Origin of the sequence: Pseudomonas sp. (genome assembly GCF_050739935.1) — a bacterium.
Lineage (GTDB): Bacteria > Pseudomonadota > Gammaproteobacteria > Pseudomonadales > Pseudomonadaceae > Aquipseudomonas.
Genome location: NZ_JBOICF010000123.1, coordinates 1 through 57671, shown reverse-complemented (window position 1 = coordinate 57671; position 57671 = coordinate 1). Strand labels below are relative to the sequence as shown.

The window sequence follows — 57671 nt, the reverse complement described above, 5'->3', positions numbered from 1 at the left end:
CACCAGTTTGGGGATCAGCCGGTAAAAGCTGGCGTCGGTGCCGAAAGCGAGGGTCGATAACGGATCATCGAAGCGGCGCTCGGCAGGTATCAGGCGCTTCACATCGGCCAGGAAGGAGGCGGGCAGGCTCATGCGGTGTTCCATGCAGTCATCCTAGTGGCGCCGCGACATCTGACGTGTCGCGTGTGCAATATGGTGGTCAGGCCAGCTGTTCACGGACCAGCAAGTCGCGGGTGATCTCGCTGATCGATTTGGCGCCGGTCAGCACCATCGCCACGCGCATTTCCTTCTCGAACAAATCCAGCAGATTCTTCACCCCGGCCTCGCCATGGGTGGCAAGCGCGTAAATGAATGCACGTCCAATCAGCACGGCATCGGCACCGAGGGCGATCATGCGCACCACATCCAGACCACTGCGAATGCCCGAGTCGGCGAGGATCTTCAGCTCGCCCTTCACCGCGTCGGCGATGGCTGGCAGAGCGCGCGCACTGGACAACACGCCATCGAGCTGACGGCCGCCATGGTTGGAAACGATGATGCCGTCAGCGCCGAATGTCACGGCGTCGCGGGCGTCTTCAGGGTCAAGAATGCCTTTGATCAGCATCGGGCCGTCCCAGAAGTCGCGGATCCACTCCAGGTCCTTCCACGAGATTGACGGATCGAAGTTGTTGGCAAGCCAGGCGATGTAGTCGGTAAGACCGGTGGGATTACCGCGATAGGCCGATACGTTGCCCAAGTCATGGGGGCGGCCGTTTACACCCACGTCCCAGGCCCATTGCGGGTGGGTCATGGCTTGAAGGACGCGGCGCATCGGGCCGTTCTTGCCGCTCATGCCGGAATGAAGATCTCGGTAGCGGGCGCCTGGCACTGGCATGTCGACAGTGAATACCAGCGTTTTGACTCCGGCAGCCTTGGCGCGCTCCAGGGCGTTGCGCATGAAGCCGCGGTCCTTGAGTACGTAAAGCTGGAACCACATGGGACGGTCGATGGCCGGGGCGACTTCTTCGATCGGGCACAGCGACACCGTGGACAGAGTGAACGGAATGCCTTTGGCCGTTGCCGCGCGCGCAGCCTGCACTTCGCCACGGCGGGCATACATGCCGCACAACCCGACCGGGGCCAGCACCACGGGCATGCTCAGGGTTTCATTGAACAATGTGGTCTGCAGGCTCAGTTCGGACATGTTCTTCAGAACCCGCTGGCGCAGGGCAATGCTGGCGAGGTCCGAGACGTTGTGGCGCAGGGTGTATTCGGCGTAGGCGCCACCGTCGGCGTAGTGGAACAGGAAGGGCGGAAGCTTGCGTTGCGCGGCTGCGCGGTAATCGGTGGAGGCGGAAATGATCATGGGGTCTCGCAACATTGAGTGAGCGGGGGCAGCGCCGGGCGATTTATCGCACCCGGCGCTCGTCTCGTTATTGAACCAACATGCCGGTCAACCAGTAAGCCTGGATGTAAGTGATGCAGCCGACGATGGCGGCGAAGAAGATGCTGTGCTTGACGGTGAACCGGAACAGATCCGACTCCTTGCCGACAAGGCCGGTGGCCGCACAAGCGACGGCGATCGATTGCGGGGAAATCATTTTGCCGGTCACGCCGCCGCTGGAGTTGGCGGCGACCATCAATATGTCACTGACGCCCACCTGATGCGCGGTTGTGGCCTGCAGCGAACCGAACAGTGCATTGGACGATGTATCGGAACCGGTCAGGAACACGCCCAGCCAGCCGAGGAATGGCGAGAAGAACGGGAATGCCGAGCCCGTCGCTGCCAGCACCAGAGCCAGTGTCGTGGACATGCCCGAGTAGTTCATGACGAAGGCGAACGCCAGCACCATGCCGATGGACACGATGGCCCAGCGCAGCTCGGTCAGTGTTTCTTTGAAAGTGGTGAGACCGGTTTTGACGCCGATACGCAGGACGATCATTGCCAGAATCGCCGACACCAGAATCGCGCTGCCCGATGCCGCGAGCAGATCGAGCTTGTAAACGGCAGGCATGGCGGTGGGGTTGGCAACAATCGGCGCGACCTTCATCACCAGGTTGTCCAGATGCGGCACCGGGAAACTCATGGTCAGCGCCTGCAGTGGACCGCCGGCGGCGAACAGCGCCTTGAACGGCTTGAGGGTCCAGATCGTTACCACCACGGTGAGAATCAGGAACGGTGACCAGGCCTTGATGATGGTGCCGGTGGAGTACGGGGACTTCTTGGTCGTGCGTGCCTGACCGAAGCCGCCAGGACCGCCGCCCATCACGACCGCGCCGCCACCCGCGCTGGCCACTTGCATGTCGGCCGCGCGAGCCGGTTGCCAGACCTTCAGGAAGAAAGTCAGGGATACGAGGCTGACCAGTGCCGAGGTGATGTCCGGCAATTCCGGGCCAATGTAGTTAGATGTCAGGTATTGCACGACGGCGAAACTGCCGCCCGCGACCAGCGCTGCTGGCCAGGTTTCCTTCACGCCCTTGACACCGTCCATCATGAACATCAGCCAGAACGGTACGAACACCGACAGCAGCGGCAATTGACGGCCTACCATCGCGCCGATCTTGAAGGTATCGAGTCCCGAAACCTGGCCCGCCACGATGACCGGAATCCCCAGTGCGCCGAATGCTACAGGCGCGGTGTTGGCGATCAGGCACAACCCTGCTGCGTATAGCGGGTTCAGGCCCAGACCTACCAACAGGGCTGCGGTGATTGCCACTGGCGCGCCGAAGCCTGCCGCACCTTCGAGGAAGGCACCGAAACAAAAGCCGATGAGCAAGACCTGTAGGCGTTGGTCGTCGGTGATCGACATGACCGAGCTGCGAATGATCTCGAACTGGCCGCTTTTGACAGTGAGCTTGTAGAGAAATACCGCCGCAATGATGATCCACGCGATGGGCCAGAGCCCGTAGAGGAAGCCGTAGATCGCTGAGGCGATTGCCATGTCTGCTGGCATTTGGAACGCGAAGATCGCGACCAGCACGGCGAGCACGAGGGTGATGGTACCCGCGACATGTCCCTTGAGCCTGAACACCGCCAGGGCCAGAAAGAAGAACACAATGGGAATGACTGCAACCAGCGCCGAAAGGCCCAGGCTGCCGAGTGGTGTGTAGAGCTGTTGCCAGGTTTGCATGTAGGAGGCCCCTTAGTTGTTTTTGGTTAGGCCCGGTGTCCATGTCTTACGTGCGCGGCTCCTGCAAGCGACAACTGTTTGTCTGTCGTCCTACCGGCGCTGACGAACGAATCGCACAGCTCACCAGCTCAAGCCTTTCACCGTCGTGACTGGCTTGCGGCGTGTCGCGGTGGATGACCACTAGTCGCCGGCACTTATAAATTGGTAATACCAATTTACAATGTCTTAGGGCTAGGTTAAAAGCCTTGGCATTGGTGTGTCAATTTATGACGCTAAAACTTTTGTAGTACATATCCCGATTACTTTCTGAGTCGGCAATTTGTCCGACATCTGCCGGGTGAATGTCTAAGCACAATCAGCGAGAATATGCGCCCCCTGCTGGTATGTCGGAGGGGCAGTTGGGGATGTGGAGTGGAGGGGTATGGGCTTTGATCAGGTGCGTCAGCGCCGCTTGTCTGACGATATTGTCGAACAGCTTGAGAGAATGATCCTTGAAGGTACGCTCAGGGCGGGCGGACGTTTGCCTGCCGAGCGCGCGCTGGCCGAGCAATTCGGTGTGTCGCGTCCCTCGCTGCGCGAAGCCATTCAAAAGCTCACCGCCAAGGGGCTGCTGATCAGTCGCCAAGGTGGTGGCAATTACGTGGTTGAGAGTCTGGGCTCGACGTTCAGTGACCCGCTACTGCCTCTATTGGAGAGCAGTTCCGATGCGCAGCGTGATCTGCTGGAGTTTCGCCATACGCTTGAAGCGTCCTGTGCCTATTACGCCGCGATTCGCGCGACGGATGTCGATCGCACCCGCCTGCGCGAGGCTTTCGATGCCTTGCAGGATTGCTACAGCAGGGTTGATGAGGTGAGTCGTGCGGAGGAGGGCGCCGCCGACGCGAATTTCCATCTGGCCATTGCCGAAGCCAGCCACAACGCCGTTTTGTTGCACACCATCCGCGGGCTATTCGACCTGCTCAAGCGCAACGTCGTGACCAACATTGGCGGGATGTACAAGCAGCGTGCAGAGACTCGCGACATGTTGATCAATCAACATCGTGAGCTGTATCTGGCGATTATCGAGGGGCGGGCTGACGATGCTCGCGAGGTATCGAGTCGTCATTTGCTGTACGTGCAGGAAGTGCTGGAAGAGGTGCGTCAACAGGTAGAGCGCACTGCGCGGGCTGAGCGGCGTAACGGGATATGAGGGGATTGCGGGTCTGACGAAGATCTGCGTGGAAGCGAATTCATTCGCGATAAATCTTACGAGTGATGGAGATGTTTGCCTTCACTGGCCAGTCGCGAATGAATTCGCTTCCACAGGTCTAGCGCCCGGCCAGCCCGCGATGGGGTGACCGGGTTGCGCGGGCAGTGAATTCAGTCTTCCTTGCCCTTCGTCCGCACGGCACGTTGCAGCTCGCGATCGGAATCGCGCTCACGCTCGGTGTGACGCTTGTCGTATTCCTTCTTGCCCTTGCCCAAAGCGATTTCGCACTTGATCAAGTGCTGCTTCCAGTAAAGGGAGAGGGCGACGGCGGCATAGCCTTTCTGCGAAACAGAGGTGATGAGCTTGTCCAGCTCGCGCTTGTTGAGCAGCAGTTTACGGGTGCGTGTCGGGTCAGCGATGACATGGGTACTGGCTGTCGTCAGCGGCGAGATATGGCTACCCATCAGCCAGGCCTCACCGTCCTTGAGCAGCACGTAACTGTCCACCAGCTGCACCTTGTTGGCACGCAGGCTTTTTACTTCCCAACCGGCCAGGACCAGACCGGCCTCGAACTTGTGTTCGATGAAGTAATCGTGTCGCGCCTTTTTATTCTGCGCGATGGTCCCTGTGGGATGTTTCTTGAGCTTGGCCATAGGCGACGCATTATAGGGATCAACGGGGCTCTCGGCTATGGGCTCCGCTACTGTGAAGCTGTGTGCTTGAGCACGTTGAGTGAATCCCGGACAATGCGCGATCTTTTTTGGGTGTTGGACGTATCAACGATGTCGACGGACAAGGTTTCAGTCCACGGTAGCTGGGCGAGTCGCTGGGTATTCATTCTGGCCGCCACCGGCTCGGCCGTGGGGTTGGGCAGTATATGGAAATTCCCCTACATGGTCGGCGTCTATGGCGGCGGCGCATTCGTTCTGGTGTTTCTGGCGTGCATTGCGCTGATCGGCATTCCGGTGATGATGGCCGAGACCTTGATCGGCCGGCGCGCCCGGCAAAGTCCGGCCAACGCGTTGAAGGTGCTGGCGCGGGAAGCCGGTCATTCGAGCAAATGGTCCTGGGGCGCATTCGCCGGGATGATCACCGCGCTGTTGATCCTCTCTTTTTACAGTGTGGTAGGCGGCTGGTCGCTGGAATACATCATCGATGTCGGCAAAGGTGATTTTCAGGCAGTGACGCCCGACGGCGTTGGTGCATTTTTTGGTGAGTTGATTGCCGACCCTTGGCGTCTGGTGGCCTGGCATACGCTGTTTATGCTGCTGTCGACGATCACTATCGCCAAAGGCGTCAACGCCGGTCTGGAACGCAGTCTGCGGATCCTCATGCCGCTGCTGTTCGTGTTGATGGTGATTCTGCTGGGCTACAGCCTGACCACCGGGCACTTCATGGAAGGCGTGCATTTCATGTTCGACTTCAAGCCCGAACAGATCATGGAAGGGTTGCTCCCGGCGATGGGCCACGCGTTCTTCTCGCTGAGTGTCGGCGTGGGTTCGATCATGATTTATGGCGCATACATGACCAAGGAAGCGTCGATCAGTGCAACCGTGGTCGGCGTTGCGCTGCTGGATACCTTCGTTTCGCTACTGGCTGGCCTTGCCTTGTTTCCAATTGTCTTCGCTGCGGGTCTCAATCCGAGTGAAGGGCCAGGCCTGATGTTCGTCACCTTGCCTTACGCCTTTGGTAACGTAGCGTTCGGTACCGTGATGGGCGTGGTGTTCTTCATTCTCGTCGCGGTCGCAGCGTGGAGTTCGGCGATTTCGCTGCTGGAACCGATGGTGGCGTATCTGGTGGAACGCACGAAAGTTCGCCGCGGCTGGGTCACCTTCTGGCTGTCGTTCATTTGCTGGTTCGTCGGTTTGGGGACGGTGTTTTCGTTCAACATCTGGAAGCAGGCCAAATTTTTCGTGAACGAAGGCGGCGCGTTTCATCTCTACCAGTGGGGTGCGACGGCGGGGCTGGACTTCTTTGGCGTGATCGATTTCTTCACGTCGAGAATCATGCTGCCGCTGGGTGGCTTGTGCTTTGTGATTTTCGCGGGTTGGGTGATGGGCCGTGAGGCGGTGCGCGACGAATTGTCGGTGCGCAGTCCGGCGCTATTCGCTCTGACGTTCTTTTTGATGCGCTACGTGGCGCCGATCGGCATTCTGATTGTCTTTGCCGCTCAGCTTTGGAAATAACGCTGACATGACTACGCATATTCAACGTTCGGCCCTGTTGCCCTATCCCGCAAAGGCGCTCTACGATCTGGTCAATGATGTTGCTCGCTACTCGGAATTCCTGCCTTGGTGCTCCGGCGCCAGAGTGTTGGAACATAGCGATACATCGATGCGTGCCCGGGTAGAAGTGGCCAAGGGCGGGCTGAGCCAGCATTTCGTGACTCGAAATACGCTGACGCCGGGGCAGACCATCGAGATGAACCTTGAAGAGGGACCGTTCAGCCAGCTGCATGGCGTCTGGACCTTCAAGGCGCTGAACGAGAAGGCGTGCAAGATCAGTCTCGATCTGTCCTTCGATTATTCTGGCTCCATCGTGCGAGCAACCCTCGGCCCCTTGTTCAATCAGGCCGCCAACACATTGGTCGATGCTTTTTGTCAGCGCGCCAAAGAGCTGTATGGCTGAGGCGATGATTCGCGTCGAAGTGATGTATGCCACTCCTGATCGTCAGGAGTTGGTCGCGCTCGACGTGCCCGCGGGTACGACGGTGCTCGCGACTGTCGAGGCGTCTGGCATCGCGCAACGTTTTACCGAGCTGCATCTGGCCCAGTGCCCTTTGGGGATATTCGGCAAGGTCGTGGCTGCTCCTGAGGCCCATCAGCTCAAGCCGGGAGACAGGGTGGAAATTTACCGTCCGCTGCTGGCAGATCCAAAAGAGGTGCGCCGTATGCGCGCAGAGAAGGCGGCACTGGCGAAAAAACAGCTGAAAGCGATTTAAGTTTTGCATTGGTTCGATTAAGCAGGCGTAAAAAAGCCCGGCGTTGCCGGGCTTTTTTTGTGCCGCCATTGAGTATGGCAGCGCGGATCAGCGTGGATCGGTATCCAGCGGTTCCTGAGTCGGGACTGGAACGGTTTCGACTTTGTCGACGTCGTTCTGAATCTGCTCGAGCAGGGAGCCAGGCTTCGGTGGCTCTTCCTTCTGAGGCTGATCCTCTTTGTTTTCGGGGGTGACGTTGGTGTCGCTGCTCTTGCCGAGGATCGCCTCGTCGCGGCTCACACCTGGCTTGAAGTCACCGGAAAGGCTAGCCAGTTGATCGTTAGCATTGAAGTTCAGGCTGACACGTTCCTGTTGGCGTTCACCGCCACCCGGCTGCAGGCTGTACAAATAGTCCCAGCGATCAGGGTGAAAGGTGTCGGTCAACAAGGGGTTGCCCATGATAAACCGTACTTGCCGTCGGGTCATTCCCGGGCGTAACTGGTCTATCATGTCCTGCGTGACGACATTGCCCTGTTGGATGTCGATTTTATAAACCCCGGGGAATGAACAACCGGCGAGTGCGAGCAGTCCCACGAAGGTGAAACTGGTTAGCAAGAGCTTGGTGTTTTGCATCGGTGGGCGACTTCCACTATCTTGGCTGGGACAACGTAAACCCCGATCATACCTGCATTAAGAGAAGCTGCGAAGCAGCGTCTGCGAGAAAGCTGACCATGGTTGAAAATAGCGAACTACGCAAAGCTGGACTTAAAGTGACCCTGCCGCGGGTCAAGATCCTTCAAATGCTCGATTCTGCAGAGCAGCGCCACATGAGCGCGGAGGACGTCTACAAGGCGCTGATGGAGGCCAACGAAGACGTCGGTCTGGCGACGGTTTACCGTGTTTTGACTCAGTTCGAAGCAGCCGGATTGGTGGTTCGCCACAACTTCGACGGCGGTCATGCCGTATTCGAATTGGCCGATGGCGGCCACCACGACCATATGGTCAACGTGGAATCTGGTGAAGTGATCGAATTCTTCGACGAAGAAATCGAGAAGCTGCAGAAAGCCATTGTGGTCAAGCACGGCTTCGAGCTGGTGGACCACAATCTGGTGCTCTACGTACGCAAGAAAAAAGCGTAAGTTTTTTTCTGATACAAAATAAAGGCGACCTCAGGGTCGCCTTTGTTGTTTTCAGGTTGCCGCGAGGACGGACTCAGCGCTGATTTTTCTGTGGGGCGAATTTATTCGCGATGCGGTGCATCGGTCAGTGATGTGTATCGAGTGCGCTGACGTCTCGCGAATGACTTCGCTCCCACAGGAGTGTGCTTGATCCAGAGAATACGGTGGACAGCTTGTTTCAGGATTTCGCCGCCACCACCATCTTCTTCGCATGGGCCAACGATTCTTTGGTGAGATCGATGCCGCCCAGCATCCGCGCCACTTCTTCCACTCGCTCGCTTTTGCTGAGCTTGGAAACCGCAGTGCGCGTGGCCTCTTCTGCGCGAACCTTGTGCACGAACAGATGCTGATGACCCTGCGCTGCAACCTGCGGCAAATGGGTAACGGTCATGACCTGGCCGCGCTCCCCCAGTCGACGCAGCAGTTGCCCGACGATTTCTGCGGTCGGGCCACCGATACCGACGTCCACTTCGTCGAATACCAGGGTCGGAATGCGAGATGTCTGAGCGGTAATCACCTGAATCGCCAGGCTGATTCGCGAAAGCTCGCCCCCTGACGCCACTTTCGCCAATGCCCTGAGCGGTTGGCCGGGGTTGGCGCTGACCAGCAGTTCGACCTGTTCGAGGCCGTTAGGCGATAGCTCCTTGTCGGCGTTTTCCTTCAGCTCGATATTAAAGCGTCCGCCCGGCATGCCCAGCCGCTGGATTTCATGTTCCACTGCATGCGCCAGTTCCGGTGCTGCCCGGTGACGCAGATCGCTCAGTTCGCGGGCCTTTTCCTGATAGTGACGGGCATACGAACCCAGTTCATGTTCCAGGCGTTCGATGGCTTCGTCGTTGGCATTCAGCGTTTCGATCTCGTCTAGGAGCTTCTGATGCAGCGCTGGAACTTCGGTCGGCTGTACCCGGTGTTTGCGCGCCAGTGTGTAGATGGTGTCCAGACGCTCTTCGATCTGTTGCAGACGCGCCGGATCAGCCTCGAAGCGATCAAGAAAACGATTGATCTCGCCAACCGCTTCCTCGACCTGAATCTGCGCGCTGGAGAGCAGATTGGTCGCCTCGTTCAACGCGTCCGGCGAGTTGTTTACGCTGGTCAGTCGATTGAGGCTGGCGGTCAGTGCGTTCAGCGCATTGCCTGAGTCACTCTCGCTGCAGAGCTCCACTACTTGCCGGCAAATGCCCAGCAGGCTCTCGGCGTTGGTCAGCGTGGTGTGTTCCTGCTCGAGTTGCTCCAGCTCGTTCTCGCCCAGGCTCAGGCCTTCGAGTTCTTCAAGCTGATAACTGAGCAACTGATGCTTGGCGCGTTGTTCATCGCCGGAGTTGGAGAGACGCTCAAGCTCGTGACGGGTCTGACGCCAGCGTTGGGCCGCCAGATGAACCTGACGTGCGAGATCGGTCGCGCCCGCGTATTCGTCCAGTAGCCTGCGATGCGTGTCGGTCTTGAGCAGCGACTGATGTTCGTGCTGGCTGTGAATGTCGATCAACAGCTCGCCCAGCGCTTTCAGATCGCCTTGCGGGCAAGGCGTCCCGTTTATGTATGAGCGGGAACGACCCTCGGCCGTGATGACCCGACGCAGAATGCACGGGCCATCCGTTTCCAAATCGCGTTCGGACAGCCAGGCACGCGCTTCGGGGATGTCGGCAACATCGAACGTGGCCAGGATGTCTGCCTTGTCGGCGCCCGGTCTCACTACGCCGCTGTCGGCACGATCACCCAGCGTCAGGCCCAGGGCGTCGAGCATGATCGACTTGCCAGCACCGGTTTCCCCGGTGATGACGCTCATACCGCGATCCAGTTCGAGATCGAGATGTTCAACGATGGCGTAGTTATGTATGGACAGGTGCACCAGCATGAGGGCGGCTCCCAAGCGATTTGTCTGGTTATTTATACAGTGTTTTGCTTTGGGCTGACAATGCCCGGACGTGGGTCCATTTGACAGGCGGCAAGGAATTTTTAGCACCGATGCCATGTTTTGGCAGGTTCAATCGCAAAGTGAGTCATGTCGGAAAATTTGTAGGGTTATTCGCCTTCTCCTGCGAGCAAACCCCTTGAAGAGAAAAATTACGACCCCATATAGCCGGGCAGAAGCGTGAGTTGAGCTCACGGACGTAATTGAAGGAGAGAACTATGGCTGACGAACAGAACCCGGATACGCAGGCTCAGGATCAGGCTGCCGACGCGGCGAACTCCGGAGAAGATTTGGCAACTCGCGTGCAAGTGCTGGAAGAGCAACTGGCTGCAGCCAAGGATCAATCTCTGCGTGTCGCTGCGGATCTGCAGAACGTCCGCCGTCGTGCAGAGCAGGACGTGGAAAAGGCGCACAAATTCGCACTGGAGAAGTTCGCTAGCGACCTGCTGCCGATCGTCGACAGTCTGGAACGTGGCCTGGACCTGTCCAACCCGGACGACGAGAGCATCCGTCCGATGCGTGAGGGTATCGAACTGACTCTGAAAATGTTCGGTGACACCCTCAAGCGCTATCAATTGGAAGCCATTGATCCGCATGGCCAGCCATTCAATGCCGAGCACCATCAGGCAATGGCAATGCAGGAAAGCGCGGACGTCGAGCCGAACAGCGTGCTGAAGGTGTTTCAGAAGGGATATCAGCTCAACGGTCGCCTGCTGCGCCCGGCCATGGTCGTGGTCAGCAAGGCACCTTCGCCTGTTGCACCGTCAATTGACGAGCAGGCTTGAAATCAGCTGAGTGGCCCCCATTTACAGGCCATGCGTTTAAAGAATTACCGCAATTTGTAAACGCAGTTGCGGCAACCTAATTTAAGTTTCGGGAGAGTCAAGACATGGGCAAGATTATCGGCATCGACCTGGGGACCACCAACTCCTGCGTTTCGGTTCTGGAAAACGGTGTTGCGAAGGTTATCGAGAACGCCGAAGGCGCGCGTACCACCCCTTCGATCATCGCTTACGCCAACGACGGTGAAACCCTGGTTGGTCAATCGGCCAAGCGTCAGGCGGTCACCAATCCGCACAACACCTTGTATGCGGTGAAGCGTCTGATCGGTCGTAAGTTCGACGAAGAAGTTGTTCAGAAAGACATCAAGATGGTGCCTTACACCATCGCCAAGGCTGACAACGGCGATGCCTGGGTTTCGGTCAACGACAAGAAGATGTCGCCTCCTCAGATTTCCGCGGAAATCCTGAAGAAGATGAAAAAGACCGCTGAAGATTACCTCGGCGAGTCCGTGACCGAAGCGGTCATTACTGTGCCAGCGTACTTCAACGACAGCCAGCGTCAGGCCACCAAAGACGCCGGCCGCATTGCAGGTCTGGACGTAAAACGCATCATCAACGAACCAACCGCAGCCGCGCTGGCTTACGGTATGGACAAAGCGAAGGGCGACCACACTGTCATCGTTTATGACCTGGGTGGCGGTACTTTCGACGTTTCGGTCATCGAAATCGCTGAAGTCGACGGTGAGCACCAGTTCGAAGTGTTGGCCACCAACGGCGACACCTTCCTGGGTGGTGAAGACTTCGACATTCGTCTGATCGATTACCTCGTCGACGAATTCAAGAAAGAAAGCGGCATGAACCTCAAGGGTGATCCGCTGGCGATGCAGCGTCTGAAAGAAGCTGCGGAAAAAGCCAAGATCGAGCTGTCTTCCAGCCTGCAGACCGACGTGAACCTGCCGTACATCACCGCAGACGCGACCGGTCCTAAGCACCTGAACGTGAAGATCTCCCGCGCCAAACTGGAATCACTGGTTGAAGACCTGGTTCAGCGCACCATCGAGCCTTGCCGCATCGCGCTGAAAGACTCGGGTATCGACGTCGGCGCCATTAACGACGTTATCCTGGTCGGCGGTCAGACCCGTATGCCGCTGGTGCAGAAAGCCGTGACCGACTTCTTCGGCAAAGAAGCCCGCAAAGACGTCAACCCTGACGAAGCAGTAGCGATGGGCGCTGCGATTCAAGGTGCGGTACTGGCCGGTGACGTGAAAGACGTTCTGCTGCTGGACGTCAGCCCGCTGACCCTGGGTATCGAAACCATGGGTGGCGTGATGACTGCGCTGATCGAGAAAAACACCACGATTCCTACCAAGAAATCGCAAGTGTTCTCGACTGCCGACGACAACCAGAGCGCTGTGACCATTCACGTTCTGCAGGGTGAGCGTAAGCAAGCCGCACAGAACAAGTCGCTGGGCAAGTTCGACCTGGCCGAGATTCCGCCAGCTCCACGTGGCGTGCCTCAGATCGAAGTGACTTTCGACATCGACGCCAACGGCATCCTGCACGTCGGCGCGAAAGACAAGGCCACCGGCAAGACTCAGTCGATCGTGATCAAGGCCAACTCGGGTCTGTCGGATGAAGAAATCCAGCAGATGATCCGCGACGCAGAAGCGAACTCGGATGAAGACCGCAAGTTCGAAGAGCTGGCCGCCGCTCGTAACCAGGGTGATGCGCTGGTCCACTCGACTCGCAAGATGGTCGCTGATGCGGGCGACAAGGTCACTGCCGAAGAGAAGACCGCAATCGAAGCAGCGCTGGTTGCACTGGAAACCGCAGTGAAGGGTGATGACAAGGCTGCCATTGAAGCCAAGGTCGAAGAGCTGTCGAAAGTCTCCGCACCAGTGGCTCAGAAAATGTACGCCGAGCAAGCCGAGCAGCCTGAAGGCGGTGCACAGGCCGCTCAGGAAGAAAGCAAGCCAGCTGACGACGTCGTCGACGCTGAGTTCGAAGAAGTGAAAGACCAAAAGTGAAACACCACAAGTAGGCGCAGGCTCACTTGATCGCCGGTTGACCACTTTCGAGTGGTCGCTGGTAGGATGTCGCCGCGCGGGAGCTTGCTCCCGCGTTGGCGTGTCTGGAACACACGAATTTTTAAGGCTCGCGGCACTGTTGCGCGACCTTGTGGCAAAGCCGGATGCTCCTGCAGCTCGGCTTGTTCTGCCGCTTTTTTCGGTCGATAGAAGGCCGTTGAACCAAGACCAGGATCGTTGAATTGACGTGAGTTGGGTCCGGGCCTGAAAGGGGCTCAACGAGTTCGGCAAACTCAGGAGGGTTATGTCGAACGTCCTCAAGAGTGCAGAAAACTTATGTCAAAGCGTGACTATTACGAAGTATTGGGGGTGGAGCGCGGCTCCAGCGAGGCGGACCTGAAAAAGGCGTATCGTCGCCTCGCCATGAAATATCACCCTGACCGCAACCCGGGCGACAAAGCCTCGGAAGACGCGTTCAAGGAAGCCAATGAAGCGTATGAAGTACTGTCCGACGCCAGCAAGCGCGCAGCCTATGACCAATATGGCCATGCCGCTGTCGACCAGGGCATGGGCGGTGGCGGTGCCGGTTTCGGCGGAGCGAACTTCTCCGATATCTTCGGCGACGTCTTCAGTGACTTCTTCGGTGGCGGCCGCGCGGGCGGCGGTGGTCGTGGTGGCGCTCAGCGTGGCAGCGACCTGCGCTACACCCTGGAACTGAACCTGGAAGAGGCTGTGCGCGGCACTACCGTCAGCATTCGCGTGCCGACGCTGGTCAACTGCAAGCCTTGCGATGGCAGTGGCGCGAAGAAAGGCTCTTCGCCTGTCACCTGCCCGACGTGCGGCGGCATCGGCCAAGTGCGCATGCAACAGGGTTTCTTCTCTGTCCAGCAGACCTGTCCACGTTGCCACGGCAACGGCAAGATCATTTCAGACCCTTGCGATTCCTGCCATGGCGAAGGCCGGGTCGAAGAGTACAAGACCCTGTCGGTCAAAGTGCCGGCGGGGGTCGATACCGGCGACCGTATTCGTCTGTCCGGTGAGGGTGAGGCGGGCGTGCAGGGTGGTCCAACGGGCGATCTGTACGTCGTGATCAATGTGCGTGAGCACGCGATCTTCCAGCGCGACGGCAAGCACCTGTACTGCGAAGTGCCGATCAGCTTTACCGATGCCGCGCTGGGTGGCGAGCTGGAAGTGCCGACGCTGGACGGCCGCGTCAAGCTGAAGATCCCGGAAGGTACTCAAACCGGCAAGCAGTTCCGTCTGCGTGGCAAAGGCGTTGCGCCGGTGCGTGGCGGTGGTGCGGGTGACCTGATGTGTCGTGTTGCGGTGGAAACGCCGGTCAACCTCGGCCGTCGTCAGCGTGAACTGCTCGAAGAATTCCGTGCCTCGCTGGAAGGCGACAGCTCTCATTCGCCGAAGGCCAGTGGCTGGTTCGAAGGCGTGAAGCGTTTCTTCGGCGATCTGTAAGGAGCACAGGGCATGCGACGTATTGCTGTGATGGGTGCTGCCGGGCGCATGGGCAAGCATTTGGTCGAAGCTGTTCAGGAGCGTGCGCCGCTGACGGGATTGACCGCGGCCATCGTTCGTCCGGGCAGCACCATGATTGGGGCCGACGCAGGCGAGCTGGCTTCGTTGGGTCGCATCGGTGTGCAGTTGTCCGGCAATCTGGAGCAGGTCGTGGACGAGTTTGACGTCTTGATCGACTTCACTTTGCCGGAGGTGATGCTGAAAAATCTGGCGTTCTGCCGCAAGGCGTGCAAGGCCATGGTTATTGGCACCACCGGCCTTAACGCCGAACAGAAGCATTTGTTGATGGAGGCGAGTAAGGATATTCCGATCGTCTTCGCGTCCAACTTCAGTGTTGGTGTGAACCTGTCATTCAAATTGCTGGAGTTGGCGGCGCGGGTGATGGGCGAGGATGCAGATATCGAAATCATCGAGGCGCATCACCGTAACAAGGTCGATGCGCCTTCGGGTACAGCAGTCAGCATGGGTGAGGTGGTCGCCAAGGCGCTGGGACGTGATCTGGGCAAGGTTGCGGTCTATGGACGCGAAGGCCATACCGGCGTGCGCGAGCGCGAGACTATCGGCTTCGCTACCGTGCGCGGTGGTGACGTGGTCGGCGATCACACCGTTCTCTTCGCTGCCGAAGGCGAGCGTCTGGAGATTACCCACAAGGCGTCCAGCCGCATGACTTTCGCCAAAGGGGCGGTGCGTGCAGCGCTGTGGCTCGATGGCAAGGAGGCAGGGTTGTACGATATGCAGGATGTGCTCGACCTGCATTGAGCTTTAAGATCAGCGCGACAATGCGGGCAGGAGGGGTGCTTTACCTGTATCCTGTCCGCAGTTTTACACCGCTACGCGATGTCCTGTCGCATTCTCCAGCCTTAAAGGCGTTTTAGCGGTGGATTAAAAAAGCCTTTTTCTGTAAGCTACAGCTTTAGTGTGTCCACTAAAAGCGCGCAGATAATTCGATTAAAAAGCGGGGTGACGTGTCTATACGTCATTCCGCTTTTTTACAACCTGCGATCGCCCTTTCAGGCTTTATTACGGGAGGTCTTCTTGACTAAGCCAGCCATACTCGCCCTTGCTGATGGCAGCATTTTTCGCGGCGAAGCCATTGGAGCCGACGGTCAAACCGTTGGTGAGGTGGTGTTCAACACTGCCATGACCGGCTATCAGGAAATCCTTACCGATCCTTCCTATGCCCAGCAAATCGTCACTCTGACTTACCCTCACATCGGCAACACCGGCACCACGCCGGAAGACGCTGAGTCAGACCGCGTATGGTCGGCGGGCCTGGTCATTCGTGACCTGCCTCTGGTAGCGAGCAACTGGCGTAACAAGATGTCCCTGGCCGACTACCTGAAGGCCAACAATGTCGTCGCCATTGCCGGCATCGACACCCGTCGCCTGACTCGCATCCTGCGTGAGAAAGGCGCGCAGAACGGCTGCATCATGGCTGGCGACGACATCTCCGAAGAAGCGGCCATTGAGGCAGCACGCGGCTTCCCCGGCCTGAAAGGCATGGATCTGGCGAAAGAAGTCAGCACCAAGGACACCTACGAGTGGCGTTCCAGCGTGTGGAGCCTGAAAACCGATAGTTGCCCGCAGGTCGATGCTGCTGACTTGCCGTACAACGTGGTTGCCTACGACTACGGCGTCAAGACCAACATCCTGCGCATGCTCGTCGAGCGCGGCTGCCGCGTGACTGTGGTACCCGCTCAGACTCCAGCCAGCGAAGTGCTTGCCCTCAATCCAGACGGCGTATTCCTGTCCAACGGCCCTGGCGACCCTGAGCCGTGCGACTATGCCATTCAGGCGATCAAGGATGTGTTGCAGACCGAGATTCCGGTTTTCGGCATTTGCCTGGGCCACCAATTGCTGGCACTGGCTTCCGGCGCCAGCACCGTCAAGATGGGGCATGGGCACCACGGTGCCAACCACCCGGTCCAGGACCTGGACACCGGTGTGGTCATGATCACCAGCCAGAACCACGGGTTTGCGGTAGACGAAGCCACCTTGCCGAGCAACGTCCGCGCGATCCACAAGTCGCTGTTCGATGGCACCCTGCAAGGCATCGAGCGCACCGACAAGGACGCGTTCAGCTTCCAGGGTCACCCCGAAGCGAGCCCGGGCCCGAACGACGTCGCGCCGCTGTTTGATCGCTTTATCACAGCTATGGCCAAGCGCCGCTGAGCGGCTGACTGCGACCGTAGCGACAGGTGATTGCGGCAGACCGGACACTTCCCACAGTCTGCCCAGCCACCTCAGAGAATGTTCAAGACGGCTTGCCGACTGACACAGGATTCGAGTGACAACCCATGCCAAAACGTACAGACATTAAAAGCATCCTGATTCTTGGCGCTGGCCCGATCGTGATCGGCCAGGCCTGTGAATTCGACTACTCCGGCGCCCAGGCCTGCAAGGCCCTGCGCGAGGAGGGTTACCGCGTCATCCTGGTGAACTCCAATCCGGCCACCATCATGACTGACCCGGCCATGGCCGACGCCACTTATATCGAGCCGATCAAGTGGGCGACCGTCGCCAAGATCATCGAGAAAGAGCGCCCGGACGCACTGTTGCCTACCATGGGCGGCCAGACCGCTCTGAACTGCGCACTGGACCTGGAGCGCGAAGGCGTTCTGGAGAAATTTGGCGTAGAGATGATCGGTGCCAACGCCGACACCATCGACAAGGCTGAAGACCGCTCGCGTTTCGACAAGGCCATGAAAGCCATCGGCCTGGCCTGCCCGCGCTCCGGCATCGCCCACAGCATGGAGGAGGCCAACGCGGTCCTCGAAAAGCTGGGCTTTCCGTGCATCATCCGTCCGTCCTTCACTATGGGCGGCACTGGCGGCGGTATTGCCTACAACCGTGAAGAATTCGAAGAAATCTGCGCGCGTGGTCTGGACCTGTCGCCGACCAAAGAGCTGCTGATCGACGAGTCCCTGATCGGCTGGAAAGAATATGAAATGGAAGTTGTCCGCGACAAAAAAGACAACTGCATCATCGTCTGCTCCATCGAAAACTTCGACCCGATGGGCGTGCACACCGGTGACTCGATTACTGTAGCCCCGGCGCAGACCCTGACCGACAAGGAATACCAGATCCTGCGTAACGCCTCGCTGGCAGTCCTGCGCGAGATTGGCGTTGAAACCGGTGGTTCCAACGTGCAATTCGGCATCTGCCCGAACACTGGTCGCATGGTCGTCATCGAGATGAACCCGCGGGTTTCCCGTTCCTCGGCCCTGGCTTCAAAGGCTACCGGCTTCCCGATCGCCAAGGTTGCCGCCAAGCTGGCGGTGGGTTACACCCTGGATGAACTGCAGAACGATATCACCGGCGGCAAGACCCCGGCCTCGTTCGAGCCTTCCATCGACTATGTCGTAACCAAGCTGCCGCGCTTCGCTTTCGAGAAGTTCGCCAAAGCCGACGCGCGCCTGACCACTCAGATGAAGTCGGTCGGTGAAGTCATGGCTATCGGACGTACCTTCCAGGAATCTCTGCAGAAAGCCCTTCGTGGTCTGGAAGTGGGCGTCAGCGGTCTTGATCCGAAACTCGACCTGAGCAATCCCGAAAGCGCGAGCATCCTCAAGCGCGAGCTGACTGTTCCGGGCGCAGAGCGCATCTGGTACGTCGCTGACGCATTCCGCGCAGGCATGACGGTTGAGCAAATCTTCGGCATGAACATGATCGACCCTTGGTTCCTGGTGCAGATCGAAGATCTGATCAAGGAAGAAGAGAAGGTCAAGACCCTCGGTCTGTCGGCCATCGATCGCGACCTGATGTTCCGCCTCAAGCGCAAAGGTTTCTCCGACGCGCGCCTTGCCAAATTGCTGGGCGTCACCGAGAAAAACCTGCGCAATCATCGTCACAAGCTCGACGTGTACCCGGTCTACAAGCGCGTCGATACCTGCGCCGCCGAGTTCGCCACCGACACCGCGTACATGTATTCCACGTACGAGGAAGAGTGCGAAGCCAACCCTTCGACTCGCGACAAAATCATGATCCTGGGCGGCGGTCCTAACCGTATCGGTCAAGGCATCGAGTTCGATTACTGCTGCGTGCACGCCGCACTGGCGCTGCGTGACGACGGGTACGAGACCATCATGGTCAACTGCAACCCGGAAACCGTATCGACCGACTACGACACCTCCGATCGCCTGTATTTCGAGCCAGTGACCCTGGAAGATGTGCTGGAAATCGTTCGCGTCGAGAAACCAAAGGGCGTGATCGTCCAGTACGGTGGCCAGACTCCGCTGAAGCTGGCTCGCGCCCTGGAAGCTGCAGGCGTGCCGATCATCGGCACCAGCCCTGACGCCATCGACCGCGCTGAAGACCGTGAGCGTTTCCAGCAGATGGTCGAACGCTTGAACCTGCGTCAGCCGCCGAACGCCACCGTGCGCAGCGAAGACGAAGCGATTCGTGCAGCGGCGAAGATCGGTTATCCATTGGTTGTTCGTCCGTCCTACGTACTCGGCGGCCGCGCGATGGAAATCGTCTACGAGGAAGAAGAACTCAAGCGCTACCTGCGTGAAGCGGTTCAAGTGTCCAATGACAGTCCGGTGCTGCTGGACCACTTCCTGAACTGCGCCATCGAGATGGACGTGGACGCAGTTTGCGACGGCACCGATGTGGTGATTGGCGCGATCATGCAGCACATCGAGCAGGCGGGCGTTCACTCCGGTGACTCGGCGTGCTCGCTGCCGCCGTACTCGCTGCCAGCCCACATCCAGGACGAAATGCGTGAACAGGTCAAGAAGATGGCTCTTGAGCTGGGCGTCGTCGGTCTGATGAACGTGCAGCTGGCCCTTCAGGGCGAAGATATCTACGTCATTGAAGTAAACCCGCGCGCCTCGCGTACCGTGCCGTTCGTGTCCAAGTGCATCGGTGTTTCCCTGGCGATGATCGCGGCCCGCGTCATGGCCGGTAAAACCCTGAAGGAGCTGGGCTTCACCAAGGAAATCATTCCGAACTTCTACAGCGTGAAAGAGGCAGTGTTCCCATTCGCCAAATTCCCTGGCGTTGACCCGATCCTCGGGCCAGAGATGAAGTCCACCGGTGAAGTCATGGGGGTTGGTGACACCTTCGGCGAAGCGTTCGCCAAGGCGCAAATGGGTGCCAGCGAAGTGCTGCCTACCGGCGGCACCGCGTTCATCAGCGTGCGTGACGACGACAAGCCATTGGTGGCTGGCGTCGCGCGTGACCTGATCGGGCTGGGCTTTGAAATCGTCGCTACCGCCGGTACTGCGCGTCTTATCGAAGCTGCGGGCCTGAAAGTTCGCCGCGTGAACAAAGTGACCGAGGGCCGCCCTCACGTGGTCGACATGATCAAAAACGACGAAGTCACTCTGATCATCAACACCACCGAAGGTCGCCAGTCCATCGCGGATTCCTACTCCATCCGTCGTAACGCCCTGCAGCATAAGATTTATTGCACCACTACCATTGCTGCGGGCGAGGCCATCTGTGAAGCGTTGAAGTTCGGTCCTGAAAAAACCGTGCGTCGCTTGCAGGATCTACATGCAGGATTGAAAGCATGATCAAGTACCCAATGACCGTCCAGGGCGCCAAAGCCCTGGAAGACGAACACGCCCACCTGACCAAGGTCGTCCGTCCCAAGCTCAGCCAGGACATCGGCACGGCTCGCGAGTTGGGTGACCTGAAGGAAAACGCCGAATACCATGCTGCCCGCGAGCAGCAGGGTATGGTCGAAGCACGTATTCGTGACATCGAGGGTCGCATGCAGAACGCTGTGATCATTGATGTCACAACGATTGCGCACACCGGTAAGGTGATTTTCGGCACCACCGTGGAAATCGCCAACGTCGATACCGACGAGCGCGTGACCTACAAGATCGTTGGTGAGGATGAGGCGGACATCAAGCTGGGCAAGATTTCCGTAGGCTCGCCAATCGCCCGCGCCTTGATCGCCAAGGAAGAGGGTGATGTGGTTTCAGTGAAAACGCCTGGCGGTGTGATCGAGTACGAGATCGTAGAGGTCAAGCACGTGTGATCGGGACTGCGGATGCCATCCTGGCGGGTGGTATCCGCTGACAGGCTGGGTTCTGCGAGCAGATTTCCGATATTGCCGCGGGTTGCTGTCCTGATTTTGCCGGTGTTGTGCCGGCTCCGGTCAGGGCGCGAATCGCGCCCTGGCGGGCATGCTTATTTGTAGCGGTGAATGTTCGACAGTTGTTTGTTAGGCTGGGGATTCTTGCGGTAGATCAGCGCCATCTTGCCGATGGTCTGTACCAGTTCCGCGCGACCCTGTTTGCAAAGTTCGTCGATCACGGCGCGGCGCTCGTCGCGGTCTTCCAGCTTGATCTGAACCTTGATCAGTTCATGATCCACCAAAGCACGGTCCAGCTCGGCCAGCACGCCTTCGCTCAGACCGTTGCCGGCAACCATCAGGACCGGCTTCAGGTCATGTCCAATGGATTTGTACTGTTTCTTCTGCTCGTTAGTGAGCGGCATAATCTGACCCTTTTCGTCTGATTCTGTAAAATTGGCGGCCATTTTACCCGAGGGCCCGTGGCTCCGCCCAGTTAATCACGACGCATATCATCGAGGTGCCCCGTGGCGCAGCGTTCCAAGAGCAGCCATAACTGGCTGAGAGAACATTTCGACGACAAGTACGTCAAAATGGCACAGAAAGATGGCTACCGTTCCCGTGCCAGCTACAAGCTTCTGGAGATCCAGGAGAAAGACAAAATCATTCGTCCTGGCATGACGGTTGTCGACCTTGGCGCAGCCCCGGGAGGCTGGTCGCAGGTGACCAGTCGTCTGATTGGTGGTAAAGGTCGCTTGATCGCATCCGACATTCTTGAGATGGACAGCATCCCCGATGTGACCTTTATTCAAGGGGACTTCACCGAGGATGGCGTCTTCAAGGAAATTCTGACGGCGATCGGTAATACGCAAGTAGACCTTGTGATTTCCGATATGGCCCCCAATATGAGTGGATTGAGCGCCGTGGATATGCCGCGCGCCATGTTCCTTTGTGAGTTGGCTCTCGACCTAGCGGGTCGGGTTCTGCGTCCGGGTGGTGATTTTTTGATCAAGGTCTTTCAAGGTGAAGGCTTCGATGTATACCACAAGGAAGTTCGCAAAATGTTCGACAAGGTACAGATGCGTAAGCCTCTGTCCTCCCGTGATCGCTCTCGCGAGCAGTACCTTCTAGGCCGCGGTTTTAAAGGCGGTTATGAGGCCCCGGGCGATTTCGAGTAAGGGCAATAGCTTTTTTTAAATGGCTTTATTCATGAAGCGTAACGAACATCTCGTGGTCAAAGTTTCACAAAGGGTTACAGACGCCGCCTGCCGCACCTGTAGGATCTGTAGTAAGTTAGGCCGGTGAATATCATGCGAGGCACGCTCCAGCGTGGAGCTTGCTTCAGAGGGTAGCTAATTGAACGATATGGCAAAGAATTTGATCCTGTGGTTGATCATCGCTGCGGTCCTCGTGACTGTGATGAACAACTTCTCCAGCCCGAACGAGCCGCAGACCCTCAACTATTCCGAGTTCATCCAGCAAGTGAAGGATGGCAAGGTCGAGAAGGTTGCCGTGGACGGTTACGTCATCACGGGCAAACGCAGCGACGGCGATACCTTCAAGACCATTCGTCCGGCGATTCAGGACAACGGTCTGATTGGTGATCTGGTCGACAACAATGTCGTTATCGAAGGCAAGCAGCCGGAGCAGCAGAGCATCTGGACTCAGTTGCTGGTAGCGAGCTTCCCGATTCTGGTCATCATTGCCGTTTTCATGTTCTTCATGCGCCAGATGCAAGGGGGCGCGGGAGGCAAGGGCGGCCCGATGAGTTTCGGCAAGAGCAAGGCGCGTCTGCTCTCTGAAGATCAGGTGAAGACCACCTTGGCTGATGTCGCAGGCTGCGATGAAGCGAAGGAGGAGGTCGGTGAACTGGTTGAGTTCCTCCGCGATCCGGGCAAATTCCAACGTTTGGGCGGTCGTATTCCGCGCGGCGTACTGATGGTTGGTCCTCCAGGCACCGGTAAGACGTTGCTCGCCAAGGCTATCGCTGGCGAAGCGAAAGTGCCGTTCTTCACCATTTCCGGTTCCGACTTCGTAGAAATGTTCGTAGGTGTCGGCGCAAGCCGCGTCCGCGACATGTTTGAACAGGCCAAAAAGCACGCGCCTTGCATCATCTTCATCGACGAAATCGATGCCGTGGGCCGCCATCGTGGCGCCGGCATGGGCGGCGGTCATGATGAGCGTGAGCAGACTCTCAACCAGTTGCTGGTGGAGATGGACGGCTTTGAAATGAATGACGGCATCATCGTGATCGCTGCAACTAACCGTCCAGACGTTCTTGACCCTGCGCTGCTGCGTCCTGGTCGTTTTGACCGTCAGGTCGTGGTTGGTCTGCCGGATATTCGCGGTCGCGAGCAGATTCTGAAAGTGCACATGCGCAAAGTGCCGATGGGTGACGACGTCAATGCTGCCGTCATCGCTCGTGGGACTCCCGGTTTTTCGGGCGCGGACCTGGCTAACCTCGTCAACGAAGCCTCGCTGTTTGCGGCTCGCGTGGGTAAGCGCATCGTCGAGATGAAAGAGTTTGAACTGGCCAAAGACAAGATCATGATGGGCGCAGAGCGCAAATCCATGGTCATGTCCGAGAAAGAGAAGCAGAACACCGCTTATCACGAAGCAGGCCACGCTATCGTTGGTCGCGTCGTGCCTGAGCATGATCCGGTTTACAAGGTGTCGATCATTCCGCGCGGTCGTGCGTTGGGTGTGACGATGTTCCTTCCCGAGGAAGATCGCTACAGCCTGTCCAAGCGTGCGCTGATCAGTCAGATCTGCTCACTGTACGGTGGCCGTATCGCGGAAGAGATGACCCTGGGCTTCGATGGTGTCACCACCGGTGCGTCCAACGACATCATGCGAGCAAGCCAGATTGCCCGGAACATGGTCACCAAATGGGGCCTTTCCGAGAAACTTGGTCCGTTGATGTATTCCGAAGACGAAGATGGCGGTTACCTCGGTCGTGGCGGCGGCGGTCAGAACGCCAGCTTGTCGGGTGATACCGCACGTCTTATCGACTCGGAGGTTCGCAGTATCATCGACCAGTGTTATGGCACGGCCAAGCAGATTCTTACTGACAATCGCGACAAGCTGGACGCAATGGCCGACGCGCTGATGAAGTATGAAACCATCGACGCCGAGCAGATCGATGACATCATGGCGGGCCGTACCCCTCGCGAACCTCGTGATTGGGAAGGCGGCTCCGGTGCTTCCGGCACGCCAACCGCTCCGGTCGGTCCTCGCCCGGAAACACCGATCGGCGGTCCCGCTGCTGACCACTAAGGCCTGACATGACTTCTGCGCTGTACCCGACCCGGTTGCCTTGCGGCAACCGGGTTCTTGATTTATCCCGGACTCACGTCATGGGAATCCTTAATATCACTCCAGATTCGTTCTCCGATGGTGGTCGTTTCGCCCAGCGCGATCTTGCCCTTAGCCACGCTGAAGCGATGGTTGCGGCAGGGGCGACTCTGATCGACGTTGGCGGTGAGTCCACCCGTCCCGGGGCTCGCGCCGTATCTCCGGTCGAAGAGCTGGAGCGCGTTGCGCCGATTGTCGAAGCGATCAGCCGCGAACTCGATGTGATCATTTCAGTGGATACCTCGACACCAGCGGTCATCCGCGAGACGGCGCGACTCGGTGCGGGCCTGATCAACGATGTGCGTTCGCTACGTCGTGACGGTGCGCTGGATGCTGCTGTTGCGACCGGGTTGCCCGTCTGCCTGATGCATATGCGCGGCGAGCCTACTGACATGCAGGACGATCCGCGTTATGACGATCTGGTGGCCGAGGTAACTTCGTTCCTTGGCGAGCGAATGAATGTTTGCGGTGCTGCAGGTATCGCAGCCGAAAAGATTATCCTGGACCCCGGCTACGGCTTTGCCAAGACGCTCGACCACAACTTGAGCCTGTTCAAGCATATGGAAGCTTTGCATGTGCTGGGCCGGCCATTGCTGGTCGGTGTATCGCGCAAAAGCATGATTGGCAAGGTGCTCGACAAGCCTGTCGACCAGCGCCTTTACGGTGCGCTCGCTCTGGCCGCGATGGCCATGATCCAGGGCGCCAGAATTTTGCGCGTACATGATGTTGCGGAAACTGTCGACGTAGTGCGGATGATTGCCGCCGTCGAATCGGCAAAATAAAAAGGTTGGAGCACCCATGACCCAGAAAAAATATTTCGGAACCGACGGCATTCGCGGTCGTGTCGGTCAATTCCCGATTACTCCCGATTTCATGCTCAAGCTTGGCTGGGCGGCCGGCATGGCGTTTCGCAAGATGGGCGCCTGCCGAATCCTGGTCGGCAAGGACACGCGCATCTCTGGTTACATGTTCGAATCCGCGCTGGAGGCTGGCCTGTCCGCCGCAGGTGCCGACGTGATGCTGCTCGGCCCGATGCCGACGCCGGCGATCGCCTATCTGACCCGCACGTTCCACGCCGAAGCAGGTATCGTGATCAGCGCATCGCACAACCCGCATCACGACAACGGCATCAAGTTTTTCTCGGGCCAGGGCACCAAGCTGCCGGACGAGATCGAGATGATGATCGAAGAGTTGCTAGATACACCAATGACGGTTGCCGAGTCGGAAAAGCTCGGCAAGGTGTCGCGGATCAACGACGCGGCTGGCCGTTACATCGAATTTTGCAAGAGCAGCGTGCCGACCAGCACTGATTTCGCCGGCCTCAAGCTGGTTGTTGACTGTGCACATGGTGCGACCTACAAAGTCGCGCCAAATGTGTTCCGGGAACTGGGTGCAAAGGTCACTGTTCTTTCCGCTGCACCGAATGGCCTGAACATCAACGACGGTTGCGGCTCGACGCACATGGGCAACCTGCAGGCCGCGGTCATTGCCGAAAAGGCTGATCTGGGTATCGGCTTCGATGGGGATGGCGATCGCGTGCTGATGGTCGACCACACCGGCGCGATCGTCGATGGAGACGAGCTGCTCTACATCATTGCCCGTGATCTGCATGAGCGCGGAAGTCTGCAAGGGGGCGTTGTCGGCACTCTGATGAGTAACCTGGGACTGGAGCTTGCACTCGCGGATCTTAATATCCCGTTCGTGCGAGCCAATGTCGGCGACCGTTACGTCATTGCCGAGCTGCTGGAACGTAACTGGCAGGTGGGGGGCGAGAACTCCGGTCACGTCGTCTGCTTCCAGCACACCACCACGGGCGATGCGATAATTGCCGCGCTGCAGGTGCTGTTGGCGCTCAAACGTTCGGGACAGAGCCTGGCCGAGTCGCGCCAGGGTTTGAGAAAATGCCCGCAGGTGCTGGTCAACGTGCGCTTCGAAGGTGGCGGTGTGGACCCGGTTCAACACCCTGCGGTCAAGGAGGCTTGTGCTCGGGTGACAGCGGCCATGGGCGGTCGTGGTCGTGTGCTGTTGCGCAAGTCGGGCACAGAGCCTTTGGTGCGCGTCATGGTCGAAGGCGAGGACGAAACCTTGGTCGCCGGCTATGCCGATGAACTGGCAAAACTGGTTGCTGAAGTTTGCGCCTGATTTCGGCTTGCCAGTGTTGAAACTGTTGGGTAACATCTGCGCCCACTTTGACCGACGAGGTACAGCATGCGTCGCCCTATGGTAGCTGGTAACTGGAAGATGCACGGTACCTGCGCCAGCGTCGCTGAGCTGGTCGAGGGCCTTGCGAACATGGTCCTCCCGAGCGATGTCGATGTGGCGGTATTTCCGTCAAGTCTTCATATCGGCTTCGTCGTCGATTGCCTGGAAGGGCATTCGATTTCGGTCGGTGCGCAAAATAGCGCACATGAAGCAGGGCAGGGTGCGCTGACCGGTGAGATTTCGCCGACTCAGCTGGCCGATGCAGGTTGCAAGCTGGTGCTTGTGGGGCATTCGGAGCGTCGCCAGATCATGGGCGAAAGCAATGAAGTCCTTAACCGCAAATTCGCGGCAGCTCAGGCAAGCGGTCTTACGCCGGTGCTGTGCATTGGTGAAACACTCGAGCAGCGCCAGGCAGGTAAAACGCTTGAAGTCGTCGGGCAGCAGCTCGACAGCATCATCGAAGAGCTGGGTATCGATGCTTTCGTGAATGCGGTAATTGCTTACGAGCCGGTCTGGGCCATTGGCACCGGACTGACGGCCTCGCCGGAACAGGCGCAGGAAGTGCACGCAGCCATTCGTGCGCAGTTGGCGAAAGAGAATTCTGAAGTCGCGCAAGGTGTGCGGCTTCTATATGGCGGCAGCGTGAAGGCGGCCAATGCGGTCGAACTGTTCGGCATGCCGGATATCGATGGGGGGCTCATTGGTGGAGCTTCCCTGAATGCAGATGAGTTCGGTGCGATCATTCGCGCCGCGGGAAACTGAAAAAATGCTGGAAACAGTCGTAGTCGTTCTTCATCTGCTGGGTGCGCTGGGCGTTGTCGCTCTGGTATTGCTGCAGCAGGGTAAAGGTGCGGACGCTGGCGCGTCGTTCGGAGCAGGTGCATCAAATACTGTCTTCGGAGGCCAAGGTTCCTCTACCTTTCTTAGTAAGTTTACTGCTATACTTGCCGCCTGTTTCTTCATAACCAGCTTGGGGTTAGGTTACTTTGCTAAAGAGAAAGCTCACCAGCTGACTCAAGTAGGTTTGCCAGATCCAGCAGTGTTGGAAGTGAAACAAAAACCGGCGACAGATGATGTTCCGGTCCTGGAAGGACAACAGAAACCAGCCGCTGCTCCAGCTGATGTTCCTGCCGCTCCAGAACAGAAGTAACACAGGATTCGCAGTCGATATTGGGGCTGCAAAAGAGTTGTAATGCCGAGGTGGTGGAATTGGTAGACACGCAACCTTGAGGTGGTTGTGCCCATAGGGTGTAGGGGTTCGAGTCCCCTTCTCGGTACCAATTAACAAGTCAGCCCGCAGTAGCGGGCTTTCTTGTAGGTGGACGTGTCGGATTGACCCAAATCGGGATCGGTCGTATACTTCCGCCCCAGCTTTGTCGCGGGGTGGAGCAGTCTGGTAGCTCGTCGGGCTCATAACCCGAAGGTCGTTGGTTCAAATCCAGCCCCCGCAACCAGTTTTAGCGGAGCCCCTTTTCAGGGGCTTTTTGTTAGCTGGACACTTTATTACGCCGCTGTTCAACGGCGTTTTTCATGATGGGCGCTTTGCCCATTTTTTATTTGCACAGCATGCACGAGGGGGTTCAGGTGTCGAGCAAGCTAGAACAGTTGCAGGCGTTGCTGGCCCCGGTGGTCGTGGCCCTTGGCTATGAATGCTGGGGTATCGAGTTTTCGGCCCAGGGTCGTCACTCGATGTTGCGCGTTTATATCGATAAAGAGGGCGGCGTGCTGGTGGACGATTGTGCCATCGTCAGCCGTCAGATCAGCGGTGTTCTGGACGTAGAAGATCCGATCAGCTCCGAATATACGCTCGAAGTTTCTTCTCCTGGCATGGAACGCCCGCTGTTCACGATCGAGCAGTTTGCATCCTTTGCCGGGGAACAAGTGAAGATAAAGCTGCGTTCGCCCTTCGATGGTCGACGCAACTTTCAAGGCCTTCTCCGCGGGGTGGAGGAGCAGGATGTCGTGGTGCAAGTGGATGACCATGAATACCTGTTGCCGATCGATCTGATCGACAAAGCCAACATTATTCCCACGTTTGACTGAGACGCGGATCCCGCGGATCCAATGGCTTGCGAAAGGCGAGGCGTACGATGAGCAAAGAAGTACTGCTGGTTGTTGAGTCGGTATCCAATGAAAAGGGCGTACCGGCCGGTGTGATTTTTGAAGCGCTTGAGATTGCTCTGGCCACGGCCACCAAGAAGCGTTTTGAAGACGAAGTTGACCTTCGTGTGGAAATCAATCGCCACACGGGTGCATACGAGACTTTCCGTCGCTGGACAGTCGTTGAAGAAGACGATCTTGATGATCCGGCCATCGAAACCTGGCCGAGCAAGGTCGCCGAAACTCATCCGGGCGCCAATGTTGGCGACGTCGTGGAAGAAAAGATCGAGTCCATCGAGTTCGGCCGTATCGCTGCTCAGACTGCCAAGCAAGTCATTGTGCAGAAAGTTCGCGAAGCCGAGCGCGCTCAAGTCGTAGACGCTTATCGTGAGCGTCTGGGCGAAATCATTTCCGGCACTGTTAAAAAAGTTACGCGTGACAATGTCATCGTCGACTTGGGTAACAATGCCGAAGCTCTGCTGGCGCGTGAAGACATCATCTCCCGGGAAACTTTCCGCGTTGGTGTCCGCGTTCGTGCATTGCTCAAAGAGATCCGCACTGAAAACCGTGGTCCTCAGTTGATTCTGTCGCGTACAGCGCCGGAAATGCTGATCGAGCTGTTCCGGATTGAAGTTCCGGAAATTGCCGAAGGTCTCATCGAGGTGATGGCTGCCTCCCGTGATCCTGGTTCGCGTGCAAAAATCGCAGTTCGCTCCAAGGACAAACGCATCGACCCGCAAGGCGCTTGCATCGGCATGCGCGGTTCGCGTGTCCAGGCTGTTTCCGGCGAGTTGGGCGGCGAGCGTGTGGATATCGTGCTGTGGGACGACAACCCGGCACAGTTCGTCATCAACGCCATGTCGCCTGCCGAAGTGGCAGCGATCATCGTTGATGAAGACGCCCACGCCATGGATATCGCTGTAGGCGCAGACAACCTGGCCCAGGCGATTGGCCGCGGTGGTCAAAACGTGCGTCTGGCGAGCCAGTTGACTGGCTGGACCTTGAACGTGATGACCGAATCGGACATCCAGGCCAAGCAGCAAGCGGAAACCGGTGACATCCTGCGCAACTTCATCGACGAGCTGGAAGTCGACGAAGAGCTTGCTCAGGTACTGGTAGACGAAGGCTTCACCAGCCTGGAAGAGATTGCCTACGTACCGTTGGAAGAAATGCTCAACATCGACGGCTTTGACGAAGACATCGTCAACGAGCTCCGTGCTCGCGCCAAGGATCGTTTGTTGACCAAAGCCATCGCTACTGAGGAAAAGCTGGCAGACGCCCATCCGGCCGAAGACCTGCTCTCGCTTGAGGGTATGGACAAGGATTTGGCGATGGAACTGGCGGTGCGCGGCGTAATTACCCGCGAAGACCTGGCCGAGCAGTCTATTGACGATCTGCTCGACATCGACGGCATTGACGATGATCGTGCCGGCAAGTTGATCATGGCCGCCCGAGCCCATTGGTTCGAGTAAGTAGATGCGGCCTGAGGAGAGAAGTGCATGACGCAAGTCACGGTGAAAGAACTGGCCAAAACGGTCGACACACCGGTAGAGCGCCTGTTACAGCAGATGCGTGAGGCAGGTCTGCCGCACACCGCCGCCGAGCAAGTTGTGACCGATAACGAAAAGCAAGCCCTGTTGACGCACCTGAAAAGCGGCCACAAGGCTAAGGTGGAAGAACCGCGCAAGATCACTTTGCAGCGTAAGACCACCAGTACCCTGCGCGTTGCTGGCAGCAAAAGCATCAGCGTTGAAGTGCGTAAGAAGAAAGTCTTTGTACAGCGCAGCCCGGAAGAAATCGAAGCCGAGCGTAAGCGTGAGCAGGAAGAACGTCGTGCGGTAGAAAATGCCGCTCGTCAAAAGGCTGAAGAAGAAGCCCGTCAGCGTGCCGAAGAAGAAGCGCGCCGCCAGCCTGCTCCTGCTCCGCAAGCTGCCGACGCAGTGGCGGCAAGCGCACCTGCGGCCGAACAGGCTCCGAAAGTGGCTGCCGAACCTGTCCGGCAGGCGCCTGCCGCTGCACCCGCTCCAGCTGCCGATGCCCGTAAGCGCGACGAACCTCGTCGTCCGGACAAGCCACGTGCAGACGATAACAATCGTCGCGGCGGCGGTGGTGATGGTGAGCGCAAAAATGCTCCGCATCGTGCCTCGGTCAAGGAAAAGGCTCCGGCTCCGCGCGTCGCTCCACGCACTACCGACGAAGAAAGCGATGGCTTCCGTCGTGGTGGTCGTGGCAAGGCCAAGCTCAAGAAGCGCAATGCTCACGGTTTCCAGAGCCCTACCGGCCCTGTGGTTCGTGAAGTGAAGATCGGCGAGACCATCACTGTGGGCGATCTCGCTCAACAGATGTCGGTCAAGGCCGCTGAAATCATCAAGTTCATGTTCAAGCTGGGCACTCCAGCCACCATCAACCAGGTACTGGACCAGGAAACTGCCCAGCTGGTCGCCGAAGAACTGGGCCACAAGGTGACCCTGGTCAGCGATACCGCCCTGGAAGATTCCCTGGCCGAGTCGCTGAAGTTCGAAGGTGAGACGGTTCCTCGTGCGCCGGTCGTAACCGTCATGGGTCACGTTGACCATGGTAAGACCTCGCTGCTCGACTACATCCGTCGTGCCAAGGTTGCCGCGGGTGAAGCCGGTGGTATTACCCAGCACATCGGTGCTTACCATGTGGAAACCGATCGTGGCATGGTGACTTTCCTCGACACTCCTGGTCACGCCGCGTTTACCGCAATGCGTGCTCGTGGTGCCAAGGCGACCGATATCGTGATTCTGGTTGTCGCTGCTGACGACGGCGTGATGCCGCAGACCATCGAAGCCGTGCAACACGCACAGGCCGCAGGTGTTCCGCTGGTAGTGGCCGTGAACAAGATCGACAAGCCTGGCGCTGACATGGACCGCATTCGCAGTGAGCTGTCGGTCCACGGCGTGACGTCCGAAGAGTGGGGCGGCGATACGCCATTCGTACCTGTTTCGGCAAAAGTCGGTACCGGTGTCGACGAGCTGCTTGAAGCCGTCCTACTGCAGGCTGAAGTTCTTGAACTGGGTGCCACTCCATCGGCTCCTGGCCGCGGTGTTGTAGTTGAATCGCGCCTGGACAAGGGCCGTGGTCCGGTTGCGACCGTTCTGGTTCAGGACGGTACGCTACGTCAGGGCGACATGGTTCTGGTCGGCTCCAACTATGGCCGCGTTCGCGCCATGCTTGACGAGAACGGCAAGCCGATCAAGGAAGCCGGCCCATCCATCCCGGTCGAGATTCTCGGCCTGGATGGTACTCCGGACGCTGGCGACGAGATGAGCGTTGTGGCTGACGAGAAGAAAGCCCGCGAAGTAGCTCTGTTCCGTCAAGGCAAGTTCCGCGAAGTCAAGCTGGCCCGTGCTCACGCCGGCAAGCTTGAAAACATCTTCGAGAACATGGGGCAGGAAGAGAAGAAGACGCTCAACATCGTCCTCAAATCCGACGTCCGTGGTTCTCTGGAAGCTTTGCAGGGCGCCTTGAATGGCCTGGGCAACGACGAAGTACAAGTACGTGTAGTGGGCGGCGGCGTCGGTGGTATCACCGAAAGCGATGCCAACCTGGCGCTGGCTTCCAACGCTGTTCTGTTCGGCTTCAACGTGCGTGCTGACGCTGGCGCGCGCAAGATTGTCGAGCAGGAAGGTCTGGATATGCGTTACTACAACGTCATCTACGACATCATCGAAGACGTCAAGAAAGCCCTCACCGGTATGCTTGGCAGCGACGTCCGGGAGAACATCCTGGGTATTGCCGAAGTTCGCGATGTGTTCCGTTCGCCGAAGTTCGGCGCGATTGCCGGCTGCATGGTCATCGAAGGCGTTGTGTTCCGTAACCGTCCGATCCGTGTACTGCGTGAAGACATCGTTATCTTCGAAGGCGAGCTGGAATCCCTGCGCCGCTTCAAGGATGACGCTTCCGAAGTGCGTGCCGGCATGGAATGCGGTATCGGCGTCAAGAGCTACAACGACGTCAAGGTCGGCGACAAGATCGAAGTCTTCGAGAAGGTCCAAGTGGCTCGCAGCCTCTAAATCGCGAGCTTCAGGAGTCATGGCTGTCGTCGTATGCAAATGCGCAGCGCCCGTCATGGACTCTAAACGCAACGCCCGGTCCGGCTTCTGCCAGGCCGGGCGTTTGCCGCTTTCAGACCGTGTGGCTTTTGCCACAGGTCAGTGACAGGTAACAAGACATGGCAAAAGAATACAGCCGTACCCAACGTATCGGCGATCAGATGCAGCGCGAGCTGGCTCAGCTGATTCGTCGCGAAGTGAAGGACCCGCGTGTGGGCCTGGTCACCATCACCGCAGTCGACGTCAGCCGTGACGTGGGCCACGCGAAGATTTTCATCACCGTGATGGGGCAGGACAACGCCGAAGATATCGCGCAGAGCATCAAGGTGCTCAATTCCGCAGCCGGTTTCCTGCGCATGCAACTGGCGCGGGAAATGAAGCTGCGCAGCGTGCCTCAGCTGCACTTCCATTACGACGAAAGCGTCGTTCGTGGTGCGCATCTGTCGGCGTTGATCGAGCGCGCGGTGGCCGAAGACGGTCAGCACGAACCCTCTGCCAAGCAAGACGGTTCGGAGGAATAACGGCGTGGCCCAGGTCAAGCGTATCCGCCGCAACGTCAGCGGCATCATCCTGCTCGACAAGCCATTGGGTTTCACATCCAACGCCGCTTTGCAGAAGGTTCGCTGGTTGCTCAATGCGGAAAAGGCCGGCCATACCGGTAGCCTCGATCCATTGGCCACTGGCGTTTTGCCGTTGTGCTTCGGCGAGGCGACCAAGTTCTCCCAATACCTGCTCGATTCCGACAAGGGTTACGAAACCCTGATGCAGCTGGGCAAGACCACCACCACAGCTGATGCCGAAGGCGAAGTGTTACAAACTCGTCCGGTAACCGTTGGTCGCTCCGATATCGAAGCTGTGCTGCCTGATTTTCGTGGGCAAATCAGTCAGATACCACCGATGTACTCCGCCCTCAAGCGTGATGGCCAGCCGTTGTACAAGTTGGCTCGCGCAGGGGAAGTGGTGGAGCGCGAAGCGCGTTCTGTTACTATTGCGCGCCTGGAATTATTGGCGAGCGAAGGCGAGACCGCTCGATTGGCCGTCGACTGTAGCAAAGGCACCTATATTCGTACCCTGGTGGAGGATATCGGTGAAAAACTCGGCTGCGGTGCGTACGTTGCCGAGTTGCGTCGCACGCAGGCGGGCCCTTTCACTCTTGCGCAGACCGTAACGCTGGAAGAGCTGGAAGCGGTGCACGCTGAAGGCGGCAATGAAGCAGTCGATCGCTTCCTAATGCCGTCCGACAGCGGCTTGCAGGACTGGCCTTTGCTGAAGTTTTCAGAGCACAGTTCGTTTTACTGGTTGCACGGTCAGCCAGTCCGGGCCCCGGATGCGCCGAAGTTTGGCATGGTGCGGGTGCAGGATCATGAAGGACGCTTCATCGGGATAGGTGAAGTGAGTGAAGACGGGCGCGTTGCGCCGCGTCGACTGATTCGGTCAGAGTGACCGGAGCCGTCGTGACAGGTTTGCTGACATGGCGGTGAGAGGGTGGCTGTTAACAGGCACGGTCACTCCTCATTTTTTAATACGAGAGTCTGCTCTCGGCCTGTTGAAACCTCTCTCTGGAGCGGTTTCCTGATAAAAGGAATGCCCACATGGCACTCAGCGTTGAAGAAAAAGCTCAGATCGTAACCGACTACCAGCAAGCTGTTGGTGACACTGGTTCGCCAGAAGTGCAAGTTGCACTGCTGACCGCCAACATCAACAAACTGCAAGGCCACTTCAAGGCCAACGGTAAAGACCACCACTCCCGTCGTGGCCTGATCCGTATGGTAAACCAGCGTCGTAAGCTGCTGGACTACCTGAAAGGTAAGGACGTTAGCCGTTACAGCGCCCTGATCGGTCGTCTGGGTCTGCGTCGCTAATAACGACGTTGCGAGAGGTTGGTTGTCTGTCAGGATTCGACGGTTTTATCCGGCGTATCCTGGCAGGCTCCCAGCCTCTAGTTTTATCTGGACTGCCGAAGGGTCCGATTCCCCTCGCTGCCCAAGAATTCGCAAGAAACCAGTTCCCCCAAGAGCCACAAAGAAGGTAGGAAACCGTGAACCCGGTAATCAAGAAGTTTCAATTCGGTCAATCGACCGTAACCCTGGAGACAGGCCGCATCGCCCGTCAGGCTTCTGGTGCAGTATTGGTCACCGTTGACGACGACGTCACCGTGCTCGTGACTGTGGTCGGCGCCAAGCAAGCAGACGCCGGCAAAGGCTTCTTCCCACTTTCCGTTCACTACCAAGAAAAAACCTACGCTGCCGGTAAGATCCCAGGCGGTTTCTTCAAGCGTGAAGGCCGTCCTTCCGAGAAAGAAACCCTGACCTCGCGTCTGATCGACCGTCCGATCCGTCCGCTGTTTCCTGAAGGCTTCATGAACGAAGTGCAGGTTGTCTGCACTGTCGTTTCCACCAGCAAGAAAACCGATCCGGACATCGCTGCGATGATCGGTACATCGGCCGCTCTGGCAATCTCCGGTATTCCTTTCGATGGCCCGATCGGCGCCGCTCGCGTAGCTTTCCACGAAAGCACCGGCTATCTGCTGAACCCGAACTACGAACAACTGAAGGCGTCGAGCCTGGACATGGTCGTTGCCGGTACCGAAGAAGCGGTACTGATGGTTGAATCCGAAGCCAAAGAGCTGACCGAAGACCAGATGCTGGGCGCCGTACTGTTCGCCCACGACGAATTCCAGTCGGTGATCAAGGCTGTCAAAGAGCTGGCTGCCGAAGCTGCCAAGCCTACCTGGAGCTGGGCTCCGAAGGCTGAAGCTACTGAGCTGCTGAGCACTATCCGCTCCGAGTTCGGCGCCGCCATCTCCGAGGCCTACACCATCACCGTCAAGGCCGACCGTTATGCGCGCCTGGGCGAGTTGAAGGATCAGATCGTTGCCAAGCTGGCTGTTGAAGAAGGCAGCCCGTCTGCTTCCGAAGTCAAAGCAGCTTTCGGCGAAATCGAATACCGCACCGTTCGCGAAAACATCGTCAACGGCAAGCCGCGCATCGACGGTCGTGACACTCGCACCGTGCGTCCGCTGAACATCGAAGTTGGCGTTCTGCCGAAGACCCACGGTTCGGCACTGTTCACCCGTGGTGAAACTCAGGCGCTGGTCGTGGCCACCCTGGGTACTGCGCGTGATGCGCAACTGCTCGACACCCTCGAAGGCGAGAAGAAAGACCCCTTCATGCTGCACTACAACTTCCCTCCGTTTTCGGTGGGCGAGTGTGGTCGCATGGGTGGCGCTGGTCGTCGCGAAATCGGTCACGGCCGCCTGGCCCGTCGTTCGGTTCAGGCCATGTTGCCTGCCGCTGACGCGTTCCCATACACCATCCGTGTTGTATCGGAGATCACCGAGTCCAACGGTTCCAGTTCCATGGCTTCGGTCTGCGGTGCTTCTCTGGCACTGATGGACGCCGGTGTGCCGATGAAGGCGCCGGTTGCCGGTATCGCCATGGGTCTGGTCAAGGAAGGCGAGAAATTCGCAGTCCTGACCGACATCCTGGGTGACGAAGACCACCTCGGCGACATGGACTTCAAAGTGGCCGGTACCGCCAACGGCGTCACCGCGCTGCAGATGGACATCAAGATCAAGGGCATCACCGAAGAAATCATGGAGATTGCCCTGGGCCAGGCTCTGGAAGCTCGCCTGAACATCCTCGGCCAGATGAACAACATCATCGGTCAGTCGCGCACCGAGCTGTCGGAAAACGCTCCGACCATGATCGCGATGAAGATCGATACCGACAAGATTCGTGACGTCATCGGTAAAGGTGGTGCGACCATCCGCGCTATCTGCGAAGAAACCAAGGCTTCGATCGACATCGAAGACGACGGCTCGATCAAGATCTTTGGCGAAACCAAGGAAGCGGCTGAAGCAGCACGTCAGCGCGTTCTGGGTATCACCGCAGAGGCTGAGATCGGCAAGATCTATGTCGGTAAGGTTGAGCGTATCGTCGACTTCGGCGCTTTCGTCAACATCCTGCCGGGCAAAGACGGTCTGGTTCACATCTCCATGCTGAGCGACGCTCGCGTAGAGAAGGTGACCGATGTGCTGAAAGAAGGTCAGGAAGTCGAAGTGCTGGTACTGGACGTCGATAACCGCGGCCGTATCAAACTGTCGATCAAAGACGTGGCGGCTGCAAAGGCTTCGGGCGTTTAATCGCACGTTGCCCAAGCTGCATGGAAAAGGCCCTTAGGGGCCTTTTTTTTTGATTGTAATTAATGGCTTATGGGTCGAGCGACGCTTTGTCGCGCGGCCGGAACATGCATCTTGCAAGCGGAACTTTCCGTAAACGGGCAATCTGCACGACCGAGCGGGATCCACTATTGATTAACTCATTGATTTATATAGGGATAATATCGGAAGGGAGTTTGGCACACCGCTTGCGATATACCAGTAACCCTGCAGCCAACGAGGTTGGCGCAGATTCTGAGAAAAACAGGAGTTACTCGTATGAAGAAGTTCGCTATCGCTGCCGCTACCGCCACTGCTCTGACTCTGACCCTGGCTAACGTCGCCATGGCTCAAACCTCTACTCAAGCTCCGATGATGGTAGCTGCAGGCGAAGTCACCAAAACCAAAGAAGCCACTTCCGATACCTGGATCACCACCAAGGTCAAATCCGATCTGCTGACCGAGAAAGGCATTCCAGGCTCTGATATCAAGGTCGAAACCAACAAAGGCGTGGTTTCCCTGTCGTCAACCGTCGCTGTTACCGAAGCGCAAAAAACCACCGCAGTCGCTATCACCAAGAAAATCAAAGGCGTAAAAGCCGTTTCGGCTGATGGTCTGAAAGCTGAATAATCAGTTTCCCAAGAACCGTACGAACGGACAATTAACGGCCAGGGAGGCCGTTGGTTGATCGGTTGAAGGTTCATGCGAAGGTCATATGGATGTGACCATTACAAGCCCCGACGTTCGCGCCGGGGTTTGTTTTATTCAGGGTTTGTTTAAGCGTTGCGGGTTAATAGCTAGGCTTAAGCGTATAAAGCTATAAAGATCATGAATTTGCGTCGTTATTGGTCTCGAAATGTTCTTTGAAGTTTAGCGACGTATTCTTATCGTTGCGGTCGTTACCTGTCTAACATCCCTTCATCAATTATCGACCAGCCCGAGCACCGTATTGGGTCGCTCTGCCGTTTATCTGTGCCTGCGGTGCACTCTTGGTGACCCTCCACGTCGCCGGCTGCTTGGTAAGCTGCGCACGTTGCGGTAGCGAAAGCTTCGATGGCTTGACCTCGGAAAGCCTCCAAATAAGTCGGCAAGCAGAATTTCCACGTTAATAAACGCCGCGATTGGGAAGTATTCGGTCAATCCACCTATATTCCGTAATACTGGGCGAAATTACAGTCTCCTGCGAACTGCGCGAGAAAATATTGACGTCATAAAACAATCACTTTCAATCTGTTGATTTCGTGTAAATGGATGTCATTGTCTTTAGCATAAATATTGCATATTGCCATCAGACGTCTGAATGAGTGAAGATTCGACCCACTTTGTCGGCTGATATTTAACCGAACAAGTATTCGGTAGCCAGTGGGCTCAAGTATTCCCAGGCAGTTAATTGCACAGATTCCGGGCCAGGCCTGAAACTCTTTTGCCGTGAGATTGAAAGCAATGGCCACCATTCCCCTGCTGATTTGCGACGACTCCAATATGGCGCGCAAACAGCTGATAAGGGCCTTACCTTCCGATTGGGGGGTATCGGTCACGACAGCCACCAATGGGCATGAAGGTCTTGAGGCTATTCGTCAGGGCCTGGGCCAGGTGGTGTTACTTGACCTGACCATGCCGGACATGGACGGCTATCAGGCGCTGGCCGCCATTCGCGCGGAAAACCTGCAGGCCAAGGTCATCGTGGTATCTGGCGACGTCCAGGAGGAGGCCGTGCGGCGGACTCTGGAACTGGGGGCGCTGGCGTTTCTGAAAAAGCCAGCGGACCCCCTTGAGCTGCAACAGACGTTGCAGCGTCTCGGGCTTTTGGGTGAGCCGACCACAGCCCTCGCCGTCGCGCCAAAGGTCGAACACGCCGCCATCAGTTTTCAGGATGCCTTCCGCGAAACCATCAACGTGGCCATGGGGCGTGCCGCCGCGTTGCTGGCGCGGGTGCTCGGCGTGTTCGTGCAACTGCCGGTGCCCAACGTCAACATGCTGGAAGTCGGCGAGCTGCACATGGCGCTCGCCGACGCCCAGGCCAGCGATCGCCTGACCGCGGTATGTCAGGGCTACATTGGCGGCGGCATCGCCGGTGAGGCGCTGTTGCTGTTTCACGATTCTGAAATCGCCGATATGGCGCAGTTGATGAAGATTCAGGACAGCGACTATTCCGACATGGAAATGCTACTGGACCTGTCTTCGATTTTGATCGGCGCCTGCCTCAGTGGCATTGCCGAGCAGATCGACATCGAGTTTTCCCAAGGGCATCCACAAGTCCTCGGCCTGCACAGCGGTATCGAAGAGCTGATCCGCATCAATCAGCAGCGCTGGAAGAAGACGCTCGCGGTGGAGATCAGTTATAGCCTGGAAGGTCACAATATTCATTTCGACTTGTTGATGTTGTTCACCGAGGACTCGGTAGAGCGGCTGTCGCGAAAACTCGCCTACCTGATGAGCTGATTCATGAACGATCGTATCGACATCAAAGAATTGCATTGGCTGCTGACCATCACCCAGAGCATCGACGTCGGCGTGGTGGTGCTCGATCAGGACTATCGGGTCCAGGTGTGGAATACCTTCATGGAAAACCGTTCGGGCGTGTTGCCGTACGAGGCAGCGAATCGCTCGTTCTTCGAACTGTTTCCGGAGGTCAATCAAGACTGGCTGAAAAAGAAGATCGACAGCGTGATTACCCTGGGTACGCCAGCGTTCACCATCTGGGAGCAGCGTCCGTATCTGGTGCGTTTCAAAAGCTATCAGCCGATCACCGGGCGAGAAGATTTCATGTACCAGAACACCACGATGTTCCCTCTGCGCTCCACCAGCGGGGAGGTTTCTCATGTGTGTCTGGTGATCTACGACGTCACGGATGTGGCGACCAACCGGTTGCAATTGCAGGCAGCCAATAACGAACTGCAGAAACTTTCCAGCACCGACCGCCTGACCGGCCTCAGCAACCGTGGTCACTGGGAAGAGGCGCTGCGCCTGGAATACGCCCGGCATGTACGCTACGGCACGACGGCTTCACTGGTGATGTTCGACATCGATCACTTCAAACGGGTCAACGACACCTATGGTCACCAGTGCGGCGACAAGGTGATCCAGCGGGTGGCCGACGTGATCCGCGAACACATCCGCGATTCCGATATCGCCGGGCGCTATGGCGGCGAGGAGTATGCGGTGCTGTTACCGGACACGGACAAGTACGGCGGCGGCATGTTCGCCGAGCGGCTGCGGGTGGCCGTCGAGGCGCAGGAAATCATGCACGAGGGCGAGGTGATTCGCTGCACCATCAGCCTCGGTGTCGCAGACATGAACACACCGCTGAACGAGCACAAGACCCTGATCGAATGGGCCGATCAGGCGCTGTATGCCTCGAAGAAGAACGGGCGTAATCAGGTGTCGTTGCATGAGTGACTGACCTGGATGTCTGTCACCCAGCGAATTTTCCGGCCATTAACGGGCTCTCTGGGAGCGAATTATTCGCGAGACGTCTGTATAGCCGAAACCGATTCATCGACTGCCATATTTTTCGCGAATAAATTCGCTCCCACAGAGGTGAGTAGTTGCGGGGTCAAGACAGCTCCGCGAAATCACTCAACACATCATCACGCAGCGCAATGAATCGCGCATCGCTGCGGTTGCGTGGGCGGGGCAAGTCGATGTCGACGATGCGACGTATCCGCCCCGGATGCGGCTGCATCACCACCACGCGATCGCCCAGGTACACCGCTTCATCGACATCGTGGGTGACGTGGACCATGGTGATCTTTTCCTGTTGCCAGATGGTCTGCAGCTCGCGTTGCAGACGAGTGCGAGTCAGGGCATCGAGGGCGCCAAAGGGCTCGTCCAGCAATAACACGCTGGGGCGATTCACCAGGCCGCGAGCGATCGCCACGCGCTGAGCCATGCCGCCGGAAATCTGATGCGGGTAGGATTCGGTGAAGTCCTGAAGACCAACCAGATGAATATGCTCACGCACGGTCTCGCGCTTTTGCGCGGGCGTCAGGGGCGCGTTCTTTAAACCTACCGCGACGTTCTGCTCCACGGTCAGCCACGGAAACAAACGGTGATCCTGAAACACGATGCCGCGCTCCAGGCCGGTGCCCTTGATTGGCTTTTCATCGAGCAGGATGCGTCCGTCGAATTCTTCGTCCAGACCGAGGATCAACCGCAGCAACGTCGACTTGCCGCAACCGCTGGCGCCGACGATGGTGATGAATTCGCCGGGGGCGATGTCCAGCTGAATGTTGTCCAGCACTTGCAGTTGTGTGTCTGTATTGGCGCCGGAGAAGCGCTTGCTGATGTTCTCTAGACGCAGCCCATTGCCTTGCTGTGTCGAAAGCGGGAGCGGTTGGCTGGCGGGCATGGTGAATTCCTTTGAGTGCTTGAGTTGTCGAGATAAGAACTGTCGAGATAAGAACTAGCGAGGCGAAACGCCGTAGAGCCGCTGCATGCGACGTTCCAGTCGGCGCGCCAGGACGTTCAGCCCCCAGCCGACCAGACCGATGATGACCATGCCGAACAGCACCAGATCCATCATGAAATGTTCACTGCCGTCGATCAGCGTGTTGCCGATGCCGTCGCCGGAGACCAGCAGGTATTCGGCACCAATGGTCGCCAGCCATGAATACACCAGCGCCAGATAGATCCCGGTAAAGATCGATGGCAACGCGGCGGGCAGCATCACCCCGACAATGGTCTGCCAGCGACTGAAGCCATACACCTTCGCGACTTCCAGAAACGCGTTCGGCACGTTACGCAGACCGTCACAGGTATTGACCACTACCGGCACCAGCGCGGCGAGCGAAAGAAACACCACCTTCGCCACGTCGCCCAGCCCGAACCACACCGAGATCAGCGGGATCCAGGCGAACAGGGAAATCTGCTTGAAGGTGTTGAAGCTCGGTCCCACCAGACGCTCGAACAGTCGCGAGAAACCCAACAGGCATCCGAGGATCAGCCCAAGCGCGGTGCCGATGAAAAAGCCGCTGAGGTCGCGTGCCAAGCTCGACGAGATCGCCCGCCAGAACTGGCCCGCAGTCACCTGATGCCAAGCCGTGATGGCCACCTTTTGTGGCGAGACCAGCAGGCCCGAATCGCTCCAGCCCTGATTCGCCGCCAGCCACCAGATCGCGACGCCGACCACCGGCACGACCCAGCCACGATAGCGATGCTGATGAGGTGCGTGTGTTGCTGTCAGTGAACTCATGCCAGCCTCCCTGGCGTAATCGCCCGACCCTTGTTGAGACGACGCTCGATGACTTCGAAGCCGCGATCGATCAACAGCCCGACCGTGCCGACCACGACCACCGCCGCCATCACCAGATCCAGCTGGAACAACTGACGTCCGTAAGCGATCAGGTAGCCCAGGCCCTCACTGGAGGCGAGCAACTCGACCACCACCAGCGACAACCAGGCCTTGGTGAAGCCCAGGCGCAGGCCAGTAAAAATCGGCGCGACCGCAGAAGGCAGCACGATGTCGGTGACGATCTGGCGCTGACTGAAACCATACGCCTGACCGACCTCAAGCAGGCGCTTGGGCACCTGATGAAACGCCTGCAAGGTACACAGAGTGACCGGCACCAGTGCAGCATGAGCGATGAGTACGTATTTCAGCGGCTCACCGATGCCGAACAGCAGCAGGGCGAAGGGCATCCAGCCCAATACCGGGATTTGCACCAACGCGTTGAAAGTCGGTAGCAGATAATCTTCCACGGTTTTCGACAGGCCCATGAACAGACCCAGCGTCACGCCGAGACCCGAACCGATCAGAAAGCCCACCAGCACCCGCTGCAGACTGGCCGAAGCGTTAAGCCACAAATCGCCGGTGGTGAACAGATCTGTGAGTGTCTGATAGACGTACGCCGGTGGCGGCAGCACTTGCTCCGACAACCAGCCGCGCTCGGTGCCCACATACCAGAGACCCAGCAGCGCGATAGGCAGCAGCCAGGGCAGCGCGATGTTCACTGCGCGGGCTCGCCAGACTGGGCGAGGGTGGGCGGCGATAGAGACGCGTCGCGGCGCGCGAGCCACGAAGTTGGGCAGGCGCTCAACGGGCGCCAGCTTTTTCGCTGGCGACCGTTGTTGATCGAGTACGGGTGCGGTGGCTCTGGCCATGACATCAGCCTCCGTTATTGACGGTTTTGTTCGATGACGCCGTAGCGGTGTTCGCTGCTGCCTTGCCGTCCGCGCCATAGGAGGTCCAGTAATGCTCCAGGCCTTTGGCCTTTAGCGCGTTTTCCAGATACTTGGTCTCGAACCAGCCGTCGATAGTCACCGGACGGCGAATCATCTTCTCGTCCTTGGCTTGGTCGGCAACTGCCTGATAGCGCGTGCGCAGAAATTCATCCACCAGCGGCGAGGCGCTGTCACGCAAGCTGATGTGGCCGAAGTCGGCTTTGAGCGAAGCCAGCGGCTCGTTGGTCTTGGCCCATTCGTTGAGCACAGCGTCGCGGTTGCTTTCCTCGGACTCCCACTTGGCGGCGTCGACCAGGGTGTTCACCACTTTTTGTACGTTGTCCGCGTGTTCCTTTTCATAAGCGCCGCGAACTACCAGGGCGCATTGCCGGGTGTAGCGCACGTCGTTGTTCGGGTTGTCGAAGATGATGTCGACGAGCCCCTGATCGCGCAGCTTGAACAACTCGCGACCGCCGAATGCAGCATCGACCCCTTTCGAGGCCAACGCGGCCTGGCTGCTGCCGCTGTCGAGGTTGATGACCTTCAGATCTCGCTCGGTCAGGCCGTGATCAGCCAACAGGTTGATCGATACCAGATGGCCGTTGGTGCCGCGAAAGACCGCGACTTTCTTGCCCTTGAGGTCTTCGATGGTCTTGATGTCGGAGCCTTTCGGCACCGCCAGATAGACGTTGGAGCGCACGCCGATCGCGGCCAGCAGCTTGGTGTCCAGCCCGTTGGCGCGACCGACCACTTGCGGCAGGTCGCCTTCATAGGCGAAGTCCAGCTGCTGGTTCGACAGCGCCTCGTTCACCGCAGGCCCCGCGCCCTTGAAGAAAAACCATTGAACTTCGGTCCCGGTGCTTTCGAAGGCCTTTTCCAGCAGTTGCTGATTGCGCACGATACCCAACGATGAACCGCTGAAAGTCACGGGATCGCCACCTCCCGCGCTGGCCACGCCAATGCGCAGAACGTCGGCCTCGGCCAAGGGCATCATCAGCAGCGCCGCCAGTGCGGTAGCTACGCTTTTCGTGCTGAATACAGATGTTCGCTTGGCCTGTGCCATGACGTTTTTTCCTTAAAAAATTGAGTGACGAGGGATCAGGCGGCCAGATGTTTTTTGGCAGCTTCAGTCGGCGGGGACAGGGTGTCGGGTGTGGGCTTGATCGCCTGGCTCGCACGTCCATCGACGCCGACCGGGATGTCGCCGGTTACGGTTGTGCGACGCACGATACGCTCGGCGTTGCCGTAGTCATTGATCGCGATGTGCTGCGTGGCGCGGTTGTCCCAGATCACCACGTCGCCTTCGCTCCAGCGCCAGCGCACAGTGTTGTCCAGATGGGTGATGCGGTCGTGGAACAGGCGGATCAGTTGCTTGGAGTCGTTGCTGCTGACGCCCTGAATCTGTTTGACGAAGTGGCCGAGCAACAGGCTGCGCTCGCCGGTTTCCGGATGCACGCGCACCAGCGGGTGTTCGGTTTCATAGACTTCCGCGGTGAACTGCTCGCGGTAGCGTTTCACGCCAGCATCGCCGGTATCGCGAGGCGCTGCGTAGTCGTAGAGATTGGTGTGCAGGGCACGCAGACTGTCGGCCAGCACTTTCAGCGGAGCAGGCAGGTCGGCGTAGGCCGAGGCGGTGTTGGCCCATACCGTATCGCCACCGTAAGGCGGGATGACCACTCCACGCAGGATGGAAATCTTCGGGTAATTGGCAACGAAGGTGACATCGGTGTGCCACGAGTTGGCGCGGGTTTCCTTGGCGTCCAAATGCAGGATGGCGTTGCTCTGCCTGGCCGACGGCACAGTCGGATGCGGCACCTGATCGCCGAAGCGCAGGGAAAAGCTTTCGTGCTGCTCATCGGTCAGGAATTGGTCGCGGAAAAACAGGACCTTGTGCTTGAGTAGCGCCTGATTGATGAGGTCGAAGTCTTGCGCAGAGATATCACCGGAAAGTTTGATGCCGCTCAACTCGGCGCCGATTCTTCCTGCCACGGGTTTGATCTGAATCGCCATGTCCTGAACTCCTGTCTAGGGTTGTTGTGGCTCAGATCATAAAGATATAAATCGGCGATCCGCTAATCACCTTTTGTCATAAATATAGAAGGAGAGTTTATGCGGGATGTTTATGAAGATAACCAAACTTCATAAGGTTATTTCGAAATGGATGAGCGCTTGATCGAGATGCGGGGCGGCGCGCTGTAGCAGCCGGTCTTGCCGACGGTCGCGTTTTTGAATACGTCACTGTCGGCAGGCATGTTGCTACAGGGGATGAGGACTGGGCGTGGGGGCGGCTCCAAATAGCGGCTCTTCAAGCCCTTTCACACCGGGCCGTAGGGCGAATACTGCGCCGGCCAGAGGCTGATCGCTGAGATCGCCGCCGGGACGGATCGAGGTGACGAACAGCGTGTCCAGATCGCGACCGCCGAACGCGCACATGGAAGGCTTCTTCACCGGAACCGGCAGTGAGCGATCCAGTTCTCCTGCGGGCGTGAATCGATGGATCAGGCCTTCGTCGTTACCACAGATCCAGTAGCAGCCATCGGCGTCCACCGCTGCGCCATCAGGACGGCCAGGGTGCTGGTTCATGTCGACGAACAGGCGGCGGTTGTGCGGTGTGCCGGTGTCGAGGTCGTAATCGAAAGCCCAGATTTTCTGCACTGAGGGATGGGAGTCGGACAAGTACATGATCTTGCCATCGGGGCTGAAGCCCAGCCCGTTGGGCACGATCATGTCGGTAACGCATGGGCTGAGCGGTTCACGCTGGCCGCTTGAATAGCGATACAGCGCGCCCGTCGTGGACGCCTCAGCCATGTCCATGAACATGGTGCCCGCCCAGAAACGGCCCTGACGGTCGCAGCGACCATCGTTGAAGCGCATGTTCGGGCGGGCGTGTTCGACATCGATCAGCCGTTGCCAGGCGAGTGTTCCATCGTCCTGGGGGCTGACACGAAACAGGCCGTCTTCCATGCCCGCCAGCCAGCTGCCGTCGCCATAGCTGGCAATGCAGGCCAGCATCTGCGGCGCTTCCCAACTCCGCACGCGGTTATCCAGCGAACTCCAGCGGTTGAGTTTTCGCGCTGGGATGTCCACCCAGTAAAGCGCTTGTTCGCGCGCGTCCCACACCGGGCATTCGCCGGTGGCGTTACGCGCGTCGAGGATCAGTTCGGCCTGCATGGCGACCATCCGAGAGTCTCGAAAAAGGGGGCAGGGCGGCCAACCTGAACGTCGGCCGTTTTTGGCGCGACCTCACTCGTCGCCAAACGGGCCTGCCGCAACGAAGGCGCCGCCTTGATACACCAGCAGCGGATCGTCTGCAGCGGGCATCGGCTGGGCTTCGACCTTCGCGCGAAATTGCTCTGAGCTGTCCTTCGGCTGGTAGTCCAGATGGTTGGCCAGACGGTTATCCCACCAGACATTCGCGTTGTCGGACGCGCCGTACACTACGGTATGGCCGACATTGGGCGTGAACAGGCCACGCTCGATCAACTGAGTCAGGTCGTCGTAGCTCAGCCAGGTATCCAGCATGCGGCGGTTCTGCGCTTCGGGGAACGAGGAGCCGATGCGGATGCTCACGGTTTCGATGCCGTAGCGATCGAAGTAGAAGCTGGCGACGTCTTCGCCGTAGGACTTGGACAGGCCGTAATAGCTGTCAGGACGACGCATCGCGCTGGCATCGATGGTTTCGTCCTGGCGATAGAAGCCGATCACATGATTTGAGCTGGCAAAAACCACACGTTTCACGCCATGCCGACGCGCCGCTTCGTAAATGTGGAAAATCCCGCAGATGTTCGGGCCCAGAATTTCTTCGAACGAGCGCTCGGTTGAAACGCCGCCGAAATGCACGATGGCATCGACGCCCTCGACCAACTGATCAACCGCGGCCTTGTCGGCCAGATCACAGATCTGCACTTCTTCATGAGTGCCAGCGGCGGGGGCCATTTCGACAATGTCGGAAAGACGCAGGATTTGAGCATAGGGACGCAGGCTGTCACGCAGCACTTTGCCAAGTCCGCCAGCGGCGCCGGTCAGCAGCAGGCGATTGAATGGGGTAGGGGCACTGGATTGAGTCATCGGGAGAAGCCCTGATTGAAATGTTTTTATTGGCGTCATCCGTTGTCGTATGACCTATCGCCGGATTATCGACATCCGTTACAAAATTTGTCAACGCGCTACGGGGTGAATGATCGCCGTCCAACGGCTGTTGCGAACCCCCTCTTTCTCTGCTAATTTCGAAAATGTTAACGATGACATTTCCGCTTTAACAATAAAAACAACGGGATTTTTTCGCCATGACAACTCGCCTCAAGAAGGGCTTCTCCGCCGTCCTTTGCTCGCTCGCCGTCGCTGTGGCGTGCACCAGTTCTTTCACCGCTCAGGCGGCCGATGCTAAAGCCGGCCCGCTGAAAATCGGTGCCTCTTTTCAAGAGATCAACAACCCCTACTTCGTGACCATGAAAGACGCGCTTCAGGACGCCACCGGCAGTATTGGTGCGACCCTGCTCGTCACCGACGCACGTCACGATGTTTCCAAGCAGATCAGCGATATCGAAGACATGCTGCAAAAGGGCATCGATATTCTGATCATCAACCCGACCGATTCGGTGGGCGTGCAGTCCGCGGTGAAAGAGGCTCATGACAAGGGCGTCGTGGTCGTTGCGGTGGACGCTCAGGCCGACGGTCCGCTGGACTCCTTCGTGGGCTCTAAAAACTACGACGCTGGCGTTCAAGCCTGCGAGTATCTGGCCAAGAACATCGGTGGCAAAGGCGACGTGGGAATTCTCGACGGCATCGCTGTGGTGCCGATTCTCGAGCGCGTGCGCGGCTGCAAAGATGCGCTGGCCAAGCATCCGGACATCAAGATTGTCAGCATTCAGAACGGCAAGCAGGAGCGTGATCAGGCGCTCAGCGTGACCGAAAACATGCTTCAGGCGCAGCCCAATCTCAAAGGCCTGTTCAGCGTCAACGACAACGGCTCGCTCGGTGCACTGGCCGCCATCGAATCCAGCGGCATGGACGTCAAGCTGACCAGCGTCGACGGCTCGCCGGAGGCGATCAAGGAAATCCAGAAGCCGAACACCAAATTCATCGCCACCTCCGCTCAATACCCGCGCGATCAGGTGCGTCTGGCTTTGGGGCTGGCGCTCGCCAAGAAGTGGGGCTCGCAAGTCCCGGCGACCATTCCGGTGGACATCCTGCTGGTGGATCAGGCCAAGGCGAAAACCTTCTCCTGGTAACGGGCCTGCGGCTGCTCGCCTGAGCTTTTTCGGCCAAGCGAGCACCCCCGGATTCGAGCGAGTTTCTGCTTTGGCGAGGTGCGCATGAGCTGCCTTCTACAACTGGAAAACATCTGTAAAAGCTACCCCGGCGTGCATGCGCTCAAGTCGATCAATCTGCAGGTCGAGCGCGGCGAGATTCATGCGCTGCTTGGTGAAAACGGTGCGGGTAAATCCACGCTGATGAAGATCCTGGCCGGCGTCGAGCATCAGGACAAAGGCAGCATTCTCATCGACGGCGCCGAGCAGCATTTCGCGACTTACAACGAAGCGATCGCGGCGGGTATCGGCATCGTTTTTCAGGAATTCAGCCTGATCCCTTACCTCAACGCCGTGGAAAACATTTTCCTCGGTCACGAGATCGTCAACGGCTTCGGCCTGCTGCGCAAAAGCGAGATGCGCGAGAAGGCCATCGCACTGTTCGATCGCCTCGGTGTGAAGATCAATCTGGATTGTTCGGTGCAGCATCTGAGCGTCGCCGAGCAGCAATTCGTCGAGATCGCCAAGGCGCTGGCCCTTGAGGCGCGTCTGCTGATTCTGGATGAGCCGACCGCCACCCTGACCCCAAGCGAAGCCGAGCTACTGTTCGACATCATGCGCGAGCTGAAAAGCCAGGGCGTGGCGGTGATTTTCATCTCCCATCACCTTGAGGAAATCTTCCAGGTCTGCGATCGCATCAGCGTGCTGCGCGACGGCGCCAATGTTGGCGCACTCACCGTGGCCGACAGCGACATCGATACGCTGGTAGAGATGATGGTCGGACGTCGGCTGGAGGCGAGTTTTCCGCCCAAACCGACGCAGGCGCGTGGCGAAGTGGTGCTGCAGGTGCGCGACATTCAGCTGACCCGCAATGGCCCGCATAATAGTTTCAACCTGCACAAGGGCGAGATTCTCGGCTTTGCAGGGCTGGTCGGCTCCGGCCGCACGGAGCTGGCGCTGGGGGTGATCGGCGCGCTGCCGGTGGTGAGCAAGGACGTGTTGCTGCGCGGGCAGTTGGTCAACCTCAGCGACCCGGCTCACGCCTTGGCCAATGGCATCGGCCTGCTACCGGAAAGCCGCAAGAGCGAGGGGCTGATCGTCGATTTCAGCATTCGCGAGAACATCTCGCTGAACAATCTGGGCAAGTACGAAGGCGCGGCGCACCTGCTCGATCGACACAAGGAAGACACCACCACTGCCGAGCTGATGAAACAGCTGTCGATCAAGGCACCGACCTGTGAAAGCCGGGTGCTCAATCTCAGTGGCGGCAATCAGCAGAAAGTGGTGATCGCGCGCTGGATCAATCACCACTGCGACATCCTGATTTTCGACGAGCCGACCCGAGGCATCGATGTTGGCGCCAAGGCGGAGATCTACAACCTGATGCGCAAACTCACCGAACAAGGCTTCGCGATCATCATGATCTCGTCGGAACTGCCGGAAGTCATCGGCATGTGCGATCGCGTGGCCGTCTTCAACAAGGGCGCCATCGTCAATGTGCTGGAGTCATCGGCCATCAATCCACAAGAAGTGATGCGCCATGCCACCGGGAGTCTGAACAGTGAACACCTCCATTAAAACCATGACCACGCAACCTGGCCGGATGAAGCTCAACTTCGCCCAACTGATCCGCTCACCAGCGTTCTATCCCTTCGTCGGGCTGGTGTTGGTGACGGTCTTCATGATCTTCGCCAGCGACAAATTCCTCACCGGCGCGAACCTGGAAAACATCGCCCGCCAGGTGTCGATCAACGCGATCATCGCCGTGGGTATGACCTGCGTGATTCTCACCGGCGGCATCGATCTGTCAGTGGGGCCGGTCATGGCGCTGTCCGGCACGCTGACCACGGGATTAATGGTCGCGGGTGTTCCGGCGCCGATCGCGATTCTCATTGGCTTGTTGATTGGGGTGGGCTTCGGTGTCGGCAACGGCATCTTCGTCGCGTATCTGAAGATGCCGCCGATCATCGTCACGCTGGCGACCATGGGCATCGCCCGCGGCCTGGGCCTGATGTACACCGACGGCTACCCGATTTCGGGGATGCCCGACTGGTTCGCCTGGTTCGGACGCGGCACCTTGTTCGGAATTCAGGTGCCGATCCTGATCATGCTGCTGACTTACTTCTTCGCCTGGGTGCTACTGCAGCACACGCGCATCGGTCGCTACGTCTACGCCATCGGTGGCAACGAAGAGGCCGTGCGTCTTTCCGGGGTGCGTGCTTCGCGGTTCAAACTGCTGGTGTACTCGATCAGCGGGCTGACCGCGGCAATTGCCGGGCTGGTGTTGTCCTCGCGTCTGATGAGCGGCCAGCCGAACGCCGGCGTCGGTTTTGAGCTGGATGCGATTGCCGCCGTGGTGCTCGGCGGTGCGTCGATTGCCGGCGGTCGCGGCGTAATTATCGGCACCCTGGTGGGCGCGCTGTTGCTGGGCGTGCTCAACAACGGGCTGAACATGCTCGGCGTGTCGCCGTACGTGCAGAGCGTGATCAAGGGCGGAATTATTTTGCTCGCGATTTTCATCAGCCGGCAGCGGCATAAATAAGTATCGAATAACGAACGATAGGAGCCGGCTTGCTGGCGACGGCGGTGTGTCAGACACAGGTGCATCCCCTGACACCATGGGTTCGCCAGCAAGCCGGCTCCTGCACGGGCCACACATACATACCTCAACAGGTGAACCGACATGGAACAAAACACAAAAACCACCATGCAAGCCGTCGTCTGTCATGCGCCGAAAGACTACCGTCTGGAGCGCATCACCAAGCCGGTGGCCCGCGCCAATGAGCTGGTGATTCGCATCGGCGCATGCGGTATCTGCGCCAGCGACTGCAAATGCCATTCGGGCGCGGCGATGTTCTGGGGTGGCGAAAGCCCTTGGGTCAAGGCGCCGGTGGTACCGGGCCACGAGTTCTTCGGCTACGTCGATTCGGTCGGCGAGGGTGCTGAAGAGCACTTCGGTGTGAAAGTAGGCGACAAGGTCATCGCCGAGCAGATTGTGCCGTGCGAGAAGTGCAGGTTCTGCAAGTCCGGCAAGTACTGGATGTGCGAAGTGCACAACATTTTCGGCTTCCAGAAGGATGTGGCCGAGGGCGGTATGGCGCAATACATGCGCATTCCGAAGACGGCCATCGTGCACAAGATTCCCGAGTCGGTGTCGCTGGAGGACTCCGCGCTGATCGAGCCGATGGCTTGCTCGATCCACACCGTCAACCGGGGCGATGTGCAACTCGATGACGTGCTGGTGATCGCGGGCGCTGGCACCCTGGGCCTGTGCATGGTACAGGTCGCCGCGCTGAAGACGCCGAAGAAACTGGTGGTCATCGACATGGTCGACGAGCGTCTGGAACTGGCGAAGAAATTCGGCGCCGACGTGGTGATCAACCCAAGCCGCGACAACGCGCGAGAGATCATCAACGGCCTCACCGATGGCTATGGCTGCGATGTGTATATCGAGACCACTGGCGTGCCAGTCGGCGTGACTCAGGGCCTGGACCTGATTCGCAAGCTCGGTCGTTTCGTCGAGTTCAGCGTATTCGGCGCCGAGACCAGCGCCGACTGGTCGATCATCGGCGACCGCAAGGAACTGGACGTACGCGGCGCTCACCTGGGGCCATATTGCTACCCGATCGCCATTGACCTGTTCGAGCGCGGCCTGGTGACCTCCGAAGGCATCGTCACCCATGACTTCGGGCTGGATGATTATGCCGAAGCGTTTGAACTGGCTAACTCGACGAAGTCGATCAAGGTGCTGCTCAAACCGGTGAATTGAGCGCTGAGTTTGCGGTGCGTCTTATACCGCCTCGCGAATGAATTCGCTCTCACAGTTGAATGAAATGCAGTCTCCTGTGGGAGCGGATTCATCCGCGATGAGGTCGGTTTGGCACCGAAGATCGGACGCAATATCCAATAACAAGAGAGCGCACGAAGATGGAATACGTCATCGGGGTCGACATCGGCACCCAGAGCACCAAGGCATTGCTGGTCGATGCTCAGGGCCGCATCGTCGCGCAGCACAGTCATGGCTACAAGGTCGACACCCCCAAACCGCGCTGGGCCGAGCAGTGGCCGCAGGTCTGGCTCAATGCCGTGGAGGTCTGCGTCGCGGCCTGCATGCGCAAGAGCGGCGTGCCCAAAGACAGCGTCAAGTCGCTCTGCGTCAGCAGCCTGTATGGCGGATCCGGCATTGCCGTCGACGCGCAGATCAAACCGCTGTACCCGTGCCTGATCTGGATGGATCGCCGGGCCGAAGAGCAGGTCGAGTGGGTCAACCAGAACGTCGATCTGGAGCGTCTGTACTCGATCACCGGTAATTCGGTGGACAGCTATTACGGCTTCACCAAGATGCTCTGGCTCAAGGACAAACAGCCGCAGATCTGGGCCGATACGCGCTACCTGCTGCCGCCCAACAGCTATATCAACTACTGCCTCACCGGCGAGATTGCGGTGGATCACAGTTCCGCTGGCAACATTGGCGGCGTCTACGATATCGAGGCGCGCCGCTGGTCGGCGGAGATGCTCGACGCGCTGGGTATCCCTCAATCGATGATGCCCGAGCGCCTGCTGCATTCCGGGGATGTGGTCGGCGGGCTGCTGGACGAGTGGGCCGAGCGGCTGGGCCTGGCAGCGAGCATTCCCCTGCTTGGCGGCGGCGTCGATGCGGCCATGGCGACCTTCGCGGCGGGCGTCACTCAGGCTGGCAATCACGTGGCGATGATCGGCACCAGCATGTGTTGGGGTTATCTCAATCAGCAGGTCGATGCCCGTCATGGTCTGGTGAGTTTTCCCCACGTCTTCAATGGCGCGAAGGACCTCTACATCTTCGGCGGGGCGATCACTGCGGGCGCCTCGGTCAGCTGGTTTCGCGAAGAGTTTTGTCAGGCCGAAGAGCAGCAGGGGCACGAGACGGGCGAAGACAGCCACGCCATTCTCGAACGCGCCGCGACGAAGATTCCCGCAGGCAGCGACGGTGTGCTGTTTCAGCCCTATCTGATGGGCGAGCGCAGCCCGGTATGGGACGCCAAGGCCAGCGGCAGCTTCGTCGGGCTCAATCTTTATCACACACGTATTCACCTGTACCGTGCGGTGCTGGAAGGCGTCACCTTCGCCCTGCGCCACAACATCGAAGCCGGGACCAAAGGCGCGCAATCCCTGGACTCGCGTCTGATCGTGGTCGGCGGCGCGAGCCATTCGGATCTGTGGATGCAGATCATCGCCGACGTCACTAACTTCCCGGTCTACACCATCGTGCAGGAAGTGGAAGCGGCCCTCGGTGCGGCGTTGCTCGCGGCCCACGCCGTGGGGCTGGTGGACGAGGCCCAGGTGCACAAGGGCTGGGTGCAATTGCAGCGCAGGGCCGAACCTCAAGCCGACAACGTTGCGCTGTACTCGCGCTTGTTCGCGGATTACGTGGCGTTGTATCCGGCGCTCAAACCGATCATGCATCGTTTGCAGGGAGCGTGAATGTGAACACCGCCCACTTTGATTTCAGCGGCCAACGCATTCTGGTGACTGGGGCCAGCAGCGGCATTGGCTGGGAAGTCGCGCAGCAATTACTCGGCAGCGGCGCGGAAGTCTATGCCCTGGGGCGCGATCCGTTGGCGTTGCAGAAGCTGGAAGCGCAAGGCTGTCACGTTCTGCGCGTGGACGTGGGGGATCACCTGCAGCTGGCCGCTGTGCTCGCCGATCTGCCGGTAATGCACGGTTTGGTCAACTGCGCGGGGATTTCCATTCTCGAAACCGCGACCGAGATCAGCGCTGCCGCGTTCGATCAGGTCATGACGGTCAATGTGCGTGCTGCGGCGATGGTCGCTGCGAGCGTAGCCAAAGCGATGATCGGCGAGGGCGTGGCGGGCAGCATCGTCAACGTTTCGAGCCAGGCATCGCTGGTGGCGCTGGACGATCATCTGAGTTACTGCGCGTCGAAAGGCGCAATGGACGCCATGACTCGCGTGCAGTGCGGCGAGTGGGGCAAGCATGGAATCCGGGTCAACAGCGTCAACCCTACCGTGACGCTGACGCCTATGGCGCTGATGGCGTGGAGCGAACCGAGTAAGCGCGATCCTGCGCTGGCGGCTATTCCACTGGGGCGCTTTGCTGAAACGGCGGAAGTGGCGGCACCGATTCTGTTTCTGTTGAGCGATGCCGCGTCGATGATCAGCGGGGTGTCGTTGCCGATTGATGGCGGGTATACCAGTCGGTAACCGGCATGTCATTCACACGCGGTTCCCTGTAGGAGCCGGCTTGCTGGCGAACGCGGTGAGTCAGGCGAGGAGACGTTGGCTGACACAACAGGTTCGCCAGCAAGCCGGCTCCTACAATGGTTCGCCCGACCGCGAGGTTCCGCCGTTCTCCAATTCCCCGACAATCACCACCTTGGCCTTCGGCAAGAACCGGTCCTGAATCCGCTCCAGCAGCAGCGTTACTGCCTGGCTGCCCGCCCGCGAGGCATCGTGAGCGATACAAGCGATGGGGATGCCGAAAATGTCGGCAAACGGCAGACGGTCGATGCCGCAGATGGGCAGGCTATCGTGGGCGATGCCGCGATCTCGCAGCGCGCGCATGGCACCCAGGGTGATCAGCTGGTTGAAGCCGAAAATCGCATCCGGCACGGCGTGTTCGCTCAGGTAGTCCAGGGTGCTCTGGTACGACGGCTCCAGGGTGTAGTCGCCGGCGAACACGTCCAGTTGCACGTCTTTACCACTCTCGGCCAGCGCCGCTTTCACGCCCTTGAGGCGCTCTTCGGAAATCCGCGAATGGGCAGGGCCGGTCAGTACCAGCAGACGCTGCATGTCCGGGCTTTGCGCCAGGAGATAACGCGCGCCCTTCAAGCCGCTGTGATAGTTGTCCAGCACCACGTGGCTGAACGGGCTGTCATGCAGCGCACGGTCCAGTTGCACCACGGGTATGTCGCCATTGCTCAAACGGCTCAGGTAGTTGGGCTGATATTCCGGCTCATCCGACACCGGCGACAGCACGATCCCCGCCACGCGATAGCTGAGCAGCGTATCGACTGCCTTGCGCTCCAGTTCCTCCGAGCCGTCGGTGTCCACCAGCATGATGGTGTAGCCGTGCTTTTTCGCCTCGCGGGAGATGGCCTTGATCATCTCGCTGTAGAACGGGTTGTCCACGGACGCTGTGATCACGCCGATGATCATGCTCTCGCTGCGCTTGAGGCTGCGGGCGAACGCATTGGGTACGTAGTCCAGTTCTTCAGCCACTTCCAGAATGCGCGCCAGGGTTGCGGGCTTGACCAGATCAGGTTTGTTCAACGCCCGGGAAACGGTGACCGGGGTCATGTTCACGCGTCGGGCGATGTCGGAAATAGTGACGGGGGTCTTTTTGCTCATGGACTTCTGGCGGCCTTGAATCAGGACAACATGCGGGGCGGCCACATGATTGCTGGATTGCGCAAGGCTAGCACGATGAGGGCCAAAAGCGGTGAGATGAACGGTGATAATGTTAACGTTTTCATCGCCTGTTTCCGAGGCTTCGCATGGCGTATAACGTGCGGCATCGAACGCAGGCGCTCTCGCCGTGGTCCACTTTCCACTGAAACTTTTCCGACGTCATGTATGCAATTGACCGATAATGTGTGTCCTTTTTTGTCCCGTCTGGAGGATTCATGACCTCGCCTGTTTCATCCTCTTCACGCGACTTCTTCATCGCCGCAGCGGCGCTGTTGATCGCCATGGTTGGCACCACTCTGCCGACGCCGCTTTACGCGATCTATCAGCAAAAGCTGGGATTCGATGCGAGCTGGCTGACGATCATCTTCTCCATTTATGCGGCGGGGGTCATCGCGGCGCTGCTGGCGGTGGGCAGTTGGTCCGATCAGTTGGGACGTCGGCCGTTACTGTTGGCCGGTTTGTGCATGGGCGCGATCAGCGCCCTGATCTTTCTGTTCTCCGATTCGATTGGCGGCTTGCTGATCGGCCGACTTTTTTCAGGATTTTCGGCAGGCATCATGACCGGCACCGCGACCGTTGCGGTGATCGAACTGGCGCCGAAAACCTGGAAGAACGCCACGCTGATGGCGACCGCGGCGAACATGCTGGGCCTGGGGCTTGGGCCATTGCTGGCGGGGTTTACATCGCAACATCTGGCCGACCCCCTGCACCTGATTTTCTACGTGCATCTGGCGTTGCTGTTGCTAGCGGCGGTCGGCGTGGCGGTGATTCGCGAAACGGTGCAGCGTCCGGCACAGCTGAAGCTGAGCATCCAGAAACCCTCGGTTCCGGCGTCGGTGCGCGGCGTGTTCATCTCGGCCTCGATCGCGGGCCTGGCCGGGTTCAGCGTTGCTGGATTGTTCACCAGCATGGTGCCGTCGGTGATGATCCACATCCTGCAAGTGCAGGGCGGGCTGTTGATCGGCGCGGTGATTGGGCTGTTTTTCCTGGCATCGATCATTGGCCAGGCGTCGCTGCACTGGCTGCCCAAGGGCTTGCACATGACCCTTGGTTGCGTGGGTCTGATCCTGGGGATGGTCTGCCTGGGCCTGAGTATCGCCACTGCGCAGTTGCTGCTATTGGTTTGTGCGGGTCTCGTGGCAGGCGTGGGGCAGGGCATGATCCTGCGTGCCGGCATGGGCGCGGTGACGGCGAGCAGTCCGCCAGATCAGAAAGCAGCGGTGACCTCGGCGTTTTTCGTGGTCCTCTACATCTCCATTTCGGTGCCGGTGGTGGCCGTCGGCTTCAGCGTGCAGACGTTCGGCTTGCCCCATGTCGGTGAGTTTTTCGCGTCGTTGGTAGCGGTGGTGGCTTTGTTGGCGATGATCAGCATGAAACGCGTGCAGTCGCGTCAGGCGGCCGGTGAGCCCTCCGGGAGTTGATCGATGGTGGTGAAAGTCGGCCTGATCTCAGACACCCACGGCTTGCTGCGTCCCCAAGCGCTGGAGGCGTTGCGCGGCTGTGATTATCTGATTCATGGCGGCGATATCGGCAAGCCGCAGATCCTCCACGCGCTGAGCGAAATCGCGCCGCTGACCGTGGTGCGCGGCAACAACGACACCGATGACACATGGGCGGCGGACGTGCCGTTCGAGGCGGTGTTACATGTCGGGTCTCTGGGGATTTACGTCACCCACATCCTCGCCGACGTGCCCGAGACGCTGCCGCCGGATATCGGCGTGGTGGTGACCGGGCATTCGCACAAGCCGCTACAGCAGACCCGCCACGGGGTACTGTTCATCAACCCCGGAAGCGCCGGGCCTCGGCGGTTCAAGCTACCGATTACCATAGGCGTGTTGCACATCGATGGGCGTGATGTGCGCGGGGAGTTGGTTGAGTTGCAGCTGAATTAGCCACGTATGAAAACTGTGGGAGCGAATTCATTCGCGAGACATCGGTACAGGCAACCCATCTCTATCGGCTGCACGATTTTTCGCGAATGAATTCGCTCCCACAGGGAATCTCGCTCAGGATTTTAAATACATCCCGGCTTCAATCACTTCGCAATCGGGTCCAGTCCGCTGCCCTTGATCGCCGACGCGGCTGCCGATGAACTCAGGAAATCCAGGAACTGCTTCGCCTGCTCAGGGTGTTTGCTTTTGGTGACGACACCTGCCGAGTAGGGTGTCATCGGCGGTTCAAGCTACCGATTACCGTAGGCGTGTTGCACGTCGATGGGCGCGATGTGCGCGGGGAGTTGGTTGAGCTGGATCTTGGTGGCTGATGAACAACACCTGTAGGAGCGAATTCA

General features: G+C 58.5%; 52 protein-coding genes and 2 tRNA genes (1 of these 54 running past the window's edge). 38 read left to right on the top strand and 16 right to left on the bottom strand.

Annotated features, from left to right (window positions below; translation table 11 throughout):
* The 3 genes from ACRER8_RS24765 to ACRER8_RS24755 form a co-directional block, all read right to left on the bottom strand.
* A protein-coding gene (locus tag ACRER8_RS24765) for an FAD-binding and (Fe-S)-binding domain-containing protein (RefSeq protein ID WP_431748803.1) crosses the window boundary here: on the bottom strand, positions 1-132 show its 5' end (the start). The gene continues 2679 nt to the left of window position 1, outside the view; the window shows 132 of its 2811 coding nt (coding positions 1-132); it begins with the start codon at positions 130-132; its stop codon lies off the left edge, out of view.
* Between the two features lie 67 nt (positions 133-199).
* Entirely contained in the window at positions 200-1345 is a 1146-nt protein-coding gene (gene lldD / locus ACRER8_RS24760; RefSeq protein WP_431748802.1) for an FMN-dependent L-lactate dehydrogenase LldD, read from the bottom strand.
* A 67-nt stretch (positions 1346-1412) separates the two neighbouring features.
* On the bottom strand, positions 1413-3110 hold the full coding sequence (locus ACRER8_RS24755; protein ID WP_431748801.1) for a lactate permease LctP family transporter: 1698 nt from the start codon (positions 3108-3110) through the stop codon (positions 1413-1415).
* Positions 3111-3531: 421 nt separating this feature from the next.
* Here ACRER8_RS24755 and ACRER8_RS24750 point away from each other — a divergent pair, with 421 nt between their 5' ends.
* Entirely contained in the window at positions 3532-4299 is a 768-nt protein-coding gene (locus ACRER8_RS24750; protein ID WP_431748800.1) for a GntR family transcriptional regulator, read from the top strand.
* A gap of 170 nt (positions 4300-4469) precedes the next feature.
* Here ACRER8_RS24750 and smpB read toward each other — a convergent pair whose 3' ends face one another.
* The gene (gene smpB / locus ACRER8_RS24745) at positions 4470-4952 is read right to left on the bottom strand and encodes an SsrA-binding protein SmpB (protein ID WP_110951402.1); all 483 of its coding nucleotides are present in this window, start codon (positions 4950-4952) and stop codon (positions 4470-4472) included.
* 129 nt (positions 4953-5081) lie between these two features.
* On the opposite strand from smpB, the gene ACRER8_RS24740 reads away from it, so the two are divergent.
* From ACRER8_RS24740 to ACRER8_RS24730, 3 genes are read left to right on the top strand one after another with little or no spacing between them, the layout of a single operon-like run.
* Positions 5082-6485 carry a sodium-dependent transporter gene (locus ACRER8_RS24740; protein WP_431748806.1) on the top strand — a complete coding sequence of 468 codons (1404 nt, stop codon included), beginning with the start codon at positions 5082-5084 and terminating at the stop codon, positions 6483-6485.
* Between the two features lie 7 nt (positions 6486-6492).
* Positions 6493-6927, top strand: coding sequence for a type II toxin-antitoxin system RatA family toxin (locus ACRER8_RS24735; protein ID WP_431748799.1), 435 nt, complete (start codon positions 6493-6495; stop codon positions 6925-6927).
* Positions 6920-7240 (top strand): RnfH family protein, encoded by a 321-nt coding sequence (locus ACRER8_RS24730; protein ID WP_431748798.1) that lies wholly within the window; start codon positions 6920-6922, stop codon positions 7238-7240. Before ACRER8_RS24735 ends, ACRER8_RS24730 begins: the two co-directional genes overlap by 8 nt.
* An 87-nt stretch (positions 7241-7327) precedes the next feature.
* Here the strand turns inward: ACRER8_RS24730 and ACRER8_RS24725 are convergent, their stop codons facing one another.
* Positions 7328-7852 carry an outer membrane protein assembly factor BamE gene (locus tag ACRER8_RS24725; protein ID WP_431748797.1) on the bottom strand — a complete coding sequence of 175 codons (525 nt, stop codon included), beginning with the start codon at positions 7850-7852 and terminating at the stop codon, positions 7328-7330.
* A gap of 98 nt (positions 7853-7950) precedes the next feature.
* Between ACRER8_RS24725 and fur the strand changes: the two genes are divergently transcribed.
* Entirely contained in the window at positions 7951-8358 is a 408-nt protein-coding gene (gene fur / locus ACRER8_RS24720; protein WP_110951407.1) for a ferric iron uptake transcriptional regulator, read from the top strand.
* A 217-nt stretch (positions 8359-8575) separates the two neighbouring features.
* On the opposite strand, the gene recN is transcribed toward fur, so the two are convergent.
* Positions 8576-10249 carry a DNA repair protein RecN gene (recN, locus tag ACRER8_RS24715; protein ID WP_431748796.1) on the bottom strand — a complete coding sequence of 558 codons (1674 nt, stop codon included), beginning with the start codon at positions 10247-10249 and terminating at the stop codon, positions 8576-8578.
* 275 nt (positions 10250-10524) lie between these two features.
* Between recN and grpE the strand changes: the two genes are divergently transcribed.
* From grpE to greA, 7 genes are all read left to right on the top strand, one after another.
* Positions 10525-11091: a nucleotide exchange factor GrpE gene (grpE, locus tag ACRER8_RS24710; RefSeq protein ID WP_431748795.1), complete on the top strand. Its 567-nt coding sequence runs from the start codon at positions 10525-10527 to the stop codon at positions 11089-11091.
* A 104-nt stretch (positions 11092-11195) separates the two neighbouring features.
* A complete protein-coding gene (dnaK, locus tag ACRER8_RS24705) occupies positions 11196-13115 on the top strand; it encodes a molecular chaperone DnaK (protein ID WP_431748794.1) in 1920 nt (639 codons plus the stop codon).
* A gap of 336 nt (positions 13116-13451) precedes the next feature.
* Positions 13452-14582 carry a molecular chaperone DnaJ gene (gene dnaJ / locus ACRER8_RS24700; RefSeq protein WP_346829049.1) on the top strand — a complete coding sequence of 377 codons (1131 nt, stop codon included), beginning with the start codon at positions 13452-13454 and terminating at the stop codon, positions 14580-14582.
* A gap of 12 nt (positions 14583-14594) precedes the next feature.
* Positions 14595-15401, top strand: coding sequence for a 4-hydroxy-tetrahydrodipicolinate reductase (gene dapB, locus ACRER8_RS24695; protein ID WP_431748793.1), 807 nt, complete (start codon positions 14595-14597; stop codon positions 15399-15401).
* Between the two features lie 276 nt (positions 15402-15677).
* On the top strand, positions 15678-16814 hold the full coding sequence (carA, locus tag ACRER8_RS24690; protein WP_431748792.1) for a glutamine-hydrolyzing carbamoyl-phosphate synthase small subunit: 1137 nt from the start codon (positions 15678-15680) through the stop codon (positions 16812-16814).
* 125 nt (positions 16815-16939) lie between these two features.
* Positions 16940-20161, top strand: a complete 3222-nt coding sequence (gene carB / locus ACRER8_RS24685; protein WP_431748791.1) for a carbamoyl-phosphate synthase large subunit — start codon at positions 16940-16942, stop codon at positions 20159-20161.
* Entirely contained in the window at positions 20158-20634 is a 477-nt protein-coding gene (gene greA, locus ACRER8_RS24680; RefSeq protein ID WP_431748790.1) for a transcription elongation factor GreA, read from the top strand. Before carB ends, greA begins: the two co-directional genes overlap by 4 nt.
* Positions 20635-20786: 152 nt before the next feature.
* Here greA and yhbY read toward each other — a convergent pair whose 3' ends face one another.
* Positions 20787-21095, bottom strand: a complete 309-nt coding sequence (gene yhbY / locus ACRER8_RS24675; protein WP_431748789.1) for a ribosome assembly RNA-binding protein YhbY — start codon at positions 21093-21095, stop codon at positions 20787-20789.
* A gap of 102 nt (positions 21096-21197) precedes the next feature.
* Between yhbY and rlmE the strand changes: the two genes are divergently transcribed.
* The 18 genes from rlmE (at position 21198) to ACRER8_RS24585 (ending at position 39963) form a co-directional block, all read left to right on the top strand.
* On the top strand, positions 21198-21848 hold the full coding sequence (rlmE, locus tag ACRER8_RS24670) for a 23S rRNA (uridine(2552)-2'-O)-methyltransferase RlmE (RefSeq protein WP_431748788.1): 651 nt from the start codon (positions 21198-21200) through the stop codon (positions 21846-21848).
* Positions 21849-22035: 187 nt separating this feature from the next.
* On the top strand, positions 22036-23946 hold the full coding sequence (ftsH, locus tag ACRER8_RS24665; protein ID WP_431748787.1) for an ATP-dependent zinc metalloprotease FtsH: 1911 nt from the start codon (positions 22036-22038) through the stop codon (positions 23944-23946).
* 8 nt (positions 23947-23954) lie between these two features.
* Positions 23955-24806, top strand: coding sequence for a dihydropteroate synthase (gene folP / locus ACRER8_RS24660; protein WP_431748786.1), 852 nt, complete (start codon positions 23955-23957; stop codon positions 24804-24806).
* A gap of 16 nt (positions 24807-24822) precedes the next feature.
* Entirely contained in the window at positions 24823-26166 is a 1344-nt protein-coding gene (glmM, locus tag ACRER8_RS24655; RefSeq protein WP_431748785.1) for a phosphoglucosamine mutase, read from the top strand.
* A gap of 66 nt (positions 26167-26232) precedes the next feature.
* Positions 26233-26988, top strand: coding sequence for a triose-phosphate isomerase (tpiA, locus tag ACRER8_RS24650; RefSeq protein ID WP_431748784.1), 756 nt, complete (start codon positions 26233-26235; stop codon positions 26986-26988).
* Between the two features lie 4 nt (positions 26989-26992).
* A complete protein-coding gene (secG, locus tag ACRER8_RS24645; protein ID WP_110951420.1) occupies positions 26993-27376 on the top strand; it encodes a preprotein translocase subunit SecG in 384 nt (127 codons plus the stop codon).
* A gap of 44 nt (positions 27377-27420) precedes the next feature.
* Positions 27421-27506 (top strand) — tRNA-Leu (locus ACRER8_RS24640).
* 97 nt (positions 27507-27603) lie between these two features.
* A tRNA-Met gene (locus ACRER8_RS24635) sits at positions 27604-27680 on the top strand.
* 130 nt (positions 27681-27810) lie between these two features.
* On the top strand, positions 27811-28269 hold the full coding sequence (rimP, locus tag ACRER8_RS24630; RefSeq protein WP_199885276.1) for a ribosome maturation factor RimP: 459 nt from the start codon (positions 27811-27813) through the stop codon (positions 28267-28269).
* Positions 28270-28316: 47 nt separating this feature from the next.
* Positions 28317-29798 carry a transcription termination factor NusA gene (gene nusA, locus ACRER8_RS24625; RefSeq protein ID WP_110951422.1) on the top strand — a complete coding sequence of 494 codons (1482 nt, stop codon included), beginning with the start codon at positions 28317-28319 and terminating at the stop codon, positions 29796-29798.
* Between the two features lie 27 nt (positions 29799-29825).
* A complete protein-coding gene (infB, locus tag ACRER8_RS24620) occupies positions 29826-32366 on the top strand; it encodes a translation initiation factor IF-2 (protein WP_431748783.1) in 2541 nt (846 codons plus the stop codon).
* A 158-nt stretch (positions 32367-32524) separates the two neighbouring features.
* The gene (gene rbfA, locus ACRER8_RS24615; protein ID WP_431748782.1) at positions 32525-32926 is read left to right on the top strand and encodes a 30S ribosome-binding factor RbfA; all 402 of its coding nucleotides are present in this window, start codon (positions 32525-32527) and stop codon (positions 32924-32926) included.
* Between the two features lie 4 nt (positions 32927-32930).
* Positions 32931-33848: a tRNA pseudouridine(55) synthase TruB gene (truB, locus tag ACRER8_RS24610; RefSeq protein ID WP_431748781.1), complete on the top strand. Its 918-nt coding sequence runs from the start codon at positions 32931-32933 to the stop codon at positions 33846-33848.
* A 149-nt stretch (positions 33849-33997) separates the two neighbouring features.
* Positions 33998-34267 carry a 30S ribosomal protein S15 gene (gene rpsO, locus ACRER8_RS24605; RefSeq protein ID WP_002555121.1) on the top strand — a complete coding sequence of 90 codons (270 nt, stop codon included), beginning with the start codon at positions 33998-34000 and terminating at the stop codon, positions 34265-34267.
* Between the two features lie 176 nt (positions 34268-34443).
* Entirely contained in the window at positions 34444-36549 is a 2106-nt protein-coding gene (gene pnp, locus ACRER8_RS24600) for a polyribonucleotide nucleotidyltransferase (RefSeq protein WP_431748780.1), read from the top strand.
* A gap of 294 nt (positions 36550-36843) precedes the next feature.
* Positions 36844-37194 carry a BON domain-containing protein gene (locus tag ACRER8_RS24595; protein WP_431748779.1) on the top strand — a complete coding sequence of 117 codons (351 nt, stop codon included), beginning with the start codon at positions 36844-36846 and terminating at the stop codon, positions 37192-37194.
* 813 nt (positions 37195-38007) lie between these two features.
* Positions 38008-39006 carry a response regulator gene (locus tag ACRER8_RS24590; RefSeq protein ID WP_431748778.1) on the top strand — a complete coding sequence of 333 codons (999 nt, stop codon included), beginning with the start codon at positions 38008-38010 and terminating at the stop codon, positions 39004-39006.
* Positions 39007-39009: 3 nt separating this feature from the next.
* On the top strand, positions 39010-39963 hold the full coding sequence (locus ACRER8_RS24585; RefSeq protein ID WP_431748777.1) for a diguanylate cyclase: 954 nt from the start codon (positions 39010-39012) through the stop codon (positions 39961-39963).
* 157 nt (positions 39964-40120) lie between these two features.
* Here ACRER8_RS24585 and ACRER8_RS24580 read toward each other — a convergent pair whose 3' ends face one another.
* The 7 genes from ACRER8_RS24580 to ACRER8_RS24550 all read right to left on the bottom strand — a co-directional run bounded on the left by ACRER8_RS24580 (position 40121) and on the right by ACRER8_RS24550 (position 46794).
* Positions 40121-40915: an ABC transporter ATP-binding protein gene (locus ACRER8_RS24580; protein ID WP_431748776.1), complete on the bottom strand. Its 795-nt coding sequence runs from the start codon at positions 40913-40915 to the stop codon at positions 40121-40123.
* Positions 40916-40969: 54 nt separating this feature from the next.
* Entirely contained in the window at positions 40970-41758 is a 789-nt protein-coding gene (locus ACRER8_RS24575) for an ABC transporter permease (protein ID WP_431748775.1), read from the bottom strand.
* A complete protein-coding gene (locus tag ACRER8_RS24570) occupies positions 41755-42666 on the bottom strand; it encodes an ABC transporter permease (protein ID WP_431748774.1) in 912 nt (303 codons plus the stop codon). Before ACRER8_RS24570 ends, ACRER8_RS24575 begins: the two co-directional genes overlap by 4 nt.
* A gap of 4 nt (positions 42667-42670) precedes the next feature.
* The gene (locus ACRER8_RS24565; RefSeq protein WP_431748773.1) at positions 42671-43789 is read right to left on the bottom strand and encodes an ABC transporter substrate-binding protein; all 1119 of its coding nucleotides are present in this window, start codon (positions 43787-43789) and stop codon (positions 42671-42673) included.
* A 35-nt stretch (positions 43790-43824) separates the two neighbouring features.
* Entirely contained in the window at positions 43825-44736 is a 912-nt protein-coding gene (locus tag ACRER8_RS24560; protein WP_431748772.1) for a TauD/TfdA dioxygenase family protein, read from the bottom strand.
* A gap of 246 nt (positions 44737-44982) precedes the next feature.
* Positions 44983-45897 carry an SMP-30/gluconolactonase/LRE family protein gene (locus ACRER8_RS24555; RefSeq protein ID WP_431748771.1) on the bottom strand — a complete coding sequence of 305 codons (915 nt, stop codon included), beginning with the start codon at positions 45895-45897 and terminating at the stop codon, positions 44983-44985.
* 72 nt (positions 45898-45969) lie between these two features.
* Positions 45970-46794, bottom strand: a complete 825-nt coding sequence (locus ACRER8_RS24550; protein WP_431748770.1) for an NAD-dependent epimerase/dehydratase family protein — start codon at positions 46792-46794, stop codon at positions 45970-45972.
* A gap of 218 nt (positions 46795-47012) precedes the next feature.
* On the opposite strand from ACRER8_RS24550, the gene ACRER8_RS24545 reads away from it, so the two are divergent.
* The 6 genes from ACRER8_RS24545 (at position 47013) to ACRER8_RS24520 (ending at position 54175) form a co-directional block, all read left to right on the top strand.
* The gene (locus tag ACRER8_RS24545; RefSeq protein ID WP_431748769.1) at positions 47013-47957 is read left to right on the top strand and encodes a substrate-binding domain-containing protein; all 945 of its coding nucleotides are present in this window, start codon (positions 47013-47015) and stop codon (positions 47955-47957) included.
* Between the two features lie 84 nt (positions 47958-48041).
* Positions 48042-49553 (top strand): sugar ABC transporter ATP-binding protein, encoded by a 1512-nt coding sequence (locus ACRER8_RS24540; protein ID WP_431748768.1) that lies wholly within the window; start codon positions 48042-48044, stop codon positions 49551-49553.
* A 4-nt stretch (positions 49554-49557) separates the two neighbouring features.
* Complete coding sequence (locus ACRER8_RS24535; RefSeq protein ID WP_431748805.1) at positions 49558-50517, top strand: ABC transporter permease; 960 nt, start codon at positions 49558-49560, stop codon at positions 50515-50517.
* A gap of 141 nt (positions 50518-50658) precedes the next feature.
* Complete coding sequence (locus ACRER8_RS24530; RefSeq protein WP_431748767.1) at positions 50659-51744, top strand: alcohol dehydrogenase catalytic domain-containing protein; 1086 nt, start codon at positions 50659-50661, stop codon at positions 51742-51744.
* A gap of 158 nt (positions 51745-51902) precedes the next feature.
* Complete coding sequence (locus tag ACRER8_RS24525; protein ID WP_431748766.1) at positions 51903-53435, top strand: FGGY-family carbohydrate kinase; 1533 nt, start codon at positions 51903-51905, stop codon at positions 53433-53435.
* A gap of 2 nt (positions 53436-53437) precedes the next feature.
* Entirely contained in the window at positions 53438-54175 is a 738-nt protein-coding gene (locus ACRER8_RS24520) for an SDR family oxidoreductase (RefSeq protein WP_431748765.1), read from the top strand.
* Between the two features lie 111 nt (positions 54176-54286).
* On the opposite strand, the gene ACRER8_RS24515 is transcribed toward ACRER8_RS24520, so the two are convergent.
* Positions 54287-55321: a LacI family DNA-binding transcriptional regulator gene (locus ACRER8_RS24515; RefSeq protein ID WP_431748764.1), complete on the bottom strand. Its 1035-nt coding sequence runs from the start codon at positions 55319-55321 to the stop codon at positions 54287-54289.
* 275 nt (positions 55322-55596) lie between these two features.
* Here ACRER8_RS24515 and ACRER8_RS24510 point away from each other — a divergent pair, with 275 nt between their 5' ends.
* A complete protein-coding gene (locus ACRER8_RS24510) occupies positions 55597-56802 on the top strand; it encodes an MFS transporter (RefSeq protein WP_431748763.1) in 1206 nt (401 codons plus the stop codon).
* 3 nt (positions 56803-56805) lie between these two features.
* Positions 56806-57273 carry a metallophosphoesterase family protein gene (locus ACRER8_RS24505; protein ID WP_431748762.1) on the top strand — a complete coding sequence of 156 codons (468 nt, stop codon included), beginning with the start codon at positions 56806-56808 and terminating at the stop codon, positions 57271-57273.
* Between the two features lie 143 nt (positions 57274-57416).
* Here the strand turns inward: ACRER8_RS24505 and ACRER8_RS24500 are convergent, their stop codons facing one another.
* On the bottom strand, positions 57417-57551 hold the full coding sequence (locus ACRER8_RS24500) for a substrate-binding domain-containing protein (RefSeq protein ID WP_431748761.1): 135 nt from the start codon (positions 57549-57551) through the stop codon (positions 57417-57419).
* Positions 57552-57671: the final 120 nt, after the last annotated feature.

What these genes read in the sequence shown, in the direction of transcription:
- rbfA (WP_431748782.1), top strand. Translation starts at nt 32,525, where the DNA reads ATGGCAAAAGAATACAGCCGTACCCAACGTATCGGCGATCAGATGCAG.
- glmM (WP_431748785.1), top strand. Translation starts at nt 24,823, where the DNA reads ATGACCCAGAAAAAATATTTCGGAACCGACGGCATTCGCGGTCGTGTC.
- ACRER8_RS24545 (WP_431748769.1), top strand. Translation starts at nt 47,013, where the DNA reads ATGACAACTCGCCTCAAGAAGGGCTTCTCCGCCGTCCTTTGCTCGCTC.
- ACRER8_RS24505 (WP_431748762.1), top strand. Translation starts at nt 56,806, where the DNA reads ATGGTGGTGAAAGTCGGCCTGATCTCAGACACCCACGGCTTGCTGCGT.
- ACRER8_RS24510 (WP_431748763.1), top strand. Translation starts at nt 55,597, where the DNA reads ATGACCTCGCCTGTTTCATCCTCTTCACGCGACTTCTTCATCGCCGCA.
- ACRER8_RS24565 (WP_431748773.1), bottom strand. Translation starts at nt 43,789, where the DNA reads ATGGCACAGGCCAAGCGAACATCTGTATTCAGCACGAAAAGCGTAGCT.
- ACRER8_RS24725 (WP_431748797.1), bottom strand. Translation starts at nt 7,852, where the DNA reads ATGCAAAACACCAAGCTCTTGCTAACCAGTTTCACCTTCGTGGGACTG.
- ACRER8_RS24595 (WP_431748779.1), top strand. Translation starts at nt 36,844, where the DNA reads ATGAAGAAGTTCGCTATCGCTGCCGCTACCGCCACTGCTCTGACTCTG.
- ACRER8_RS24750 (WP_431748800.1), top strand. Translation starts at nt 3,532, where the DNA reads ATGGGCTTTGATCAGGTGCGTCAGCGCCGCTTGTCTGACGATATTGTC.
- ACRER8_RS24755 (WP_431748801.1), bottom strand. Translation starts at nt 3,110, where the DNA reads ATGCAAACCTGGCAACAGCTCTACACACCACTCGGCAGCCTGGGCCTT.
- recN (WP_431748796.1), bottom strand. Translation starts at nt 10,249, where the DNA reads ATGCTGGTGCACCTGTCCATACATAACTACGCCATCGTTGAACATCTC.
- ACRER8_RS24550 (WP_431748770.1), bottom strand. Translation starts at nt 46,794, where the DNA reads ATGACTCAATCCAGTGCCCCTACCCCATTCAATCGCCTGCTGCTGACC.
- ACRER8_RS24540 (WP_431748768.1), top strand. Translation starts at nt 48,042, where the DNA reads ATGAGCTGCCTTCTACAACTGGAAAACATCTGTAAAAGCTACCCCGGC.
- tpiA (WP_431748784.1), top strand. Translation starts at nt 26,233, where the DNA reads ATGCGTCGCCCTATGGTAGCTGGTAACTGGAAGATGCACGGTACCTGC.
- dapB (WP_431748793.1), top strand. Translation starts at nt 14,595, where the DNA reads ATGCGACGTATTGCTGTGATGGGTGCTGCCGGGCGCATGGGCAAGCAT.
- folP (WP_431748786.1), top strand. Translation starts at nt 23,955, where the DNA reads ATGACTTCTGCGCTGTACCCGACCCGGTTGCCTTGCGGCAACCGGGTT.
- carB (WP_431748791.1), top strand. Translation starts at nt 16,940, where the DNA reads ATGCCAAAACGTACAGACATTAAAAGCATCCTGATTCTTGGCGCTGGC.
- ACRER8_RS24730 (WP_431748798.1), top strand. Translation starts at nt 6,920, where the DNA reads ATGGCTGAGGCGATGATTCGCGTCGAAGTGATGTATGCCACTCCTGAT.
- ftsH (WP_431748787.1), top strand. Translation starts at nt 22,036, where the DNA reads ATGGCAAAGAATTTGATCCTGTGGTTGATCATCGCTGCGGTCCTCGTG.
- smpB (WP_110951402.1), bottom strand. Translation starts at nt 4,952, where the DNA reads ATGGCCAAGCTCAAGAAACATCCCACAGGGACCATCGCGCAGAATAAA.
- ACRER8_RS24515 (WP_431748764.1), bottom strand. Translation starts at nt 55,321, where the DNA reads ATGAGCAAAAAGACCCCCGTCACTATTTCCGACATCGCCCGACGCGTG.
- ACRER8_RS24555 (WP_431748771.1), bottom strand. Translation starts at nt 45,897, where the DNA reads ATGCAGGCCGAACTGATCCTCGACGCGCGTAACGCCACCGGCGAATGC.
- ACRER8_RS24575 (WP_431748775.1), bottom strand. Translation starts at nt 41,758, where the DNA reads ATGAGTTCACTGACAGCAACACACGCACCTCATCAGCATCGCTATCGT.
- fur (WP_110951407.1), top strand. Translation starts at nt 7,951, where the DNA reads ATGGTTGAAAATAGCGAACTACGCAAAGCTGGACTTAAAGTGACCCTG.
- dnaK (WP_431748794.1), top strand. Translation starts at nt 11,196, where the DNA reads ATGGGCAAGATTATCGGCATCGACCTGGGGACCACCAACTCCTGCGTT.
- rpsO (WP_002555121.1), top strand. Translation starts at nt 33,998, where the DNA reads ATGGCACTCAGCGTTGAAGAAAAAGCTCAGATCGTAACCGACTACCAG.
- ACRER8_RS24735 (WP_431748799.1), top strand. Translation starts at nt 6,493, where the DNA reads ATGACTACGCATATTCAACGTTCGGCCCTGTTGCCCTATCCCGCAAAG.
- infB (WP_431748783.1), top strand. Translation starts at nt 29,826, where the DNA reads ATGACGCAAGTCACGGTGAAAGAACTGGCCAAAACGGTCGACACACCG.
- ACRER8_RS24570 (WP_431748774.1), bottom strand. Translation starts at nt 42,666, where the DNA reads ATGGCCAGAGCCACCGCACCCGTACTCGATCAACAACGGTCGCCAGCG.
- ACRER8_RS24525 (WP_431748766.1), top strand. Translation starts at nt 51,903, where the DNA reads ATGGAATACGTCATCGGGGTCGACATCGGCACCCAGAGCACCAAGGCA.
- grpE (WP_431748795.1), top strand. Translation starts at nt 10,525, where the DNA reads ATGGCTGACGAACAGAACCCGGATACGCAGGCTCAGGATCAGGCTGCC.
- ACRER8_RS24500 (WP_431748761.1), bottom strand. Translation starts at nt 57,551, where the DNA reads ATGACACCCTACTCGGCAGGTGTCGTCACCAAAAGCAAACACCCTGAG.
- greA (WP_431748790.1), top strand. Translation starts at nt 20,158, where the DNA reads ATGATCAAGTACCCAATGACCGTCCAGGGCGCCAAAGCCCTGGAAGAC.
- lldD (WP_431748802.1), bottom strand. Translation starts at nt 1,345, where the DNA reads ATGATCATTTCCGCCTCCACCGATTACCGCGCAGCCGCGCAACGCAAG.
- ACRER8_RS24585 (WP_431748777.1), top strand. Translation starts at nt 39,010, where the DNA reads ATGAACGATCGTATCGACATCAAAGAATTGCATTGGCTGCTGACCATC.
- ACRER8_RS24740 (WP_431748806.1), top strand. Translation starts at nt 5,082, where the DNA reads ATGTCGACGGACAAGGTTTCAGTCCACGGTAGCTGGGCGAGTCGCTGG.
- ACRER8_RS24580 (WP_431748776.1), bottom strand. Translation starts at nt 40,915, where the DNA reads ATGCCCGCCAGCCAACCGCTCCCGCTTTCGACACAGCAAGGCAATGGG.
- ACRER8_RS24530 (WP_431748767.1), top strand. Translation starts at nt 50,659, where the DNA reads ATGGAACAAAACACAAAAACCACCATGCAAGCCGTCGTCTGTCATGCG.
- nusA (WP_110951422.1), top strand. Translation starts at nt 28,317, where the DNA reads ATGAGCAAAGAAGTACTGCTGGTTGTTGAGTCGGTATCCAATGAAAAG.
- yhbY (WP_431748789.1), bottom strand. Translation starts at nt 21,095, where the DNA reads ATGCCGCTCACTAACGAGCAGAAGAAACAGTACAAATCCATTGGACAT.
- ACRER8_RS24590 (WP_431748778.1), top strand. Translation starts at nt 38,008, where the DNA reads ATGGCCACCATTCCCCTGCTGATTTGCGACGACTCCAATATGGCGCGC.
- dnaJ (WP_346829049.1), top strand. Translation starts at nt 13,452, where the DNA reads ATGTCAAAGCGTGACTATTACGAAGTATTGGGGGTGGAGCGCGGCTCC.
- ACRER8_RS24535 (WP_431748805.1), top strand. Translation starts at nt 49,558, where the DNA reads ATGACCACGCAACCTGGCCGGATGAAGCTCAACTTCGCCCAACTGATC.
- secG (WP_110951420.1), top strand. Translation starts at nt 26,993, where the DNA reads ATGCTGGAAACAGTCGTAGTCGTTCTTCATCTGCTGGGTGCGCTGGGC.
- ACRER8_RS24560 (WP_431748772.1), bottom strand. Translation starts at nt 44,736, where the DNA reads ATGGCGATTCAGATCAAACCCGTGGCAGGAAGAATCGGCGCCGAGTTG.